Raw genomic sequence first — 57,671 nt, 5'->3', positions numbered from 1 at the left:
GCCCGTCGAGGTCGTTGTCGATGAGGTCCTGCAGGGAGGACGGTGCTGCTTCGAGGACGTCGTCGTAATCGCTCATTCGCTCTCCACCATCTCAGTCGCGCGCTTCTGTGCTTCAAGCTTCTGCTTGGCCCGCTGGAGCCACAGCAGTGCGTCTGCATACCGCTTCTCAGTCGGGTCCTCGGCCCTCGGGTCCGGTTTCCGATCGTTGACCTTAATCCAGTTCTTGATCCGGGGAACGAGGGCCAGCGCCTCTTCCTCGGTGAACTCGACTCGGGTGGCAGTGATCTGGTCCTGGATGATCCGCAGCACCGAAGTCGTCACCGACCTCGAGATGACCTCGAACGCTCGCTGGAACGGGTTAACCGAATCGATGAGGTTGATGTTTAGCTCGTCGATGTTGACGAACTTCTCCGCCATCTTGATGAACCGCTTGTCCCCTACAGTGCGCACTTCGCCGTTCTTGATCACCGAGTCCACGACGACCTGTTGCCGCACCTCTTCCACCTGCGCCTCTGTGAGGTCCGGGTACTTCTCGCGGATGATTTTCGGAATCAGCACCTTGTTGGTCGTCTCCGCGTCCACTGAGCCGGCGGCGGCCCGCGCGAAGGTGTCGTCCTGGAGGATCGTCGCCTTCAGGTCGTTCAGATCAGTCTCCACGATCTGCTTCACGCGCGCGCTCGATGGCTCCTTGAAGCCCTTGATCTTCAGCTGCCCCGGCACCGCGGAATCGTCGCCGTCGAACTTCTTCGTCTTGAAGGTGAAGTTCTGCGCGAGGACCTGCTCCATGAGGAGCGATGCTGTGATGGCCTTGAGCATGTTGTTGACCGAGACCTTCACTTCGCCCTGTGAGGCGTCGGGCTCGGCGATGAGGTTCGTGAACTGGGCGTGGGATTTGCCTGGGCTGTCGCGGGTGACCCGGCCGATGATCTGGATGACCTCGGTCAGAGAGGCCCGGTACCCGACGGTGAGGGCGTGCTCGGCAAACGGCCAGTCAAAGCCTTCTTTGGCCATGCCCAGCGCAATGATGATGTCGACCGCGTCGCGGTTTTTGGAGGCTGTATGAGCCAGGTAGTGGAGGGTGTCGCCGCGTTTCTTTTGGTCAGTGTCGTCGACGAGGTCCGCGACGCGGACAATGATTCCAGTGTCCTGCCGGCGCACGCTGATGATGCCGGTGTCAGGGTCGGTCTCCTCGACGTGCCCGATGACATCGATAATGCGACCGATCTCTTCGAGCTTGTCCTTCGTAGATTCACCCGAGTTGACATTCGGGATGTGCACGATGGTTTTCTTGTCGAGGTCGAGCACTTCGCCGATCGCGTCGGTGTAGCGGCCCTGGTAGAAGTGGTGGCCGATGCCGAGCGAGTGCAGGTGCTCGTATCCGTTGAGCTGGTCGTAGTAGTTGAAGGTGACCGGCGTGAACTTGGCCTCGTCCTCCGGCGAGAGCACCGGGACGGAGTCCCCGCGGAAGTAGGAGCCCGTCATCGCGACGATGTGGACGTCACTCCCGTTCATCACGTCGCGCAGGAGCGCGCCGAGGCGGCTCGACTCGATGTCCGCAGAGACGTGGTGGAACTCGTCGATCGCGAGAACCGTGCCGTTGAACGACTCCGGTGCCAGCCTCTCGAACGCGAAGCGGAGTGTCGCGTGGGTGCACACGAGCGTTGCATCGGGCCCTTCGAGGAAGCTGATGAACGCGTCGACCTTGCCCGCTGAAGAGCCGGCATCACAGAGGTTGTGCTCCGGCTTGATCTCCCAGTCTGCGAAGAAGCCGAATTTGGACAGTTCCGTCGAGGCGAAGGACGCGCCAATTGAGCGCTCCGGGACGGCCACGATGACCTTCTTACGTCCCTGGTTGTACAGCTTGTCGAGGGCAACGAACATCAGCGCACGGGATTTCCCGGACGCTGGCGGGGCCTTGACGAGGAGGTGTTGTGCGTCACGCTTCGCGAAGACCCGCTGCTGCATGTCGCGCATACCCAGCACGTCCGTGTTCACCGAAGCTTTCGTTTGTGCATAGGTGACGTCAACGATGTTTATGGGCTTCTTGATCGCGTTCACTTCGCGGTCCTCCGGGTCTTCTTCACTGGGGCCCTTGCGGCCTCGGCGTTTGTCATCTCCTCATACATAGCAAAGAGGTCAGACAGTCTTTGCTCATCGGTCTCGTATCCGCGCTTGGAGTAGATCGAATCGACCAGCGAGTCCACCTCGGCGTGAGCTTGTCGCAGGTCACCCGGCATTTTGTCAGGGTCGTAGAGCTCCGCGAGAGTGTGCTCACAGTGGTACTCCCTCACGTCGAGCACCCGGAGTGCAGCGGCGGTGAGTTTCTCCGTTGTCGCATCTGACAGTGGCGGTATGGGGAAGTTGTTATAGACGATGGTGTTTGAATACCGATAGTCAGTCTTCATGCGGCCCCCGACAGCCCGGGTCCACGACATGTGCATTGCCGATGTCAAGAGTGAAAACAGCCATGGTTCAGCGTCGTAAACTGCGAACGCAAGATTTGAAACGACTGTGTCTTTGTCTAGGTAGCCTATGGGAACATACGCTCGACGCACGGATGAAACACTCGGCACGACAATAGAATCGGTGAGCTTGTATGCGCGTTGAAGAAAACGGTGCGGCTGTGCTGCAAACTTCTTGGAGATACTGCTAGCCTTCTCTGCCTCCCGTGCCTTTTGCACGAGTGCCATACGTTCGTGAATATATTGAATGTTATGCGCTTCTTGGACTTCATCGTCGCGGATCCAGAGGCAGTAACGCTCGTCACCGTTGATGAATTCCGAAGCGCCTATGTACTTCTTAACAAAAGTTGCAGCTTCGGGGGCCATCGAGAGCAACCTGCCACGGTCTGCCTGGTTCAAGATGAGGTGGCCGCCGTCGGTTGGTTTCGACCCAAACACCATCGGCGGAAGAGATCCTGAAATCGGCTTCGTTCGACGTCCGACGATGACGCTTGGCGCGTCAGCTAGGTAGCCGTTGATGTTTTTGGCTGAGATCTGGAGATCGTCTGCAAATATGTACTTCTGAGCTGATGTCTCGTTTCGCAAGCTGATCACTGCGACGGTCACACCGGCGTTCCGTTTGGCATTGTTCTCCCATTTGAACGAGGTGTATGCGAAGCCTATCTCAATCCCCATATTGAAGATCGTAGGAAATAAAAGGCTGACGTGTTCGCCCTGCGCGACTGAGTTCGTTGTGACGAATGCAAGTTGAGCACGAGTTTTGTTGATGTAGTCGGAGCCTTTCATGAACCAGAGAGATATGTAGTCAAGGTTTTTCGAGAATGGTCGACTTCCAAAAACGTATGAAAAATCTGCCTTTTGTTCAGGCGATTGCATACTTGAGCCAACATATGGTGGGTTGCCGATCAGGTAGATCTCACCGTCGTCGTTCGGGCAGATCGCGTTCCAGTCGACGCGCGTCGCATTGCCCTGCTTGATCTGGCCGGTTTCCTTGAGTGGGATCAGCGGGATCGAGACGTTGAACTTCTCCTTGAACTCCGTGTTCATCTGGTGCTTGGCGATCCACAGGGAAAGAATGGCGACCTCAACCGCGAAGTCGTCGATCTCGATCCCGTAGAAGTTCTCGATGTTGATTCTGGACTCGGCGAATAGCACTTGGTGCTTGTCGTCCAGCTCGGCAAGGCGTTCGAGGACAGCGTGCTCGAACTTTCGCAGCTCTTTATAGGCGATGATCAGGAAGTTGCCGGAGCCACACGCGGGATCGAAGACTTTGATGGCGCTGATCCGGTCGAGCAGCGCTTCAAGCTTCTTGACGGAGTCGAAGCTCTCGTCGAGATCGTCTTTCAACGCGTTCAGAAAGAGCGGCTCGATCGTCTTGAGGATGTTCGGAACCGAGGTGTAGTGCTGACCGAGGTCGCTGCGTTTGCCCGGTGTGACGATCGCCTGGAACATCGAGCCGAAGATGTCCGGGTTGATCTCGCGCCAGATGAGCTTGCCGGCATTGATGAGCTCTTCTCGCGCCTGTTTGGTGAACATGGGCACCACGTGGTGCTCAGACATCGTGAACAGCCGGCCGTTGACGTAGGGGAACGCCGCGAGGTGTTTGGGCCTGCCGGACGCCTCTGCGGTGTCGAGCGCCGTGAACAGGTCTGTGAGGAAGTCCGCGGTGTCCGAGCCGTCGTCCAGCGTGTGAGACCCTACGGCGTTGGTGAACTGGTTCTCGGCAAAGATCCCGGTGTCCTCGGCGAAGTAGCAGAACAGCAGACGAGTGAAGAACAGGTTAAGCGCGTGGCGTCCACGTGGTTGCTTAAGAAGATCAGGGTTCGCGCGGAGCAGTTCATCAAACAGCTTGCCCATGCGCTCGGCAGCCTTGACGTCTGCATGCGTTTCGGCGACGTACTGCGCCTTCTCCATTCCGGCCCAGGGCAGGAAGAAGGTGAAGTGCTGATCGATGTCCCTGATCGGGAATCCGATCGTCTCGCCGGTCTGGGTGTCCGTGGCGACGAGCTCGACGTAGTCGGTGACGATCACGAAGCGCGTGCTGTAGCGCACGACGTCCGGGGACGTCTTCAGTTCTTCCAGCACTTCCAGCGTGTCGCCAGATGTCTCCTTGAAGTAGACAACCTTCTTCTGCGCGACCTCACCCCCTTGGTCAGCTGCGACGTTCAGATCGCCGTTGCGCAGGCGAGTGACGCTGCTCTGAGGCTTTCCGTAGGCGAGCAGGAGATCGAAGATGAACTCGCGGTCGTACGTCTCACGGCCGGCGAGTGGTGCGACGCGCTCTTCGATGGCTTTCAGATTTAGCTTCGCCACGTACGAATTCCTTGTGCGCATGCAATACCGTCAATGGTCGCTGGGCGCTTGGTACTCATGCGCCTGTCCTCGACTCCGACTGAATTACCGTCTGCGTAAGACCATGGTTCACGCACGTTGCTACTCCTTACATGGCAGGGCGGGACACACTGCCCCTCGTGATCTTATCCGGGACCTGGCCGCTGCTGATTTCCCCTCACCGCGTCACGCGAAGGCAGTCCTTCTCCATGCCCCGATAAGCGCACTTACCAGAGACCCGGTTCGAAGCCGCCCCGTCGATCGCGGGTATGGGGAATCGCCACTGACAGACCATTGCGACTTGGATTCTCCGGCCAGTGAGTCGAGACTGGAGTCATGGCAGTACAGGTGAGGCTCGCAGCGCTCAGCGCTCCCACCGTCCCACCTGAACCGGAGGTGGACGACGAGCTGCGCGAGCTCGAAGAAATTTCGCGGTCTTTGGAAGGACACACGCTGTCTGCTGCCACCCGGCGCGCCTATGCCACGGCGTGGCGTGCCTTTGATGACTTCTGTACCGGCCACGGGCTGGAGGCGCTGCCTGCGCATCCGGAGACCGTGCGCTGGTACGTCGCCTGGATGTCCACGCAGCTCGATGACGACGGGCTCCCCCGGTTCTCCGTCGCGACGATCCGCCAGCGCCTGGCCGGTATCGGCGAGAGGCACCTCCGCGGCGGGCTTCTGGATCCCACGGCCCACCGCGGCGTGGTGGATCTCGTGCGCGGGCTGGCCAAGCTGCGGGCCACCAGGCCCCGGCGCAAGCGCCCTCTGCTTCTGGACGACGTGGTCCGGATCATCGCGGTGATGGAGCACGACACATATCCGGCAGGCGTGTCAGCCACCAGGGACGCCCTGGCGGTGTGGCTCGGGTTCGCAGGGGCCCTGCGCAGGAGCGAGGCGGCGGCCCTGACGCTGAACCGGCTCGAGCTGCACCCGGTCGATGGTGTCCACGTTCATGTGGGGGCCTCGAAGGCCGACCCGGAGAACGCGCTGCCGGACGTGGTCGTGCTGCCGTTCGGGAGCTCGCCGGCATCCTGTCCCCCGTGTGCGGTGCACCGTTGGGTCGTGCTGCTCGGGCTCGCCCGGCAGGACGACGCGCGCACACGGCGTCGCGGGATCATGCAGCAGCTGTTCTCGTACGGTCTCGAGGAGCACGTCTGCGGAGCCGCCGGCTCGACGGCGCTCATCAGCAGCGCCGACCTGGCCTCGGGCGCGCCCCTGCTCCGGGCAACGTACCGCAACAGGAAGGACGCCCGGATCCATGCACGGGCGGTGAGCGGCGACGCGCTGCACACGATGCTGCTCTCGCGCATGGTCGAGGCGGGGATGAACCCTGCTGCCTACGGCTTCCACTCGCTGCGGGCCGGGCACGTCACCCAGGCGCGGCGCAACGGTGCGAGCACGGAGGAGATCATGCGCGCCGGCCGGTGGAGCCGGGCAGCGACGGTAGACGTTTACGACCGCGAGTTCAATCCTGCGGCACGCAACAGCGTCATGCGTCTGGGGTTGTAGACCCCTCGATGCCGGGGGCAACCCGGTGCCCGTGCTGGTCGTCCTCCTCGACCGGGACGCGGGCGTCGATGCTTTCCATGAGGCGGAAGTCGACGACACCTTTGAGTTGAGCGCCGCCGCCGAGCACTTGAATGGCCTTGGAGAGCCGCAGCACCTCCAGCCTGTTCTTCTCCCACTCGCGCTGGGCCGCTGCCAGGTCGGCGAGGTACTGCTGCAGCTGGGCCTCGCTCTCTGCCTCCGGATCCTCGGCGACCAGGATCGCCAGGGGGACGTCCAGGGCCTTGGAGGCGGCGACCGCCTCGTCCAGGCGGACGGCGCGGATTTGCTGCTCTATCCGGGTCACCGCCGAAGGGTCGACGTTCGTTCCAAGGATCTCGGCAATCCTGCGGGCCAGCTCAGCCTGGCTGATGCCCAGGCGTTCCCTCTCCTGTCGCAGTCGGCGGGCGAAGAGGTCTCCGGGCAAGGCGTTCATCTGGTTTGGGCTCCTGGTCGGGTACATGGGCGCGAAGGGCTCAGCAAGAAGCGTATGCCGAGCCGTGCCGGAGCCGCACACCGCGCGCCCCGTCATGTGAAATCTACACGTTTTTGAGCAGAACGTCAGTCCTCCCGCCGACACCTCGTTTGCGCTGGTCTTCGAGCACATTCTGGACTCGTATCCGACTCGTCACTGATACGACTATGACTGATGACTCGAATGATGTAGATTGGTCACTGAAGATGTGCACGTATACGAGTCCCTAGAGAGGGGTCGGCCGCATGATTGCAGGCATGTCGTCCCGCTCAACGGGGAGTCACGTCGCATCGGGAGAGACCATTGATAGGGCGCTGTGCTCTATCTAGGCGAATCGGTTGTGCCAGTCGCCTCGTGACACATGTCATGCAAGCGACCATTCGATAGGCGAGAGGAAAGAACCATGACGAAGATTTACGAGGCGGCACTCGAGCGGGTCGCCCTGCCCACCGCGGCCTGGGACCTGACGAGCTTCCTGGAGAACGCGAAGTCCCAGATCCAGCTCTGGGGCGGGCTGCTGCTCATGCTCCTGGGTGCGGTCGGACTGGTCTGGGGCGGCGTGCTCCTGATCAAGAAGCTGATGGCCACCCCGCAGTCCGCGGGCCAGCAGCAGGGCTGGGGCACCATCGCCCTGCTCATCCTGGTCGGCGGCGCGCTCGGCACCGGTGGGTGGTCGCTGATCAACACCATCGGCTCCGGCGGCCAGAAGACCCTCGAGGACCTCGGCGGCGGCTCTGTCCTCGTGCAGACGGTCAGCCACGTACTGACCAGCGGCGTCCTGGGCTAAGCCCGGCGCGGCAGGAATCAACGGCCGGGCACACAAAGCGTCGACGGACCGCACCGGGTCGGTTGAGGTCACCAGGCCTCAACCGGCCCGGTGCGTCGTTTCCGGGGTCGGACGACGGGCGCTGACGACGAGCAGGACAGGCAGAGCAAGGAACAGGACGAACGGGAACGGACATGGGGATCAAGGACAAGGCGCTGGCCTTCGGCAAGCGGTTCAAGCTCGACTCGCACCACGCAATCGAGCGCTTCGGGGTGTTCTTCGGCATCTTCGCTGTGATGGGGCTGGTCGTGGTGGCCGGCTCGGGTGCCGCCGCCTTCAAGGCGGGCAGCGACGCGGTGTCGCACACCGCGCTCTACAACACCGAGTTCACCTCCTCGAAGACCCAGCTCAAGGGCACGGTCGACGGGGTCTACACCAATCACACCGGCAACAGGGCACTGGTCATGATGCACTTCCCCGCCAGCGCGGCGATCTCGTACAACGCGGCGGACTACCAGGCCTTCCTGCTGGGCACCAACGACAAGCTGCAGACCGAGAAGGTCAGTACCAGCGGAATCAGGGGCACCTTCCACGTTTTCGGCTCGACCGGTTACGTCGGGGTCCTCCTGGACGCGGACCGGCCCTTCGACCGGCAGGTGCTCAACCTGACCGTCCGCGCGAACGCCGAGCTGACCTACGACGAGCGGCAGCAGAGCAGGGATGACCAGGTCGTGGGCGACTCGAGCTTCAAGAAGTACGACCAGTGGCGCGTGATCATCAACCCGGGTGCGTCGGGCACCACCGACATCCCGGCCCTGGACGCGGCCAGCTTCGACCCGGCCCGGGCCTATTACGACGTCGTGCTGAAGACCCAGGAGCAGCAGACGCGGGACAAGCTCGACCAGAAGCTGCTCGCGATGCGCACGAGCCTGAAGCAGGTCGAGTCGTACACCTCCGACCTGGCGACCACCAAGGTCGATGGGCTCTTCCTCCGTCCGCCGGCCGTTCCGACCTCCATCGCAGGTGATCAGGTGGCTGGTGTCTCGGCGGCCGAGGCCAAGGACGGGAAAGCGACGCTGGAGCTGAAGACGGGCCATGTCGTGCCCGGCGGATTCGACTTCAACTGGCGCGCGGGCAACGTCTATGCCGGCTACCTCGACACGCTCGTGCCCGCCGGTAAGGGCTATGTGCAGTTCCTCGCCGACAAGCGCGCCGAGGGCAGCGACAGCACGAGCCAGCAGGTCTCGGACATGAAGTGGGTCCTCTCCGACGGCACCGACCTGAAGAAGGACTACCGGTCCTCCGATGTGACGATGCGCCCGCTCACGAACGTGATGAACAACCTCTCTCAGGCCTACCAGGACTACGGCAAGGCCAAGTCGGAGTACCAGTCCGGGCTTCTGCTCGAGCTGCTCGGCCTGGACGTGAAGCTGCGCGATGTGCAGTCCAACAGCACTGCGAACTCGGCCGGGGACTTCCTGACCGTCTATCACTGAGCGCGCTCCACGGAGCGGGCAGTCACCACCCAGGCATCGAGCCGGAAAGGACAAGCTTATGGCCATCGACCAGCCGACGCGGCGGGATGACCCGGCCCGGCGCGCTGCATCGCCCCGCGGGGACCGCAGGTCCGCCGACGGGGGTGCGAAGGAGGAGTCGCAGCCACCTCGTCGTGAGGGGTCCGGCGTACGCCGCGCCGGGCCCCGTACCGGAGCGGCCTCCGCTCCTTCCCCGTCCGGGGATGCAGCCAAGGGTCTGCCGAAAACCCCGGGGGCCTCCCCCGCGCCGCAGCCCGTGGACCCGACGCCTGCGGGCCGCGGGTCGAAGCACCTGGGAGCCGCACCGGCCCCGGACGCAGCGGCTGCCGCTGGCAAGGCCACAGGTGCGGCCGACACAGCCAGCAAGACCAGCAAGGCCGCCAAGGCTGCCAAGAGCCTCGACGGTGTCGCCGCCGGGGCGGCCGGGGGAGCTGCCCGCAAGGCGGTCGAGGGTGACGGCAGCAGCGCGGTCCGCCGCGGTGCCGGCCGGTACGCGGGAGCGGCTGCCTCGGGAGCTGTCGCCGGGGCGCAGGCCGGAGCCGCCGCCGGTGGTGTCGGCGCGCTGCCCGGGGCAGCGGTCGGCGCTGCCAAGAATGTGGGCCTGGAGACCGGCAAGGATGTTGTCGACGGTGCGTCCAAGGTCACCGGCGGAGGTCCGGACGCCGAGCCTGCCGACAAGCGGCTCGGTGCCGGGGGCACCGGCTACGAGCGGACCTCGCAGAAGGAGAAGGACGGCCAGCTGCTGTCCAAGACCGCCAGGGGTGTCGCCGTCGGCGGCACCGCGGCGGCCGCTCCCCCGGCTGCGGGGCTTCTCATGGTCATGGCCTTCCTGAAGTGGCTCAAGACCATGTTCTTCGCGATGCTCGCGATGGCCGCCAACGCGGCCAGCATGATCTGGGGTTTCATCCTTGGGATCGCCAAGGCGGTCGGGCACACGATCGCCGCACCGTTCATCGCACTGGGCGGGCTGGTCGGCAAGGCGGCAGGAGCCGTGTTCGGGGTCACCGTGACGGCCACCGTCGCCCCGGTGGCCACGGCCGCATCCGGGGTGGCTGCGACCGTTGCCGCGGTGGCTGTGCTCAGCACGGTCCTCACGGGTGTGCTCGACCAGGCCGGCCTCGATGGCGGCCGCGGCTCGACCATGACCAACTGCATCGTCAATGTCAGCCGCAACGGCCCCGGCGCTGACGTCCCGGCGAACACCGAGGCGAACGCCCGGGCGGTCTACTCCGTGCTGAAGACCTGGGGTATGCCCGAGGAGAACATCGCGGGCATCCTGGGCAACTGGTCGCAGGAGTCGGGCGTGGACCCCACCAGCGTGGAGGGCATCTACAACGAGCCCTACCAGATCGGCCCGCGCAAGCAGACCGCCTGGGACGGGAACTTCACCCACATCCCCGGCCAGTCGCACGGCGGCATCGGTCTGGGCCAGTGGTCGAACGGGCGCACCACGATGCTCCTGGATTATGCCAAGTCCAAGAACCTGGACTGGTACACCATCAAGGCCCAGCTGGCATTCATGGCGGAGGGCGACAGCCCGGGGGACGTGGCCGTGTTCAAGGACATGATCAAGACCTCGCAGGGCTCTCCCTCTGCTGCTGCACTGCACTTCCACGACAAGTGGGAGCGCTCGGCCGACAACGCTTCACAGCTGCAGCAGCGTAAGGCCGACGCCGAGATGTGGTTCGGCAAGATGAGCGGCTGGACCGTCGACACCTCGGTCGTGGGCGGGGTTCAGGACATCGTGGGCGGCATTGTCGACACGGTCGGCAGCGGGATCCGCTCCGTCTTCGGCAACTGCGACAGCGACACCAAGGTGCGCCCGGGCAGCCTCGTCGACGGCGGCATGAACGAGGAGCAGGCCCGGCAGCTGATCGACCTGTACAACCAGGAGGGCGACAAGTTCCTGGACGACAAGTACGGCGCTAGCGGACCGGGCTCCTGCGGCGACAACCACGCCATGAACTGCGTGTCGTTCTCGGTCTACTTCATGAACAAGTACACCTCGTTCCAGCAGTACCCGCCGGGCGACGGCATCCAGACAGCCCACGCGATCGCGTCCATGACGGGCAAGCAGGTCTCGAGTACGCCGACGGCGTACTCGGTCGGTTCCGGGCCGGGTACGGGGTCCGCGGGCCACACCCTCGTGGTGCTGGGCGTGCAGGGCGACAAGGTCATCCTCGGTGAGGCCGGCTACTGCGCGTTCATGGGCCGCGTTCGCGTTGACAGTGCGGAGCGGATGAAGTCCGAGGGGTGGGTGTTCGTCGACGTCACGGACCTCATCACCACGGGCGGCAACCTGCCGGCGTAGCCGGCGGAAGCAGGGCCGGTGTCCGGACGATCCGGGCACCGGCCCTTTCTGCGTCCCGATCCGTGCGCAGTGACCTGTCGAATGGGGCAGACTCGTTATTGAATGACCATTACAGATAGACTTGGAGTCATATATGAGGACAACGCGAGAAAGGGCGGGCATCGTGACGAGTGCGGACGATGATGCGCGTGGCAGGGCCGGGGACACGGTCAAGGACGAGGACGGCGCGCCGAAGAAGCTGAAGGCCCCCGCCACCCGCAGGCGGGTCAGCGGGGTCGAACTCGAGGCCCGCTTCGAGGGCTGGCGCTCCGAGCGGCGCGGAGAGCGGCAGGCACGCACTCCGGAGGAGTCGGCGCGGCGGACGCGCCTGGTTTTGAGCGCCGCAATGGGCGTGGCGATCCTCGGGCTCGCGGCGGCCGCGGGAGTGAGCGGCAAGGGATTCGAGGTGGAGCACGCGGCAAACGCCGACCGGATCTCCGCGCTCCAGGTCCAGATCGAGGATGCCAGGAGCACTCCGGTCGCCCCGGATCTGCCCGGAAAGATGACGCGGCTGATGGAGGCAGCCGCAAAGGACGCCCAGAAGGTCGCGGAGGCCCAGCAGCGCTTCGCTCAGCTGCACCACGAGGCGGCGACACAGCCCAATGCGGGCAACGGTACGCCGAACGCGGCGACACTGCAGATCGCCGAGCACCGCCGGACGCTGGCACCCCTGTTCAGCCCGCGCTCGTTCCTGGCCGACGAGAAGGGGGCCTACTCCCGGACCTCTGTGACGCCGTTCGACCCGAGCACGCAGATCGACCCGCGGTTCCCCTGGTACGTGCGCTACGAGGGTTTGAAGGCTTCCTCGCCTGGAGCGTACGCCTGGTCGGTCGAGTCGGTAATGCCGGACCTCGCCACCCAGGACGCCACGGGCACCACGCGCACGGCGCGGGTGATCTGGCTGTGCCGGGACACCGCGGGTGGACAGGTGCTGGCGTGGGCGAACGCGGCCTACTCCTACGACGGGAAGGCCGGGACTTTCGCGGATCTCAAGGTCGTGGTGACCGCCGCCGGCGCGGAGCACCAGCAGGGCGCATCGACGACGGGTAACGGAAGCGGAGAGGGCTGATGATGCAGGAGCAGCAGATTGACGGCACGGACGAAACGGCAGCGCCGGAACCGGGCTTCATGCGGCGCAACGCCCTGGTGGTCGGGGTCGCGGTACTGCTGGTTACCGCCGTGACGGTGACCGGCCTGACATGGGGGTCCCAGCGCAGTGCACTGGATCAGCAGCAGCAGACGATCACGGGCCTTCAGGGCCAGCTTGCCTCGGTCGGGACCGCGAAGTCCGAGCAGGTCGAGCAGGATGTCATGCAGTCGCTCGGCGTGAGCCAGAGCCGGATCCACGACGACACGCAGATCGTGGACCGCCTGGTGAAGACGGCATTCACCTGGGACTCCGGCCAGGCCTACGAGGCCGCTCGCCGGGACCTGAAAGAGCGCTACCACCTGTCCGAGGACGAGCAGTTCCTGAAGCAGTTCATGCCGCCGGCGCGCTTCAACGAAGACGCCGCGGGCAAGCGCTACTACTACATCGACACCCAAGGGCTGAACTCGGCGGTCAATGCCGACGCGGACCTCGAGGTCGTGAAGGTCACCGCGGACGAGTACACGTATGCCGTGCAGATCGAGGTGGCGGCTACCTCCGATGCGGTGTCCCAGAACAAGGTGGCACCGGACCGGGTCAAGTCGTACCGGACCGTGCTGGTGTACCTCACCGTCGACGCGCAAGGGAAGGTCTCTGGCCTGTCCGCCATTCCCGCTGGCGGTTCGACTCGTCATTCCAGATGATCCGACTCCCTTTCGACTCATCTTCTTGATAGAGTTGTACTGGTACTCGAGACGAAGAGCGAGTTGAGGGGCAATGGCATCGACAAAGATCGGCGAGTCGGGTGTGCAGGCTGACAAGCCTGTCCGCAAGACCCGCTTCGTGGCCGCGCCGGACGCCGGTGCGGCACCGGGCGACGCCGACCCCACTGGGGACGGAAATGTCCCGGGTGCGCTGATGAGCCGCCGGGCGGCCATCGGCGGGGTGTGCACGGGGGCAGCTGCGCTGCTCTGCTTCCTGGTCGGCGCAGGTCTCTCTGGTGGCGAGGCCACCGTCAGCCAAGACAAGGCTCAGCAAATCGTCTCCCTGCGCGAGCAGATCCGCACCGCCGCGGTGCGCACCGACGCCCTCCCGGAGGCCAAGGACGCTGACCGCGCCCTGGTCACGGCACAGGGAGCTGCGGAACAGATCGCCCGGTTGCAGAACGAGTACCGCTACCTGACACCCTCGGTGGCGGACTCGGGCGGGACGCTGGACCAGGCTGCCGCCGAGCCGACGCGCCGGAACCTCACCCCGTACTTCGCCCCCGACGTCGGGCAGGCCACTCTCCAACCCTGGTACCTGCTGGCCTCCGACAAGGACGTCGCCGCGGGCAACGAGATTCCGATGAGCTTCGACTCCGGCTTCAAGTGGGTCGCCCAGCGCCCTTACTCGGTCGAGGTGGACGGCACGATCCGGGTCACCTGGTTGGCGGTGCAGACCCGCCCGGCGGCCGGGCAGGCCCCGGCGGTACTGGCCTGGGCCCGGGCTGACTACGACATGACCCGCAAGAGCTTCTCCGGGGTCCAGACCGGAACGACGACCACGGGCGAGGCCCTGCGGCAGGAGGTGAAGGCACCGTGATCGAGGACGTGAAGGACTGGGTGCGCGCGAGGGCCGGGAAGGTCCTGGTCTGCAGCACCGGAACGCTGCTGGCGCTGTCGCTGCTCTCTCTGGCCCCGGCGCTGCTGGCCGACGGTTCGGCGGACGCCGACGCCAAGGCCGACCAGCTCATCGTCCAGCTCCAGGGCAAGCAGGAGGACGCGCAGGCGGCACTTGAGACCAAGCATGCCCGGTTGCTGGCTGCCCTGCCGGGGATGGATGCCGAGCGGGCCGACCGGGACCGGGCCGCAGCGCGCTCGGTGCTGCTGAGCCTGACGGATTCTTCGGCCGCCTCGCGGACCGTCAAGGAGACGCAGGCCGCCCTCGACGCCCGGTACGGGTTTCTCGGGACCTCGTCCCGGACCCTCACCGAGTTCATCCCGGAGTGGATGGCAGCGACCGGTGCCGGAAAGGGCGCGGGGACGGCGTACCAGCTGGCCGACTTCGACGTCGACGTTGCCGCGGTGAAGGGCCTGGACTACTCCTACATCGGAGTGGCGCGCCTGGACCCGGTGTCCGCCGACGGCAAGTCCACGGCCAAAAGTGAGTACGTGGTCTTCACCTTCGCCACCGGACAGGACGGCACGGTCGCCTCGTTCGAAGCGTACCGGGCCTCGGGCCGGACGCGGGACCAGCTTGCCGCGCAGAGGCCACCTGCCTCTGCTTCACCGGCCGATACCGCCAGCCCCGGACCCAGCCACAGCGGCTGACCGGCGGGACACCCGCACAGACACGACACGACAACCACGAAGGACGAGACGAATGACGATCCAGACTCTGGACAAGACCGGCAGCGCGACCGAGCACGAAGCCCGCGTGGAGGCTGCCACTGCAGTCCCCGTCGAGAAGGCCCCGGTCAAGCCGAAGGCCGGGCGTGGCCCTTCGAAGCTGGCCGGCGCGCTGCGCCGCCTGGCCCCCGGGAAGGGCTCCGGCGGATCGCCGGTGCTGATCTGGGCGGTGTTCTTCCGCTCGGTCGTGCTCATCGCCGACTACGTGCTGGCCTCGATGACTGCGATGGTCGTGATCCCGATGCTCGGCGCGTGGCTGCACCGGCAGTCGGGCGCAGCAAGCGGCGACCTGACCATGGCCGGGACCGTCGCGATGTGGATCGCCCCGCTGCTGTTTGTGGTCCTGTTGCTGGCCGCCGCGGAGATCGCTGCGATGCGCGGGATGTGGCGCTGGTCCACCTGCCGGATCCAGGCTGTGCGCGACGCCCGCACCCCGGCGCTGGCCCCGGCCACCGCCGCCCCCAGGACCACCCGCCCGAGCAAGAAGACCAACCGGAAGAGGAGCAACTGATGCGCACTGCTGGACTGATGATGAACGACGTGTGGGCCGACCGGGCCCTGCGGGAGCGTGGCGTGCAGGCGCACCGCTACGACGGCCTCGATGCCCAGATCGGGGTGCTGGTCGACTCTGTCGAGCTCAAGCACCGCGGCAAGGAGGAGAACTACCGGCCCTACCTGCACGTCGTGGGCGAGCTGCGCTCGATCACTCCCGCCGAGCCGCTGCCGTACGGGATCACCCAGGTGACCTACTCGCACGGCCAGGGCGAGAAGGTCGACGCCTTCTACGAGTTCGACGACGAGCAGCTGGTCGCACTGGCGGCCAAGGGCTACTTCAGCCCTTCGTTCACCGTGCCCGACCAGCTCACGGGGATCGAGTGGGAGCTGCCCGCCAGGGTGGATGCCCTCGTGCTCACCCCGTCTGGGGACCAGGCCGATGCCCCCGTGGTCTTCATGAACGTGCACCGCATCGCCGATCTCGAGATCGACCTGGCCTCCACCGAGTACGACCTGGCGGCCTACTTCGCTGATCGCTCCAAGGATGGTCATGGTCCGGTTGAGTCCGTCGTCGACCAGCGGGGCCTGCGGGCCCGCTCCGACGCGATCAACTCGCTGTTCAGCGAGGACGAGCTCGACTTGGTCGCGCAGGCGGAGAACCTCCAGCGGCCGGAGGCGCAGCAGCCGGCTGCCGAGGGCGTCACCGCGCAGTTGCTGGCGGTCGAGGCCGAGATCACCGCGGAGCGCGAGCAGTATCAGGCTGAGCTGGAGCGCACTGAGGGCACGCCCGAGCACCTGTACCACCAGCGTGTGGCCCCGGCCCTGCACCTGGACGGACCGGAGGATACTGCCGCCCCTGCGGACGCGGAGCCGGATGCCGGCGCGACCCACGATCTGGACTTTGGTCTGGATGAGGAGGCCACCGGGCAGGAGGTGCCCGCGCCGACGCTCGAGGAGCGCAAGCGCGAGGCCTCCCGCCGCGCCGCCGACCTCGACTTCGGCGAGGAAGACGGGCACGGTCTGGGCCACTGAGGCCGAGGCGGGCAGAGCAGTCAGGACGGGCCCCGGTCGCTGGAGGACAGCGGCCGGGGTTCTGTGCATTCACACGACGGAGGTATGAGGCGGGATGGGCCTGAAGCAGTCAGTGGTCATCGTCAACGAGTTCAGTGTGCCGCTGCCCGGCGGCAAGGGGTCCCGGGGCGGCACCCCCGGCGACTACGTCACCCGGTACATGGCGCGCGAGCAGGCGACTGAGTCGCTCGCGCCGATCCAGCGGCTGCGCACGGACGACTTCATCCTGCGCTATATGGCCCGCGAGAGCGCGGTCGAGCGCGCAGGGACGAGCAGGGTCGAGGCCAAGACGACAATGCGCCAGGCCCAGGGCGATGGCGGCGTGGCCTTCGGCTACGGCTCAGTGTCGCTCTCCGACGAGCAGCTGCGGGCTGCGTCCCGGGACATCCAGAAACACTTCGAGAGCGGCAAGACGGTGCTGAAGACCGTGCTCTCCTTCGATGAGGAATACCTGAAACGGCACCGCATCGTCGGCGAGGACTTTCACTGCGAAGGCCGCGGGGACTACCGCGGCCACATCGACCAGATGAAGCTGCGGATGGCGATCATGCACGGGCTGGAGCGGATGAGCTCGGGCACGAGCGGTTTCGACGACCTGCGCTACGTCGGCGTGATCCAGGTCGACACCGAGCACGTCCACTGCCACCTGGCGATGGTCGACGCCGGACACGGCCGCCTGGCCAAGGACGGCACCCAGCGGGGCAAGCTTCTGGATCGGCACAAGTCCCGGTTGCGGCGCGGCGTGGACGCCTGGCTGGACGAGAAGCAGGTCGTCGCGCACCTGTCCAGCGCCGTCGGATACGAGCGCAGGAACGTGACGACCTTCATCAAGCGCTGGGCACACGAGCGCATGCGCTCAGAGGCCCTCCCCCAGTTCCTGCTGGCCTGCCTGCCCGCAGACCGCTCGCTGTGGCGCGCCGGAACCAACGATCTGCGGATGCGCAAAGCCAACCGTCTGGTCTCCGAGCTGGTGGCCGAGCAGCTGGAGCGGCCGGGCTCTCCGCTGCCGGCGGCAATGGAGAGGGTCGTGGAGTACGCCAATCAGCGCCGCGAGGCCGAGGGCCTGCCCACCGACGCGTGGCAGCGCCTGGTCGACGCGGGCCGCAACCAGATCACCGAGCGGGCGGTCAACGGGGTCTACCAGATGCTGCGCGCCCTGCCCGAGGAGGAGCTGCGGGTGCGTACGCCGATGCTTGAGGTGATGGGTATGGACTACGCCGAGATGGCCGCCCTGGCCGCAGAGCGCCAGCAGCAGCACGGCAGCTCGGAGGACGATGTCGTCTCCTTCGGCTTCCGGCTGCGCAGCTATGCCTCCCGCCTGCAGCATCACAAGTCCAAGGCCAGCGCCTACCGCGACCTGGCCCGGCAATGGGAGCGTGCCGAGAAGGCCGAAGTGGCCGTAGAGGACTCCCGGCCGCTCTACGACTTCTACCGCTACGAAGAGGACTGGCACCGGCGGGTGATGAGCAAGTACCAGCACTTCCTACCGTTTGTCGGCGACGCCAGCCAGTGGTACGCCCAGCAGCAGGAGGTCGCCGCGTACGGCCAGCGCCTGCTCTCGCTGATGGCGCTGCGCCAGGACGCCTCGCTGCAGCGGATGAAGGACGCCGACCAGGCCGAGGAGATGGGCCGCGAGATCTACGGCCAGCCCGGCGGACGGCACCTGACCGCGGGCAAGGCCGGACGGGCGGTCCTGGACGCGCGCATCGAGACGATGAAGCAGGTCTACGACGAACGGCTCCAGGAGCTGCGCACCGACCTGGCCGACTCGGGGCTGGTGCTCGTCGCCGGTCCTGCTGACCAGCGCCGCGCCGTCGCCGGCGGGGATCCGGAGGTCTCCACCCAGCTGTCGATCGAGACCGGGACGGTGCACCCCTTCGACGAGGTCAAGGCACTGGACCTGCATCACCTGGGCTACGACTTCGTGGCCGATGTCGAGATCGGCGAGCGGGCCCGGCGGGAGTTCACCGCAGCCGCGGCCGAACGCCGCCGGCTGCTGCTGGCGGCCATGGAGTACCTCGACCAGTCAGGCCAGTCCGAGGCGATCGCCGACCTCCCTGTCGACGACATCGCCGCGATGACCCGGGTCTCGCGGGAACTGGTTCCGGTGGAGGACGGCTCCACGCGGCCGGTTCTGCGTTCGAGGATCGCGGCGCTGCGCGAAGAGCAGGAACAGGCGGCCCGGATGCGCCGTTCGAAGGCCTCCTCGCTCGACGCCGGCCTGGTGGTGCGTGTCCAGCAGCGGGTCGACGCCGCGGTGGCTGGTGCCGGGGTCCTCCCCGGCCCCGAGCAGGAGCCGGCAGGCCGGTCCGACGGCATCCAGCACGAGTAGGGACACGAGTCGAAAGATCATTCGAATGGTTGCGGAATGCTCTATAGGAGTATTAGTGTATAGAGCAGTTCGGCACTGCACTTCGGGGCTTTGCTCGGACGACGTGAATGATCAAGGCCGTTCTGCCGAGTGGCGGACGGAACGACGAAAGGACGAGATCATGGCACTTCTCAAGGGCAAGGGCGCAATGACCGGGGTCAACCTCATCGCCAAGGTCTATGACAACGGCGCGACCAAGGACGGCAAGTCGCACTACGCCGACATCCAGGTCGACGCCCGCGACTCGCGCGGACCGGAGCAGAGCAACCTGCACCTGAAGTCCGAGCGCGTGAAGGGCCCGGACGGCAAGGAGCGCTTCGCCAACACCGCCCCCTACTCGGTGGGCCAGCTGGAGGAGATCGTCAAGGCCGCGGGCCCGAATACGGAGCCGCTGCTCAACAAGGACGGCGAGAAGGTCGGCACCGTCTACGGCTTCAAGGGCAACGTGATGCCGGCCTCGCGCGGCACCGGTCTGGTGGTCAACACCAAGTCCGTGGAGGCCAGCGACTTCAAGGTCGACGCCAAGACCCTGGACAACCAGTTCGCCTCCATGAAGGCGGCCAAGGAGGCCCAGGCGGCTGCCAAGCAGAGCCAGGCCGGTCCGGAGCAGACCGCCCAGGCCGAGCAGGTCGTCGAGGCCGAGGCCCCCGCGGTCGGCTGACACCGATCCACGACTCAGCAGAACTCATTGAAAGGCCCCCGGAGAGACCTCTCCGGGGGCCTTTCGCATAGAGAGGAACGAATCATCATGGCAGATCTCAGTAAAAGTTCCCAGGGCCGACCGGAGCACGGCCAGCGCCCGACGTCGTACACGCCCGAGCAGCTGGCGGCGATCCGCGGGGCCACCCCCGATACCGGAGAGCAGCGGGGCCCGAGCTCGCAGGCGGGCCTCGGCGCGGTGCGGGGTCCCCGATACAGCGTGCCCTCCTCCCCCGCTCCCGGCCAGCCGGGCTCGAGGTTCAACCCCAACGTGGTCGAGCGGCGGCCGCGCCCGCAGGCTGAGCCGGCACCGGGGATGATCACTTCAGCGGATGTGCCGAAGCCGGAATCGTCCCGGCAGGAGCAGCCCCAGGCGAAGCAGGCCCATGCCGGCGGCACGGTTCAGGGTCCGGTGAAGGTCCCGCTCACCCAGCGGGCCGCCGGGTCGAAGGTCGGACAGGCCGTGCAGTCCGCGGGCCTCCGCGAGGGAGCCAGGCGGCTCGGCACCGAGGCCATGCAGGATGCCGCGGCCCACGCCCAACGTGCCCAGCAGTCTGGTGCATCGACCAGGGGCGTCGCCGCCAGCGCCGCCAGGGGAGCTGCCTTGGGTGCAGCCCGCGGGCTGCACACGGAGCTGGCCGGACATGGCGGACAGAAGGCCCCCCAGGGCTCCGCTGCCGGGGCGGACCTGGTCGGGCGGATGGGCTCGGTTGTCGGCCGTGGTGCTCAGGAGCAGCTGCCGGGCACCTCGCCGCAGGGACGGAAGCCGGTCAGCGAGAGGTACGACTATCAGTTCGAGGGCCAGGGCGGGCCCGAGGGCACCGAGCAGCAGCGCGGGGCCTGAGACAGGCGCGGAGGAGGAGAAGGCTATGGCGACGAACGATCCCAGCCCACTGAGCGGCACGAGCCTGCTGGAGCTGGGCCTGGACGAGATCACGGCCCCGGACGAGGGCAAGGACATGTGGGCGGAGGCCGGGCGCGCACTGGTCGACCGCGTGGGTGCCTCGATGCGTCAGCAGCGGGAGGCGAACGAGCGGGCACGGCGCGACCGGGAGTCCAGCAGGCCGCTGAGCGAGCGGTACGACTACCAGTTCGAGCAGGATGGGGCTTCGTCCCAGGAGGACCGCCAGCAGGGGCTGTGACAGCACCCCTACGGAGTGAATGGCCAGGAGGCCCCCGGATATGAGTCCGGGGGCCTTTCGCTGTCCTATCGCAGTCGAGCCGAATAGTGCCATGATAGACTTTCGACTGATCTATCAGATGAATTCAAGTCTTGGCGAGAGGTCTTCCACGGCATGTTCCATGAAGTGCACCTGAATGAGGGCTATCCGCTCCTGTCGAAGCTGTCGGACCCGCTCAAGAGGGCCGAGCGCGAGATCGTCGGCCGCGAGCACGAGAAGCTCCAGCTGCTGGCCTCGATGAGCAGGCCGGAGCTGTGCAACGCCCTGCTCCTGGCCGAGGCAGGTACGGGTAAGACCGCTCTCGTCCAGGCCACGATGGCCGCTGACGCCGAGCGGCTCTATCTCGAGGTCGATCCGTCCCGGATGATCTCCGAGGCCGGCGACTCGGACCGCATGGCCGCCATGCTCAAGGGCTTCTTCGACGAGGCCGAGCACTTCGTGGCGGACGAGAAGCAGGAGCTGGTCCTGTTCATCGACGAGTTCCACCAGATCATCCAGCTTTCCGATGCTGCGGGTGAGGCGATCAAGCCGGTGCTGGCGGCCTCCGGGGCACGCGGCATCCGAATCATCGCCGCGACGACCTATGACGAGTTCCACAGGCACATTGCGCCGAATCAGCCGCTGGTTGAACGGCTGCAGCGCATCAACTTGACGCCGCCGGACCAGGAGACGACGATCCGGATTCTGCAGGGCATGGCCGAGCACTACGACGTCGCCGACCAGTTCTACGACGATCACATCTACCGGCAGATCTATGAGTACACCGAGCGCTACATGCCGGCGAGCTCGCAGCCGCGCAAGTCGATCCTGGTGCTGGACAGCATGGTTGGCTGGCACCGCCTCACCAAGCGGGCGCTGAACCGCGATCTGCTCTCGGACGTGCTCCAGGAGTCCCTGGGCGTCAACGTTGCCTTCAAGGTCGACGGCGCGAAGATCAAGGAGCAGCTGGACTCGAAGGTGTTCAGCCAGGACCTGGCCACGCGTGCGGTCGCGCGGCGGCTGCAGCTGTCGGTCGCGGACCTGAACGACAAGGGCCGGCCGGAGGCCTCGCTGCTGTTCACGGGGTCGACCGGCGTGGGTAAGACCGAGCTTGCCAAGCAGCTGGCACGGCTGCTCTTTGGTGACGACCAGCGCCACCTGATCCGCTTCGACATGTCCGAGTACGCCCAGGACTCCTCGATGGACCTGTTCCGCTCCGAGCTGACGAAGCGGGTCTGGGACCTCTCGCACGCCGTACTGCTGTTCGACGAGGTCGAAAAGGCCTCGGCGATGGTCACCCGCCTGCTGCTGCAGGTGCTCGACGACGGCCGGCTCTCCGACGACAACAACCGCGAGGTCAGCTTCCTGAACACCTACATCGTCATGACGACGAACGCAGGCTCGGAGATTTACAAGACCATCGCGCAGTACGCGGCCGACGACACGGGCTCGGGCGAGCAGCTGCTGAAGTACGACAAGCTCATCCGCCGCTCGATCACCGAGACCTCGGCGGATAACCGCTTTCCGCCCGAGCTGTTGGGCCGTATCGACGCCATCGTCCCGTTCCAGCCGCTCTCTGAGGACACGCAGCGCAAGATTGTGCGCAACAAGCTGCGCCACATGGTGCAGGAGGTCCTCATCAAGCACAACGTGCGGGTGGACATCGACCAGAGGGTCCTGCAGTACCTCATCGACGACAAGGGCGACACCGACTCCAATGCCGGCGGTGCCCGTGGCGCGGTGGCGAAGATGACCGACGAGGTCACCACCGGAGTGGCGACGTTCATCAACGAGCATCCCTCTGAGCGGCGGATCCGGATCGACGTCGTCGGCGAGTTGGCGAGCGACCACAAGGACATGCTCACCTCCGAAGCGTGCATCGAGGTGAGCGCCGTGCGCTGATCTGCGCCAGCGGCCATTGCGGGCCATTCGGCGTCGTGTCGGATTGCCTATCATTGCACCTATCGACTTATAAGCGATAGGATACTCATAAACCAGGCGAACTGCGTTTCATCATCGAAGGGATCGACACCAATGGGCATTCTGGGCACGGCTGCGGGAAGCCGGAACAAGGATCGGAAGAAGAAGCCTGACGAGCTGCTGTCGTCCGTGGTCAGGGAGACGGCGATCCCCGCAGCAGTCGAACTGCTGCGGTCGAACGCGAAGTTCGTCTTCCCCAGCGGCACGGCGTGGGTCATGCTCGTGCTGGCCGCCGAGTCCATCGGAGGGCTGAGCAAGCGGCACGGCCGCGACGAGGCGAAGGGCTCGCTCATCGAGCTCATTGACTCCGACCAGATCAAGACCGTCGCCACGGCAGAGATGCTGGGCGAAGAGGTCTTCGGCATCATCCCCAACACGGAGACGCTTGCGCGCATGGAGGAGTACTCGCTCCTGGCTGGCGCGGAGTACTCCTGGGCCGTCGTCTGGCAGAAGCCCAGCGGCGAGCTGTTGGTGGACCTGGTAGCCGAGGCCACGTTCAAGCAGGCCCAGGAGGTCGCTTCCGGCACGCTGAGCCTCGAGGAGGCTGTCGGAGCGCAGGCCTGGCGCGAGCACAGCGGCGTCACCACCGACGAGCCCGGGACCCTTCCCGCGTCGGACGCGGACGCTGTTGCTGCCGTGGATACCGCCGACGAGGGTGACCCGATCTTCGACTCGATCCCCGGCGGGGACGAGGGTGCCGGTGACGAGCCGGTCTTCGACGCTGCGGGCGATGAGCCCGTGTTCGACGACGAAGCCGTCGACTTCGGAGACGAGGACGCGGCCCCGGTTGCGGTGGAGCCGGAGCCCGGCTTCGACGGCACGGCCGGCTTCGAGGAGTTCGATGAGGAGTCCGGTCCCGTGACCGCCGACGATACGGCGTACGCCCCGGCTGAGGAGGAAGCCGTCCTGCTGGAGAACCAGGAGCAGGTGCGCGAGGTCATCGCCCGCCGCTTCCTCTCCGAGGACCTGGACCTCGACGTGCGCCTGGACGAGTTCAATGCGACCTTCGCCATCGGCGCGCCGGTCGTGCAGATCGAGGTGCCGCAGGGTGCGACCGAATGGCTCGGCGACCAGGTCGCCCAGCTCAACCGGCAGGCCAACGCCGATCTTGCCCAGCTGCGGTGGGCGCACGAGGACGAACTGCGCACGCTGTACGTGAACCTCATGTCGGCCCACGTCGAGCAGGTCATCCGTGACGTGGCCACCGACCGCGAGGGCTCGCGCTACAAGGCACTCAAGGACGGCACCGAGGCGGCGCACCGCGAGCGGGAGTCCGAGAAGGAACAGCGGATCCGCACCCGCAAGGCCGAGATCGTCCAGGACTACGAGGCCCAGGCGAAGAAGCTCGCCGAGCAGGCCGCCCTCCAGGCGGAGATCCAGTACAAGGAGCGCAACCGCTCCCGCATGGAGCGCGAGCAGGCCGACGCTGTCGCCGAGATCGAGCGGATGCTCGAGAACTCCTACTCGCACGACCGCCAGGAGATCCTGCGCGTGCGCCGCTCCGACGCCGCCCTGAAGATGCAGGTCGGCACTACGCGGATCTTCGAGGTCCTGGCCGAGAAGCAGAAGGCCTACCTCGAGGCCGAGGAGCAGCGTCTGGGGCAGTGGAAGGCCGAGATCCAGCGGATCGTCGACGACAACCGCAAGGCGGACATCGCCCAGGCCGAGGCTCTGGCAGAGCACCAGCGCACTACCGACGAGATCGGCGTCCTGCGCCGCGAGCAGGAGGCGCTGCTGGAGTCGATCCGCAACGAGCACGCCGACCGCATCCGCCGGATGGAGGACGAGCTTGACCGCAACCGCAAGGACGCGATCACCCAGATGCAGGCCCGCGAGACGGAATGGCAGCACAGCCTGTCCCTCGAGAAGGAGAAGACCGACTCGGCCACGCAGCGCAACACGGACCTGCTGCAGCAGATGGAGGTTGTCGAGGACTCGGTCAAGCGCCGTTACGAGGCGCGGCTGGAGGAGATGGCTGCGGACAAGGAGTCCTACGCCAGCGAGCTGGCAAGGGCTTCGGAGATCCAGAGCCGCTACAACAAGATGCTCATCGCCCTGATCGTCGCGCTGCCCGTGCTCGGCGGCCTCGCCGGCTTCATCGGCGGGGCAGCCATGGGCGGCTGATCCGACTCGGAGATCGACGGGGTCTGACGGCGCATGGGGCTCGCACCCCGTGCGCCGTCGGCGTCTTCCGCAATCACAACAGGCGCAGGACACACAGACACACGCGGAAACAGGCAGGGAGAACCATGGCAGGCAGCAAGCGCAGGGCGGCACGGCCCAAGGCCAGCGGCTGGGAGAAGATCTCGGCGCGTCGGCCGGAGGAGACGCTGACGAACCGGGACGTCTATGAAGACCAGCAGCTGGACCGCGGCGAGCGGCTGAGCAAGAAGTCGAACACGTCGGGCCTCGTGCTCGCCGGCGTCGCGGGCCTGCTGGTCGCGATCGTGGCGTGGGTGCTGTACTCGGTCATTGCTACGGCAGTGCTCACGCTCGGGGCGACGATGGGCGGTGGCCTGGGCGGAAACAGCGGCGGAAAGCCGGACTCGTACTACGTGGAGGACACCACGACAGGCCAGGGCGGGGCCCCGATGACGTGTTACCGCGCCGTCAACGAGAAGGGTAACCCCGAGATCGGCTCGAAGTGCTACCCGGATCTCAAGGACGTCCCGGTGCCAGCGTGGTGGACCCACGCAGGCAGCGCCGCCCAGGACGCCCCGAAGGCTGACCAGGGGGCCACGCCCACGGCGACGAACGTCGGCGGGCAGCTGGGGTCCGTCACCGGGTTCAAGCTCTTCCTGACGCTGGGATCGGGCGCGCTGGTCATGATCGTGATCTCCACCTGGACCGGACGCCAGGTCGCCAAGCACAACGCGACGGTCGACCACACGGACATCAACGACCACCGCAACGACCAGCACATCGCGCTGCCGGAGGAGGTCCAGCAGAACTATGACTGGTTCCCGGACGCCGGTGCGCACTCGGGGGTGCAGGTCAGCTCGATGATCAGTCACATGATGCTCAGCAAGAAGGGGCTGGGCACGGTCAAGGTCTCCCGGCGCGCAGAGTCCGACGTGATTGACCAGGACGGCAACATCGTCTACTACAAGGGTGAGGTCATGGACGGCGACGACGGCGAGCCGCTGGTCGAGACCCTGCCGCTGATCGACGAGGAGTTCGGCGAGGCGCTCTTTGACGCCTCGGGCCTGCCCCGGGACAAGCGGCTGCGCCGGAAGTATGACGCAACGGTGATCCCGTACAACCCGCCGACCGAGGAGAGCCGGCGCAAGGCCAAAGAGGCGAAGGACCCTGGGAAGCTCCAGGGCGCGAACCGTGACAAGCTCGGGCCCTACCGTACGGTGTCGGACCTGATCACCGATGACTGGGAGTTCCCGGCGTACGAAGTCCAGCGCCCTGCCGGTGCCTACATCGTCGACACTGCTCCCGTGAACACGATGGTGCTGGCCATCACCAGGGCGGGCAAGGGTCAGACCTACATCGAGCCGATGATCGACATGTGGTCGCGGGAGAAGAAGCCCTCGAACATGGTCATCAACGACCCCAAGGGCGAGCTGCTCGTCAAGAATTACATCCCGCTGGTCACGCGCGGCTTCGAGCCGGTGCAGTTCAACCTGATCAACGCGATGAAGACCGACATCTACAACCCGCTGGGCATGGCCGCCGACGCCGCCCGCGAGGGCGACTCGACCAAGTGCGCGCTCTACATCGAGAACATCGGCGAGGTTTTCTTCCCGCTGGACGGCGGTGAGGACCCGGTCTGGCCGAACGCGGCGAACAACGCCTTCAAACGGGCCGCCTACGGTCTCATCGACTACTACCTCGAGGAGGAGCGTGAGCTGCGCGAGTACGCAGCAGCCACCGGCATGGACCCGGGCACGCTGGAGCAGCGGCTGGACGACATGTGGGGAAAGGTCACGCTGTACAACTGCTACCAGCTCTTCGTGCAGCTGACCTCGAAGAAGTGGAAGAACCCCGCTGCCGAGCTGGAGAAGCGCATCAAGAACGGCGAGTTCGAAGAGGACGAGGACGCCCTGGCCGAGGAGCAGGCCAAGGTCGCCGAGAAGGACTTCCTATGGGAGGGCAAGGCCGAGCAGGACCTGCTCACGCTCTACTTCAACGCCACCCAGGCCCTGCCGCGCAACTCGATGCGCACGCTCGTCGGCAACGCCCACAACGCCCTGGTCGCCATGGCCGGTGCGGAGAAGATGATGTCCTCGGTCTACGGCATCGCGATCACGGGCATGAGCTTCTTCACCGACCCGACGATCTCGACCCTGACCTCGGGCAAGCCGAGCCAGAACACTGACCTGGCGGGCCTGTCCTTCCCGCGGCGGCTGGGCGTGCGGTTCTCGCCGAACTTCATGAAGCGCGACCACCTGCTCGGGCAGATGGCGAGCTGGTCGGCGTACGCGGACCCGATGTTCACCCAGAACCTTGGCAAGGACTTCGAGCACTCGGAGATCGTCGGCCGCGTGGGCTGGGCGCGCTACAACTTCAAGGGAATCTTCCCCGGCGACGAGGCTTGGCTGAAGCTGGAGCTGAAGAACCCGCAGAGCGGCATGCTCGTGCGCACTTTCTACTTCCACTTCCGCAAGAGCTGCCAGCTCTCCCTCAACGGCCGGCACTTCGTGGTCGAGCCGGTCACCGGCAAGAAGATCGTGAAGAACGGCGTGCTGCGCGAGCTGCGACCGGTGCGGGAGGGTGGCACCCGCGACGGGAAGATCCTCTCGTTCCAGCCCGGCGACACGACCTTTCCGAGCCGCAAGCTGGACTTCTCCGGCGGAGGGCACCCTGAGGAGGTCGAGGTCCGGGCGCGCGCGATCACGCAGACGATGGCGCGGTACTCGGAGTCGCCCAAGGCGGTCTTTCTCGTCACTCCCCCGCACCTGATGAAGTACGCCAAGCTGATCCTGATCCTGGTCAAGCAGCTGGTGGACGTCTCGTTTGACCAGTCGTACATGACCAAGTCGAACCAGAAGCCGCTCTACCGCACCCGGTTCATGCTCGACGAGCTCGGCAACCTGCAGTCCGACGGTAATGGCATCGCCGGCTTCGAGACCATGCTCTCCATCGGCCTCGGCCAGGAGCAGCAGTTCACGCTTATCCTGCAGACGCTGCAGCAGCTGCGCGACGTCTACGGCGAGTCGGTCGACAAGATTGTGCAGGGAAACACGAGCAACATCGTCTTCCTCAAGTCGACCGACGACTCGATGATTGAGACGCTGGAGAAGATGAGCGGCAAGACTCACCGTACCCACGCCAGCTCGAAGCAGATCACGCAGAACCTGGACAAGGTGGTCGGCGGGAAGACGGACGGAGCGATTTCGCGCACCTGGTCGACGGAGGAGGAGCCGCTGATCAAGTACAACGATTTCGCCTTCCTCTCGCCGCGCAACTCGATCGTGCTGCGCGCCGGCGACGCGCCGGTCTGGAACCGCAACGAGACGATCCTGCCGATGTCATTCAAGCTGCTCGGCAACACGATCACCCACCCGGGGCACGAGTACTCGCTGCAGACGATCCCCACGCTCAGCTCCGCGATGGAGTTCGACGTGCGCATGAACCAGCCGGACTTCGTCAAGATGCTCGACAAGCGCATGGCCCAGGCGGTCAGGGCGGCCGACGCCAAGACGCTCTACCAGGAGACGTACGACTACAAGGACATCGACATCGAGCGCCTCGACCCGGACGTCTACTCGGACGAGGTCATGGAGGTCATCACGCGGATGGTTTTCACCGACGAGAGTGGCGATCCCAATGCCCCGGTGGTCGTGGACCCGGACGACTACGAGGCCATGATGCTGGGCAACGACGAGGAGTTCCTGGAGGACGTGGAGGTGGCCGCGACCGTGGCTGCCCACCAGGCGACGCAGAAGGACCACAAGCGCCTGGTCTACGCCGAGGGCACGGTCAGCAAGGAGATGCTGATCAATCTCGACGGCTCGGCGAAGGTCAAGGCCCTGGACCTTGAGATTGGTGAGGCGTACAAGACCGCGCTGGTGGAGATGCAGCGGGACCGCGAGCACTTCTCAGTCGGCGGGGACGGCGAGCTGCGCAGCGCCGACGGGTCAAAGACCTACATCAGCCAGGTCCGTTCCGATGCCTACACCGACGCCGCCCGCAGGATCAACGGCCAGATCAGCGACGAGGGCTCGCGCGTGTTCGCCGAGCAGGACGTGACCGAGGAGGATCTGCGGTCGCTGGCCACGGTCAAGGTGCACGCCGCCTTTTACACGTACCTGGCCTCGCTGCCCAGCTGGGAGGTCCTGGCCGACGGGGCTTTCGACCGGGCCATGGCCGTAGAGATGAAGTCCCGGGGGTAGTGCCGGCGGGTCTATTCGCTCCGTGCCGGGACAGTCGATGCAATTCGACTGTCCCGGCATTCGTCTTTTGGCTCGTTTCTGACTCGTCTATCGCCTCCATTCGAATCATAAGGGTATGATCTATACATAGTTATGTCCCCGAGCGTCCACAGGAGGCTGAGTAGCAATGAAGAAGGCACACGGACTGAGGCGGTACTTCTACGAGTACGTCTTCTACAAGGCAGTCGAGCAGGCCCGGGAGCAGAGCGGGGAGATCATTCCGATCTCCCAGGCGAAGGCCATCCGTGCACGGGTCGACCAGATCCTCAGCCAGCGCGGAACCGCCCTGGCTGATCCCGGACTCGGCGTCACCGCGTGCCTGACTGCGATCGACACGGCCTTCTCCGAGCGCGTCCCGGACTACGAGGCGCAGTTCGGCGACCACTCCCCCGCCAACGAGCGCTACCAGACGCTGCAGCGCGAGTTCACCCGTGCCACGGGCGTCGGAGCGGAGATCGACCCGCGTTCGGCGCGGCTGCCGATCAGCCCTTACGACCCGGCCTGGTCCGAGCGCGCGACGGTGAAGCGCGCAGGTACCGAGCTGCTCTACATTCCCGACGAGACGATCGTGAAGAACGCCGGCGGCGAGGTGGAGTCCTTGTCTGAGCCGCGCCGCGGGAACATGACGCTCTGGCGGCTCGACGAGGACGGTAAGCCGTACGAGGCCGGCCGTGCCATGACCAACGACGACGCCGCAGGCCTCACGGCGCTCATGGACAAGATGAGCCGCCAGGAGTACGACCAGGTCCGCGAGTGGGTCATCGACGGCGGACGCGACCCGCAGACCGGCCGCGTTGACCGCAACCGTTTCATGTCCCAGCGGGCGGTGGCGCGCTCGGCGGCGCTGCTCGAGGAGCTGAAGTCCCAGGGCGTGGCCTACGAGGTCCTGCGCGACCGTGAGCCCGGGCAGATCAAGGCCCGGATCTCCGGGACCGGCATGGAGATCCGTCTCACTGACACGCGCCAGGAGGAGTACGCCGGGGCGCGCATCTACGACAACGGAACGGTGCTGCGCTACAGCACCAATCACCGGGTGCCCGGCGGCATGGCCGTGCCCGCCCCGACTTCCGAGGACGCCGTGCGGCTGTTGCGTTTCGCCCAAGGCCTGCCCATCGAACGCCAGGATCTTCCCGGCACGGTGGTCGGCGTCGTCGGCTCCAGCCACCCCGAGCATGGCCGCGGCCGCTCCCTCATCGACGTGCCGGACAGCTATCACGTCGACCGCGAGAGCATGTTCGTCGTCGCGGACTATGTCGTCCCCGGTGAGAGCGCCCCGCGCCCCGGGTCCAAGGTCATGCTGCGCCGGGATGCCAAGAACCACTCCCTGCCGACCTTCTTCGTGGATGCAGAGCCGGCCGAGGCCTACGGTCGCGAGGCCGTGGACACCGCGCGGGAGAACCTGCGCGCCGCCCTGGGCGTCGAGGAGCTGATTCTGCGCGCGGAGTCTGAGCTGCAGCGCACCGGGGGCGCGCTCGACGAGATCGAGCCCCCGGAGTATGCCTCTGACCCCGAGGTCGCGGCGATCCAGCGCTCTTACTGGGACGTACTCACCGGAGCGCGCAGCGAGCTGCTGCGTCCGGGCGCGACCGAGGAGATGTACCAGGAGCGCCTGGAGGAGATCGGCGAGCTGCAGGCCGGTGAGCTTCCGGACCTGGGCAACCTCGTCTATGGTGGCACGGCCGCCGACAAGGTCCGTGCGCACGCTGATGACGTTCCGTTCGAGCTGGTCGGCACCTGGGATGCGGAGCCGCACCTGATCGACGGCGAGTGGCTCGACCAGCGCTTCGACCCCGCCCGCGTCGCCAAGTACATGACCAGCCCGACCGGCCAGTGGTCGAACCTGGACAACCTCGCCTCGGCGCTGCGCCGCTGCGGGGTGCCTCCCACCGAGCTCATGGGTACCAGCTTCCAGGCGACCCGCTTCAAGGACCGGATCGTCTCCTTCCACACGGCCACCGCCGCCCCCATCGCCGAGCATCCCTCGGAGTTCATGCGTCGGATCGGTCAGACCGTCCGGGAGAGCATCGAGCGCAACGCCGCGACGCCGGGTGAGATCCTGGTCGACGCGCAGGGCGTCATCAGCTGGACCGCCGAAAAGCTGCGTCGTGACGGCAAGGCCACGCCGGTCTCCGGTGAGATCGGCCAAGTCTTCGATGTCGGCAGCCATGGGGAGATTGTCACGCGCTTCGCCAGTGGCGAGAACGCGCTGATCGTCCCCGGCTACGAGGCGCGGATCAAGGCCCAGACCCCGGGCGAGGCCCCCAAGTCGGTCGAGGAGCGCACGGTGCTGCGCGGCTACGAACAGCTGATGCACGAGCGCATCCAGTACCAGCTTGCCGGTGACCTCGTCTCCGGCCGCAGCCGGACCGGCGAGCCGGCCTCGCTGAACGCGGTGTACTCGCAGCTCTACGGCACCAAGCACCCGGTTGACTTCATCGAACGGGCCACGACGTATGAGGTCGACCCCGCCACCGGCAAGGCCACCGCACGACTGGACGAGTGGACGGCCTCGATCCTCGAGACCGAGGCCAAGCGCGTGCGCTACTCCAACGAGATCAAGCAGGGCTCGACGATCTACGCCGAGTACCGCGCCGAACGCGATCGCACCGACCCGGCCGACGACAACGTCTTCGACGCCTGGCGGCTCACCGGTGGACGGAACATGACGGTGCTCACGGGAACCGACCGTAACCATGTGACGGCTCCCGGCGGCTTCTTCGATCCGGTGATGACCGGCGGCGCGACCAACCAGGGCATCGTGCGCTACCTCACCGAGGACGCCGCCGTGCGCCCCGACGGCACGATTGAGCCGGGTGACCCGGAGACCGTGACCGGCTCCCGCGCCCCGCTGATGAGCCGGCCGGAGCTGGAGACGCTGCGCTATGACCCGTTCGACCGCCAGCAGATGACGGCCTCGACGATCATGCAGTCTTCCGAGGTGACGAAGCCGACCGGCACCGCTCTGATGACCTTCGGCGGCTGGACGGCCGACGACCCGATCGTGGTGTCGACGGAGTTCTCCGAGCGGCATCGCATCCGCGGGGCCGGTGGCCAGCTGCGCGACCTCGTCGTGGGCGACAAGATCAGCGATCTGCACGGCAACAAGGGTGTCGTCTCTCTGGTGGTCGACCGCCACATGGACCCGGACGAGGCGCGTGCCCAGGGCCTGGAGCAGGAGGTGGCCTGGTTCAGGGAGAACCCGGGCATCGACGTGGTGATGAGCCCGTTCTCGCTGATCTCCCGCCGCAACGCCGGATCGGCGCGCGAGCTGATGGGTGGTGCCGTGGGCGACATCCGCCGCCCGGCCGTCCAGGGCCCCGATGCCGGGCCGGTCGACGGAGGGTTGGGCGAGATGCGGTTCGTGGTCACCCACATGGCTGTCGACGAGAAGACCAAGATCTACGACGACGAACAGGTGCGCGCCGGCAAGGGGCGCAAGGCCTCCTCGCAGCTGGCCTGGGCGCTGCAGTCCCAGGACTGCCCGGCGATCATGCGCGAGTTCTACGGCCACAACTCCGGTGCCGAGTCGAACCTGCGCGAGTATCTGCTGGTGGCGGGACTGGACATGGAGGCCGACGGCACCCTGCGTGTCGTGGGCCAGGCCGAGAGTGTCGACGAGCGGCCCGAGCGCCGTCTGATCCCGATGCCGGAGCTGATGCGCACGCAGCCGCGCAGCGAAGGCGCGACGCCGGGGCTGAACACCACGGCCATGCGCAAGTCCTTCGGCGACCTGATCGGCGATCGTGGCGGCGACATGGAAATCCCCTTTCCGCTGACCTACCCGACGAGTCAGCTGACCGAGACGGTCAGCGCGACTTCGTGGAAGCTGCCGGTGCTCTCTTCGCACCTGCGCAGCGGCCAGGAGTTCGACGACGGCACGTCCGTCACGCATGACTACACGCGCAGCTATCAGGACGTCTTCGTCGAAGCCTGCCGCTACCGGTACATGGCCGAGCAGCTGGACGACCACGGCCTGTCGCCGGACAAGCGCGCCGAGGTGCGCCGGGGCATGAGCGAGTCTGTCTCGCGGGCCCAGCGTGCCTTCGAGGCGATCACCACGGACGTGCAGAACCGCGTGCTGACCGGCAAGAACAACATCTTCAAGACCGGGCTGATGAGCTCGCGCCTGTCGGACTCGGCCACGATGGTCTGGACCGCCGACCCTCGGCTGGACATCGATCAGATCGCTCTGAGCCCGGTCAAGGCCGAGCAGCTGGGCCTGGCCGAAGGCGATCACGCGCTGGTCTGGCGCGACCCGGTCCTGCGCGACGCCGGCGTGCGCTACATGCGCGTGGCGATCGACGACCGGCTCACCGGCGCGGCGATCAACCCGGTGATGGACCAGTGCTTCGACGGCGACTTCGACGGTGACGCGGTCGCCGTCGTGAGGCTGCACAGCGAGGCCGCCAAGGCCGAGGCGATGGCCAGGCTCTCGGTCGGAGCGAACCTCCTGGACACCGGCGTGGTGAAGGCCGACGGCTCGCACCCGCTGGCCATGCAGGTCTCGCTGGACACCCAGGTGGCGCTGTCCAAGAGCCCGGAGCTGGCGGAGAGCCTTGAGAGTGTCGTCAAGGAGGCGAACCGCCTGCGGTTCGTCAGCGATCCGCACGAGGTTGCCGCCGGCCACGAGGTCCTCGTCGAGGAGCTCAGCGATCTCTATCGCTCGGCACAGCGCGGCGAGTTCGGCTCGGCGCTGACCTTCAGCAGCCGCGAGGCGCACTTGCAGAGCGTGCGCGAAGTCTGCGTCGAGACCGGGGCCAAGGGTAGCGAGAAGAAGCTCGGGGACTACGCCCGCAACCTCGGCGACGAGCAGGGCACGCCGGGCATCACGCAGGAGGACCAGGAGGCCTCGATGTTCGCCACGGCGATCAAGGCCCACGGCACGGGACTGGGTGGCTCGTTCTCCCAGCGTGCGGTGCGCGCCCTGCGTGGCGCTGACCTGAAGGCGGTGCTTGAGGTGACCTATCCGGTGACCCAGTCGATCCTGCAGGCCAAGCACGACGCTGCGGAGGCACGGCACAAGTACGAGATGCTGCAGGGTCCCGGGCGCGATCTGTGGCGCGGCCGCAAGCTCGAGCACACCGGCCCCGGCCAGTGGCGTCCCGAGTTCGCCGACGGCGAGGCTGTCCAGGCCACGGCCGAGGAGTGGGAGGCCCAGTTCGTCGAGTTCTACGAGGCCAAGGACGGGTTCAACGTTTCGGTCAACCCGGACTGCGTCGCCCGTGTCGCCCGCGCGCTGGAGGACCCGAAGTCGGGCCTGGTGCGCAACCTCGAGGAGGACCCGTCCCTGGCGGGCACGGTGATGGACCGTATGGCCTACGGCGGCGACTTCGAGGCGCTGGTGCAGGCTGCGAAGAATCGCGAGAGCGTCTTCGACGGCGAGAAGAACGAGCAGTTCGCCTCAGCGGGCACCCGCCGTGCCCGGGCCGCGGCGGCGCGCGAGCTCGACGCGTTCGCGGCGCACGGCCTCGACGGGCTGGACGGCCTGGAGTCCGCGGAGGCCGCGGTGGATGCCGCGGTCCTCAAGCGTGACGTGCTCGCGCAGACCGGGGACGGGGCCGCCAGGGCGCGCGGTGCCAGCCGGCGCTCGGCACACGCCGTCGGCGTGGGCGGCCGTCGCCCGGCCTGGACGCCGAGCTACGAGACCGGGCAGCAGCAGAGTGACGACGACTATGGACTGGGAGGCTGACATGACACAGGACACGGAGCAGGAAATGGGTCCGGGCGGCAGGGGCCGGGGGCGCAAGGCACTGCCTGTCGACCCGTTGGGCGACGTCCATGCCGTGTACGGGATGGACGGCGGGGAGGAGGACATCATCGACGCGGAGATTGTCGACGAGCCGGAGACGCAGGCCGGACACGACACCTCACGCGGGCAGCGCGAGCGGCTGCGCGACCGTGCCCGCGGCTTCTTCGGGGCCACGACGCGGGAGCGGACCGAGGAGCGGGAGCGCCAGCGTGCACGCGACCAGAAGCGCGCTGCGGCCGACGATGACGGCCTCGACGACCGGGAGCGGCTGCTGAAGCTTCGGGCGGAGACGCGGCTGGCGGGCGAGGCGTACATGCAGACGCTGCGCGATTCGAAGCTGCTCGTGCCCGGCTTCAACGACGGGGAGCGCACGAAGGAGTTCGACGCGATGCACGCGGTCTACATGCAGATGATGATGCAGGGCTGCCTGCGTCCGCTCACCCGCGGCGTGAACCCGAACTCGGTCATCCAGGCCGCCGGCATGATGATGGCAATGCGGATGCTCGCTCCTGACTTCAGGAAGGAGATGGACTCCTACCTGCAGCCGTTCAAGGACAAGGTCCAGGACCGGATCGACGCGAAGACCCGGCACATCGGCGAGAGGGCCGAGCGCCAGGCGGCCCTGGTCGGAGATCTGTTCGGGGGCGCGCCGGAGGCGCAGGAGGCCGCCGGCGACGACGGCGGGAAGCAGTCCGGGAAGTCGGGCGGGCGGTGGGGCACCAGCAGGGACGACTTCCTTTCCCGACGCTGGCGTACCCGCCTGGAGGACCTGGAGCGCCGCGAGCGGGGCAACCGTGAGTTGTTTACTCCCGAGTCGGCGGCCATGACCGAGGTCGCACTCATGGAGAACGCCTTCTGGAAGATGCGTGACCTCGAGCAGGACGCGAAGCAGATCAACGCCAGCTACAAGGCCCTGCGCAAGCGCCTGCGCCAGCAGATGGAGGACGACGGGCTCGACCGTGCCGAGGTGGTCAAGCGCGCCCGGACGATCATCGGCGAGCGGATGGAGTCCGAGCCGGAGCTGCGCCTGATGTTCAACGGCGTCGCGCACGGCCGCATCGTCAAGGCCCCGCCGCACGAGGCCCGCCTCGCGGGCACCGACAGGGTACGCGAGGTCTGGACCGGGGAGTTCGACGACCACCTGGGCCGGCGGATCCCCGACGAGGGCATGTTCACGCTGCGCCTGCCGATGGAGCCGGACGAGCACCAGGTGCAGCTGGCGGAAACCATGAAGGCGGCGATGCTGGACGGCGTCCAGCGTGGCGACGGACAGGCCCTCGGCGGCAGTGTCATGGGCTACATGATCGGTTTCGCGGCCAAGAAGCAGGGCCTGGACACCCGCGGGCTGCCCGAGGACCTCCAGCAGCGCCTCGACCAGTCCGAGAGCATGCTCGCAAGCATGGAGATCGATGGCCTCTCGGACGAGGAGCAGCAGCGTGTCTACTCGAACGCCTACGTGGACGCCATCGAGGAGCTGAACAAGGAGGACCCGGATTTTGAGCACGAGCTCAAGCTGGCCCTCGGCGAGGACTGGCAGGACACGATGCGGGCCGCGGTCGACGATCCCGCTACTTTCCTGGCGGCGCAGCGCACGCGGCCCCAGCCCTTCCGACAGGGGCCCGGCCCCTCGGCCCGGCCGGGGCCGGAGGGCCAGTGGAGCCGCGACCGCGGAGCCGAGGACTACCAGCCGGCATAGTCCGGAAACGAACGAGAAGGAGACAGGACCATGAGCGACGACCAGCAGGTAGAGCAGCAGGAGCGGTACGGTTCCCGGCTCGCCCAGATGTTCGGGTACGTCACGCCCGAGGACCGCGGTCGCTGGGAGCAGCAGCGTGCGCAGAACAAGAAGAACGTCAACGCAACCAAGCAGGGTGCGAAGTCCTCCGTGAGCTCGATGATGGAGTTCGGCGACAAGAACATCAACGCCAAGCTCAACGCGGCCCACCGGATCGCCGACCAGCAGCGGTTCGACGAGTCCCACGACAAGATCGTCAGCACACGGCGCGATCCGAAGACTCGGTCGATTATTGAGTCAGTTGACTACGAGTACAAGGACGACCGCCAGTCCATTGATCCGGATTTCGAGCTTTAGTTTGAATGGATACCGACAGGTCTGTGGATCGCTTTTCGACAGGCCTGTCGGATAAACTGGTTTTCAAGCAGTAAGCGGACGACGAGGGATGATAGGACAAAGGTGTGGGCATGAAGACGACGGTTCATCCGCGGATCAGCAAGCGTGGATTCATCTCGAAGGTGGCCGGCCGCAGCGGACAGCCGATAAGGGTGGTGAGTGAGGTGTACGAGTCGCTCATCGCGGAGCTCACCGACGCCGTGCGCCGTGGAGACACCGTCGTGCTCACCGGCTTTGGCCGCTTCGCCCGGCAGACGCACAAAGGCCACAAGGTCCGGTTCGGCAAGAAGGACGTGGATGACTACTCGGTGCTGAAGTTCTCCGCGTCACGCAGCATCAATCGACGGCTCGATCCGGACGCTGACCTGGGTGGCCCGGAGACCTTGCGGCTGATCGACGAGTTTGACGAGGCTGAGGAGGTCCTTGCCCGGGTGGCGGGATAGACGACGGACAGCTGCTGACAGAAAAAAAGAAGAACCCCGGCGATGCGGAAGCATCACCGGGGTTCTTGTGTCCGTAAGGGGCTGCAGGTGCCAGGACCGGTCCCTGTGCACGGCGCATCGTCAGGGGTCGCTTATGATCGCTCGGTGATCTCGTCTGAATTCCTTACCTGTACCTCCCATGTGCCATTGCTCCAGTCAGTGGTGCAATGCGATCCATTTGGCGTGATTGTCAGGTCGGCGGAACAGGACTGGGACCCGAGCACTTTGTTGTCCGCCCTCAGCCAGGCGTCGGCCGTTCTGGTCGCCATCATTGGAGGTTTCCTTGTCAGCAGGCTTGTTGCGATCTCCAGCGAACGCGAGGGCATCAGGAGGCTGGTGGAGGCAGCAGCTGGACGCATTGGGCACATTGAGGCGGACCTGAAAGAGGCCCATCGGACCCGATTGGACAGGGCGGAACGCTACTTCTACGAAGTGGCAGTGGAAAAACTGCTTGAAAATCCGTCCTTGGACTTGGATGCCCTGATTCAAGAGCGTGTCGCACGGGGAACGGCAGAAGAAGAGCTCAAACCGTACGCGGTTGCACTCCGGCAACGGGTGCAAAATGCAGTGCAGGCCATCAATTTGAAGCTCAGAAAAGGCGATACCAGGAATCTTGACCTTGAAGATCTCGTCGAGCGCGGTCTGGAAATCCCGGACGCCCACCAGGATCTTTATGAACAGGCATTCAAGCGCCGGCGCGCCTTCCTGCCAAAACCTCCCGCACTATCGATTCTTGGATCCACAGATCTCTTCGACTACTCAAATCTGGCAGCGGCGTTGAGACCGGACTGGGCGATCGCAGCGGACGTGCGACGACAGGATGAGGAAATCCGCGCTGAGGCTGATCTGAAGACGCAGCTGCGGGCTGCTGTTGCCGAGCGGGACCGCTTGAATGAAGAGCTGGCCCGCGTCGGCAAGCCAGAGGGAGTGGCTGCGGCCATGTGGATGCTGGGCCTCCTCTCGCTGGGAATCCTCGTACCTTTGGTCATGATGGCCTTTGAGCCCAAGGGCCTGGACGTCGTGTCCAAGATTCTGCTGCTTGTCAGCTTTGTCATCGGACTGGTGGCGATTCTTTGGTATGTGGGTTGGTTCTGGCTGAAGATCGGCAGTGACAAAACACAAGCTACGCCAGGAAGGTCCTCGGAAGCCCCGCCCCGGTAAAGGCCAGTAGTCACGCAATCTTGATGGCCGCCTTTTGCCGACGTTTTGCCGTTGCATTGCGAACCTCGGCGGCAATGCTCCAGGCAGCCGTTTCCGCAGTTCCGTTGGCCGGATGCACGAGAACACCGTGTGGGCCCGTGAGGCTTTCACCTGTACGGGTGCTGGCGTGCACGCAGTACCTGCGCTGGTTGTGCACGGTGTAGGTGACTTCCAACTCCAGTTCGACATCCCAGATGTGCTGCTGGTCCCGCAGAGCTTTCCTTGTCGCCGCCAGGAACATCAGGGCCGCGGCATCTTCAATCTGCTGTGAGGTGGGTTCCTTGTAGCGCCGGCCACCGGCAGTCCCGGCAGACCCAGCGGGGTTTGTAACAGCTTCAGTGGACATGACGACTCCTGTTTCGAATGTGGTTGGTTTCCCTGATCGAAGAAGGACCCGGTCACAGCTTTGCTGTGACGCTTCCCGGTGCTTGGTGCTGTATCCAGCCGGGAGGAAGCCTTGTTTCCACCCCTGCTTCGCTGGGCTTACGCTGTGCCCACGATGTTCGAAGGTTTGCCGGCCGCCCTGCATCCTCCTGTTGCCCTTGCTTTGGCCAAGGCCGTGGAGTCGATACCACGCGGTGACGCACTGTCCGGCGGCTCAGTCTTTGAGATGAAGTTCGACGGTTTCCGGGCAGTGTGTCTGGTCGGTTCGGATGGGGCGTGGCTCTACAGCAGACAGGGCAAGGATCTGAGCAGGTACTTTCCGGACGTGTTGGCTTCCGTGCGTGAGCAGATCCCTCCGGGCTGTGTTGTCGATGGCGAAGTTGTGGTGTGGTCCGAAGGGCGGCTGGATTTCGATGCGCTGCAGATGCGCCTGGTGAGCTCAAAGGCGGCTCTTGCGGAGCTCGTGATGAAAAGCCCTGCCTCGCTGATCGCCTTCGACGTCCTGGCAGTGGCGGGGCAGGATACCCGCGGGCTTCAATTCCGGGACCGCCGGGCTCTGCTCGAGGAGCTGGCGCGCGGGTGGGTTCCGCCACTGCATCTGTCACCGGCGACCAGCGACCGGGCCCTGGCGGCCACGTGGTTCAGTGACATGACCGCCACGGGCGTGGAAGGAATTGTGATCAAGGGTGAAGGGCAGACGTACGAGCCCCGGCGAATTTGGCTGAAGGTCAAGAGCAGAAGCGCCCTTGATGTGGTTCTTGCGGCGGTCATAGGTCCCATGGCGCACCCGCGGGCAGCGGTGGTGGGTTTGCCGGTACACGGACGGCTGCGGATTGTCGGCCGGTCCACGTCCTTGACGGCTCGTGCGGGAAGGGATCTGGCCATATATCTTCATCCTCCCCGGGGAAGGCATCCATGGCCGGAGGAAATCAGCGAACGGGTGCTGGACCGCTTCACCAAGGAGGGCGGCACCACTCGCTTGACTTTGGTGGAGCCGTTGGTGGTTGAAGTCTCGGCCGACATAGCCTGGTCGGGTCAGGCATTCCGGCATTCAGTCCGCCTCATACGGGTCAGGCCTGAGTTGTCGCCGACGGAAGTATCCCTCCCGGAAGGCTTCCAGCGTGCCTGGCGATAAAGAATGTAGCCATGTGAAGAATGGAGTCATGCGACGAGAAGATGAACCTGAAGAGTTCGAGATTGCCGACTCGTATTTTCAGGAGCTGAGGACCTGGCTGGGCTTCCGGGATTCCCACGAGGCGTGGATCCCGGAAGCCGGAAGCCGTCTGGCGCAGGACGATGGGCTCATCAAACCCCACCAGGCGTCGCACAACATCGCCAATGCGGTAGTCAGCGCGATCGATCATTTGCACGCGCTGGACAGCATCATGCTTGGTGCCGGAGCATCACATACTCTTGCCCCGTTCTCGCTGGTCAGGGCAGCCATTGAGTGCGCCGCACAGGCCGCCTGGATTTCAGCGCCAGAAGAACAGGCGACCAGGATAGTTCGTTCGCTGTCTCTGTCGCTGAAGGTAGCCAAAGACCGCGAGACTGCGTACAGCGAACTGGCACGTCGCCATCCGAATCTTCAGGGAACGCTTCCGGACTTCGACAGCGACAAGGCGCAACTGCAGGCTATTCTCGATGCCTCCGGGGCCGCTGGAAAGTTGATTCTCCCCAGCAGCACGCACATACTCACGCAGGTCCGCGACCTGGTGCCCAGGACGTCCGCCTTGTCCGTATGGCAGCTGTGCTCGGGTTTTGCCCACGGCAGGCGCTGGGCCGCGGATGCCGTGCTGAAGCCGGCGCAGTCAACTTCTCTGCCGGATGATGTCATCGCCAAGGAAAACCGGCCGACCATGAGGCTGCTTGTCTGGGCCCTTACCCCGGCTATGGATTTGATCCGGTACAGCCTCGAGCGGCATTCCGAGCTATCGCGGGCCTAAGCACCCAATTTGTGCCCGCTGAAGCAAGAATCGGCAGCCGGAGCGGGTTCCGCGAAAGATGCCGCGCGACTCAGTTATCCGCGATGGCGAAGATCACGATAATGATGATGATCGGGATGAGCAGCACGCCCGCGCCGGCGGTGAGGTGCTCCCAGCTGAACGGCGAGTTGAGGAAGGCGATGAAGCCATCCCACAGGCTACGGACGGAGCCTACGGCCCAGGCGAAGAAGCCGGTAGCCCAGCCGATGACGGCGGTGACCGAGACTCCACTTAGTGCGCACAGCCCCACGATCGTTCTGGTGTTCTTGAGCATGGCCAGTCCCCTCATTTCCGGTCCTCGAACAGCAGGTAGTAGAGCCCAATGTGCGGGGTGACGAGCACGGCGAAGGCCAGCCAGGCCCGCTTCGGGTCCTCGATCACCCATGTGATCCCGTCTTTGACGGGTTCGGCGTAAGCGATCACCGGCGCAAGAACATCGGTGCGGAAGACCACATGGAAGATGCCGTAGGCCATTCCCAGGGCGATCGCCAGGGCAAGGCTCCGGCGGATTGTCAGCTGCGCCCGCGGGCTCATCCCCCGGCGTGGTTCCTCGACGGCCGGAGCCCAGGCCTGGTGGTCCGTGTCGCAGTCGTGCATCACTTAATCCCGTTTCCATCGAATCATCATTCATGCCCATTCTATGAGAAAGGCTGAATGACGAACAGAAACGAGGCGCAATGGTCAGTCGAACTCGAGGTCTGCACCGACGGGTGCGGGTATGTCGAGCCCCCTGCCCGCCTGCGGGGCAGGGTTCTTCGCCGCGGATGCGCGGCGCTGGGCGGCGAGCTGGTCGAGGGTGACCCCGACGGGCCGCCCGAGGCGCTGGCCGGCTGTCCGGTAGACCTCACTGTCGCGGCGTGCGCCGATGGCGACGATCTCGCGCCGGGTGATGCCGCCGGGCGGCTCGGGCCTGATGTCGCGTGAGACGATGCGCAGCGGCGGCTTCTCATGGGGATCCGCACCGACGTAGGTTGTGTCGCAGTCGGAGAGGTCGGCAAAGCGGGAGTCGTAGTCCAGCGGCTTAGTCGGGTGGCGGCGGCCGTTGAGCCGGTGGAGCATGACGATGGTGGCCTCAAGGAGCGCCTCATCCCGGCTGTGCGGATTCTTCAGGGCGCGCTGGTTGAACCGTTCGATGTCCTGGCGGGCCCCGGGGCTGAGATGGACCTTGATCCGCAGCCCCTCAGTCATCGTCGAGCACCTTGCGGATCATTGACCGGGCCGGCTCGCCCAGCTCATCGCCGAGCTCATCGAGGGTCAGGCCGGGCTCCTCGGAGGCGTCGGAGGCACGGATGCGGCGGGAGAGCTCGGCCTGGAACGCAGCCTCGTCGGCGTGGACCCGCCGGAGCAGGTCGACGAAGTCGGCGAACGGGATTACGGCGGCCTCGGGGACGTTCCCGTCACCGAAGATCAGGGGTTCGGCATCCCCGGCGCGGAAGCGCTCGAGCAGGGTGCCCAGGTCGGCGGCGGTAATCTTCTGGGTCGGGGCGACGTTCACGGAGAACTTCGGCAGGGAGCCCTCGCGCGGGGCCTGGGGGGTCTTGTCGTCAGTCATGGTTCCAGTCTATTCGTGGTCGAATGGGATGCCAGTGCCTCATATCCCACCATTCCTGATGGACACTGAGTCGCTGGGGAATGGCGTAGCGGGGCAGTTGAAGAGAAGCAGGCCCGCGCCCTGCGGCCCACTGCGGGTCGAGGGCGCGGGCCATGCGTCAGAACTCGCCCGAGCCGGGCTGGACGTCGAACACCGGCACGCCGAGGGCCTGCCAGGCGCGGATCACCCTGGGCCGGTCATCCAGCGCGAGCCGGACGTCCCACCGCCCGCGGATGAAGGCCTCGTAGATCTCGGGCTTGACGATGTCGTCCGGCCGGCGGTCGCCCTGTCCGCGCATGAACAGAGGGCAGCTGGCAGTCCACTCCCCCACATGTTCGATGAGCCAGGCGTAGGTCGCGCGGCCGACGTCCCAGCCGTTGTCGTCCATGACCGGCCTGCCGGAGCAGAACACGATCTCAAGTCCGGCAGCGTGCAGGGCGCGCACGGTTTCGATCACTGGCGGGTTGGCAGGTCCCAGGGGACGAGCCGGTACTCGTGGTGTCCCCTGATGAAGCGTCCGTCGGGAAGGGTGTGCGTTGCGACCGTCCCGTCGATGTCGACGATCACGGCCGGCGAGATGACCGCGGCCGTGGCAGTGCTGATTTCTGTCATGGTGGGTCCCTCCTTCCGGGCGGTGAGGCTATTCAGTAAACGGACGCTCGGCCTCGACGTCGAGCGGGACGATCGTCCCGAAAAGTCCTGCAGCATGCTGTGACCCGTGCGGGACTGCCAGCAGGTCGGGACCATCGGGCATGACGCCGGACTCTCCGCATGTGGGACACGTCCATGTCCAGGTGACGGGCGCGTGCACAACGCGCCTGTCGATGATCACCCAGTCGAAGCGGTCAACCCAGTCCTCGCGGCCGAGAGGCTGACAGAGATCGGCGTCGAAGAGCGCATCGGGCACTGGTGTCCGGCTGCTCATCGCACTCCTTCTTCGGCCGGTGCGGGACCGGGCTGGGGCCACCCAGTACTCCCCGAGGGGCTGGATGGTCCCGTTCTCATGGCCATGGCAGGTCAGTTCGAGAGAGCCCGCCCATTCGTGGGGACCCTGGGTGATCGCGGTGCCAGCCGGCACCTGCAGCGGAGCGTGGTCGTGGCCGTGGTAGTCGCGGCAAGCCGACTCGTCGTCGTTCACGAGCTTGAGGGCGCAGCACGCGCAGAGGATGAAAACACCGCTGGCCAAGGTCAGTCCCCGCCTTCCTGGTTGTCGTACTGGCTGACATAGCCGATGAGAAAGTTGTCGTCGACCGGATCGAAGCCGTGCCGCTCCGTGAACTCCGTGTGGTACTCGGCAGGGTCCCGGTCTCCCGGGTGCGGCCGGACGGAGCCGATCGCGTTGGCGATCCACTCCAGTTCGTCGGCACCGGACCACTCCGGCTTGGTGCCGAGGCCGAGGGCAATGGCGTCGACGATGTCGGTGTCGGTCACAGGTCCGGGGTTGCCGTTGGTCCGGGACAGCGGCCTGCGGCAGTCGGGGATGAATCCCATGGCAAGCAGGACGGTCACCGGCAGGTGGTGGGCGTGCCAGATCGCGTCGGCGGCGTCAGTGGGGGAATCGCCCGAGGAGAGTCCGCCGGAGAGGTGCAGCCGGTAGCCGGCGACCTCGATGGTGTCCGTCTCGCTGGAGTTCAGCGCCTCTTCGAGCTCGTCGATGACCCTGCGGCCGACGCGTTTGATGACCTCCGGGCTCGGCTCGCCCTCGGCGTCCAGGTGCATGTCGGGGTCGAAGTCCTCGACCAGCTCCTCGAGCTGGGACTCGGGGTCGTCGAACCGGAACGATTCAGGGTCCGCGGTCTCCTCGACCATCAGGCGGCCGCGTTCGAAGTCGATCGGCTTGGTGCGGTCGGCCGGGACGGCGATGGCCGCGGTGAGCATATCGGCGCTCATGGGTTCTCCTTGGGTCGGGATGTGGGTGGGGTCGGCTCAGGCGGCGGATTGCTGTGTCTTCGCGGCGGCGTGCTCGCGGTAGAGGCGCACAGCCAGGTCGACGCAGTAGCAGGTGAACAGGAAGTGGATGTCCCAGTCGCGCAGGTCCCACTCCCAGGTGTCGGAGCCGACGGTGTCCTCGTGCTCAGCCAGCCATTTGTGGGCCTCCGACTCGCTGTCGGCGTGCCAGCGGGCGTCTTCGATGATTTCCATGCGCCGCTCGGCAGGGGAATGTCGTGGGACCTCGATGTCGGCGAGCTCCATCCAGTTGTGTTCCTCTGTGAGCCGGTCGAACTTCTCGTCGGGGATGCCGTCGGTGCTCCAGAGGGCAGCGCGCGCGGCAGCGGCCGCGTTCCGGCGCTCGTGGTTCAGCACGGTGCCGGTGGCCGCGAGGTGCTCCTGGGCGTTCCAGTGGGCCTCGAAGAGCGCCAACTGTGCGTCCCCGTCAAGGCCGCGCAGTTCGTGCAGGCGCGCCAGCAGCGCCAACTGCTGATGGTGGACCTCCTGGGCCTCGGTGCCGAGTCCCTCGCTTTCTTCGAGGTGCTCCCGCACCAGCTGGATGAAGAGATCCGAGTCGTACTGCTTTACTTCGCGGGAGCGGCCGCCGCAGAGCTTCTCGGCCCAGTAGCGGAAGTCGATGCTTGGCGCACCGTCGGAGTAGTAGCCCTCGCTCTTGCCGGCCGACGCGAAGAAACCGATCATGTCGGGTTCTCGGGTGAACATGTAGCCGTCGGCGATGTCGCCGCTGGTGGCCAGGTGGCCGGGCCAGGTGGTGACGTCCCAGGACCACATGCGGGTCCCTGGGGCCTGGATCCTGAAGTGGCGGTAGAGATCCTCGTCGTGCAGAACGACGAGGACGTGCTCCCGGGTCTGGGCGAGAAAGTCGGCGTACGTACGGGCGTACGGGTTCTCGGGCTTGACGGTGTCAGGTGCGGACATGGCGGGTCCCTTCCGGGTCTGCTGGTCAGGGTTGTGGTCGGGGCCGTCCGCTCGGGCGGTGCTCAGAGGATCGGCAGTGGCCGGCCGGAGGGCTTGTAGTGGCCGTCGGCCTCGTCGAGCACGGCCTCGGTGAGGAGCACGGTGGCGGGCATGAGGAACGCACCCACGAGCGCGGCGAGGCGCTGCTCGTCGGCCAGCACCCGCTCGGGGATGCTGCCGCGGGAGCTGAAGAACATGTCGGCACGCTCGATGAGGCTGGCCCGGCGGGCCTCTCTGGAGGTGAAGTGCTCGGCGATAGTCTGTCCGGGGCCGTACTCGGTGATCACCGAATAGAGCGCGGCGGGAACCTCGGTCTTCTTGCGGGTTGTGCTCACGTAGACCTGGACGCCCCATCGGCGGCAGAGCTTGGCGATGGCGTTGACCACGCTGTCCGGGGCGCTCTCCCACTGCCCGGAGCTGGACTGGTACAGCTCGTGCACTTCGTTCGCGGCGGAGGCGTCGATTGCGCCCAGGACGACGTCCGAGGCGGTCAGCAGCTGCGCGCACATGCGCAGCCGGAATGCTGGCGAGGGGTAGTGGTCGTGGAAGACGATCCGGTCGTCGTGGCAGATGACCAGGTCGTAGGCACTGTCGGGGCCCGGCACGAGCTCCTCTGAGCCGGTCTGGATTCCAGTGGCGGTCATGGCGTGCTCCTTCGAAGCTGCATTGGCTGTGTTTATGGGATGGGAAGCAGGAGGCGCGGGCGCTCCGACCTCTCGTGGAGGTGGAGCGCCCGCGCCGGTGCCGTCGGTCAGACGGCTTCTGCGATCTGCTGCTGGTCGCCGGCGGTACCGGCGTCCTCGTCGTCGACCAGAAGGGTCGGGTCGATGCCCGCAGCGCGCTGCGCGTTCTTCTCGTCACGCTCGGTGAGGGCGTTGACGATCTGTTCGTAGCTGCTCTGGATCGGCGGGTTCTTCGCCGTGCCGTAGGAGAGCACGTACTGGCTCTTCATGGCGCGCGTGAACGCGACGTAGAACATCCGCTTGGTGTCCTGGGTCATCTTCGCGTCCTCCTTGTAGAGGACGACGACGTTGTCGAACTCGAGGCCCTTGGCACCGTGGATCGTCGAGACGACGAGATCGGCCTTGGACTCGAGGTTCTTCCGCTTGCGCTCCTGGTTCTTCTGCTTGTTCACGTTCAGCTTCTGCTGGTTGCGCGTGATCTCGAAGGACAGGAGGTTGTCGCGGAGCCGGTCGAAGAACACGTTCGCAGGCAGGCTGCCCTGGTTGCACAGGGCCACCCAGCCGTTGATCGCGGCGCTGTTCTCGACCCACCACTCGGAGATGGTGCGCAGGATTGCCTTCTCGACGTTGACGTTTCCGGCATTCTTCGTCAGCTTGCCCATGTTGTCCTTGATCCCCTGCGAGACCACGAACGAGGCGTTGGCCGGCTGCACCTGCAGGACGTCGTTCCAGAAGAACTTGATGTACTTCGAGAAGATGTCCGTGGCGTAGACGCGGTCGCTGACGAGCGAGGCCACGTGCTTGTTCGGGTAGGCCTTCTCGAGCACTTCCTGGATCAGCGCCACCTCACGGCGGGCGTAGGCCAGGAAGGCCACCTGCTCGCCGCGGTCCAGGCAGGCCTGAACGTACTCCGGGATCACCGTGTTGCGCACGAGCGGCTGCAGGTCGTTGGCGATGAAGCCGGTCAGGCGGGCCACCTCGTGGTAGTTGAGGGTGACCTTCTCCTGGAAGGAGTCGGCCGTGGGCACCGCCAGCGAGTTGGCCTGCAGCTGGATGTTGGCGAACTGGTTGGTCTCCAGACCGCCAAGCACGACGTTCGCGAAGTCGAGAATCTCCTGGTTGCTCCGGTAATTCGTCGTGAGCCGGAAGGTTGCGAAGACCCCCGAGCCCTCCAGCGTGTTGAGCGCCCTCGGGTTGGCCGATCGGAACTCGTACAGCGTCTGGCTGGCGTCCCCGACGATGAACAGCGACTGGGCGTGCTTGGTGATGTACTTCAGCACGTAGATGAACTCGAAGACCGAGTTGTCCTGGACCTCGTCGATGATCAGGTACTTGCTCTGCACGTGGGCAGGCTCGGACATGTCATCGATCTTCTGGTAGCAGATGATGATCTGCAGCTCCAGCGAGGTCTGCTCGATGCGGTCGAGCAGCGCGATCACCTCGTCGAAGTGGTTCTCGACGAAGGTGTTCAGGGCCGTGAACGCGCCGGTCTTGTTCTGGTCGACCTCCAGCAGGCGGTGTCGGAACGTCGCCGCGAACTGGCTGTTCGGGTAGAAGATGTCGATCGAGTTGATGATCGTGTCGATGGCCGAGACCTTGTGGGTCGGGTGGTTCATCGAATAGATGTCGATGATCATCTTGGCGATCGTCATCGAGCCGACGTTCGGGTTCTTCTCCGTGATGTTGTCGGCGGCGGCGTTGGTGAACGACAGGACGGTGATGTCGCTGGCGGGCACCCCGCAGGTCTCGAGGTACTTGATGCGCTCAAGGATCACGGTCGACTTGCCTGTGCCCGCGCCGGCCTGCGTCATCACGAGCGGCTCGTGCGTGCTGAGCGCGTCGAGCTGCTGCTTGGACAGGTGCGGCGGGAAGACCGGGGCCGTGGCCGGCTGGGGCGGCGTGAGGAGCTGGCCCTTCATGCGCTCCAGGTGGTCGAGGGTGTGGTTCATCAGCAGGCTGAGGTTCTGCTTGGACAGCTTCGCCGCGATCGGCGCGGAGAACGTGGTGTCCAGCTGCTGGTGGATCCGGCGGTAGGCCTCCAGCGGGACGTTGTAGTTCTCCAGGTAGCGCAGCTGCACCGCGAGCATGTTCAGCTGCTCCTCGGTGGGGCTGGCCGGCATGTCCTGCACGTACTGGCAGACGGTGTCCGAGATGGCCTCGGAGTCCCAGATCTGGGCCAGGCGCGTGATGCGCTCGTAGATCGGGTACTCGTCCATCCAGTCGGCGAGCTTGTCGAGGTTGGTGGCACTCAACCCTGCGGCCGAGAGCACATCCTCGATGACGTCGCGGGCATTCTCTGCGGGGCTGGTGTCCCACTGCAGGAACACCGCCGCGTCGTGGTTGCCGTAGCCGATGGAGCGGGACACCGATACGGCGCGCTCGGGCTCGGCCAAGCCCTGCTTGAGGAAGTAGAGCTCCAGGCGGTACTGGATCACCAGGTCACGGCGGATCTTGTCGCCGGACTTATCCTCGTACACGGTCAGGGCCTGGGGGGTCATGTCGAAGTGCACGTCCCAGGAGTTGGTCGGCGTGGCGATGTCGAGCTCGAAGCGGTCATCGACATGCGGTACCGGCAGCGTGAACGACCCGCCCGAGAGCAGGGAGCGGCGCGTGATCGGGGCCAGCGGCACCAGCGCGGTGGTGATGCCGTGGTGGGTCGAGCTCTGCTTGACCTCGATGTCGCGGTCAACCGCGTAGGCGGTGTTGGTCGCGGTGTTGATCGGCCGCAGGCTCTCATTGAGCAGGCCGGTCTTCTTGCCGGACCCGGTCAGGCGCGAGGAGAAGAACTTCGGGTCGACGGTCTTCTGGGCAGCGACGGCGGCTGCGGAAAGGTCGATGTCGTCAAGCAGAATAGGCATGGTGTCGTCTTTCTTCGAACGAATCAGTAGGCGGGTCGAGAGGGTTTGTCGAATGGAAGCCGCATAGACCATTCTCACAGGAGACGAATGGTCAGTCGAATGCTCGTAGACGAGCGCTTGGGTCACGGGCGCGGGCATGAGAGCGGGAGGGCTCGCCTCTGGCGACGAGCCCTCCCGCGCTCCTCTCAACCCACCCGTCAGGGGCCGTGAGGCCCCTGAATCCGGGCGCGGCGGCGTCAGCCCCGCGGACCCGGACACCGCGCGCTACCCATGCGCGCGGCGGTCAATCGCAGGCTCACCTCTTGGGTAGGCCCGGCGGGAAGCACCTTCAGTCGGCGTTCCAGGGATTGGCCTTGGTGACGGACCCGGAGGGGTCCACCTCGACAAGGCCGAGCATGAGTGCGAGATCACGGCAGTCGGCCGCGTCCGCCGAGTGGGCGGAGACCAGCAGCAGTGCGTCGTCGCAGATCTGCTCGCTCCTGTCTTCGGGCTGTGCCGCACGGACTGTGCCGACGGCGGTGGTGGTCGTGGTGGTCATGGCAGTGACGTCCTTCTTCCTGTGTTCGAACGCGGTACGCGCACGCACGAGCGCCCCCACCCCGGGTATCCGGGACAGGGGCGCTCGAACGCAGTGTGGTGCCGGGATCAATCGACGGCCAGCGCCTCCGGCTCGTCGGAGACGGCGGCAGCGGGTGGGATGAACGCAGTCGACGCAGCCGACGCAGCCTGGGCAGCGAGCAGCCGGTCCTCGATCCACACGCGCACGGCCTTGCCGGCCGGACGCGCACCCTGGGAGTCGACGTAGGTTTCCTCGGCGACGGCACGCAGCTCGTCGTCGGGGATCGACGCGGGCAGTGTCTGGCCCAGGCGGGGCCTGGCGTCCAGGATCCGTTCGCGCTGGCGGCTGTACTCCGCCGCGAGGATCTCCCGGTAGGCCTGCTCGTCGACCGGGTTGAAACCCACGACGAGTGAGAACCGCCCGAGCAGCTCTGCGTCGAAGAACTGAGCCAGCTCCTTGGTCAGGGACCGGTGGGAGACCGCCGGCGGGGCCGAGCCGAAGCCGACCGGCTTGCGGTTCAGGGCTTCCCGCGCGGCGTTGGTCGTGCAGATCACCAGCGCCTTGGAGAAGTCCAGCACCTTGCCGTGGGCGTTGCGGATGTAGCCCTCGTCGAAGGCCGAGAGGAACAGCCGCTGCACGGCTTTGTCCGCCTTCTCGAACTCGTCGAGCAGGATCACCCGGTGGGGGTTGGACTCGAGCGTGTCGAATGGCAGCTCGCGGTTGGAGTCCGAGCCCACGTAGCCGGGAGGTGCCCCGACGATCTTCGCGGTGTCCGAGGGAGTGTGGAACTCCGTCATGTTCAGGATGATCGGCTCGGTGCCGGTCATCTGCTCCGCAATGATCTTCGCGGTCTCGGTCTTGCCCACGCCCGAGGCTCCGGCGAGCATCCAGGTTGTCGGGGTCGACGTCGGGAACAGGTCCAGCTCCTCGCGGGCCAGGCGGTCCACGAGCTTCTCGAGCACGTCGTCCTGTCCGCGCAGGCGGCCCAGCAGGGTCGCCCGGAGGGTTGCGACGTCGAACTCCGGGCGCTGGGCGTTTCCGGTCATCAGACGCTTGGCCACGTCCAGGACGCGCTTGGTAGTCAGCGGCACCTGCGGGATCGACCGCAAGGTGTTCACGAGTGCCGTGTCTCCGGCTGCCTCGGCCTGGACGATGAGCTTCTTCTGCTCCAGCACACGGTCGGCCATCGCCCGGTCCAGCAGCGTGATGGCGCTGTCGGGGCGGTGCTGCCCGGCACGGGAATTCTCCTCCGCGATCCGGACCGTCTCCGCCAGGACATCGTCGGAGACCGCGATCTGGTGGCGGTAGTGCGCCACCAGGCCCGGCCGGACGCTGCCGAGCACCGTGAGGGTTTGCTCGACGGTCAGTTCGTCGACGATGAGCGGGGTGAAGCGCCGCGCGAAGGCAGGGTCGTCGTCGAAGGCCCGGGACTCGGTGGAGGTGGTGGCACCGATGACGCGCATGTCGCCGCGGGCCAGGGCAGGCTTGAGCACCTGCGAGACCTTTCGCAGCACTGAGTCGGTGTGGGAGGTGGATCCACCGGTGATCTGGTGGATCTCGTCCATGAACAGGATGACCTTGTTCTTGGGGTCTGAGGCGAAGTCGATGACGGTCTGGACCTTCTCCTCCAGCTGCCCGACGATGCCGGAGCCGGCGACGAGGTTGGTGATGGGCAGCTCGTAGACGGTGAAGCCCTTGAGCTGGTCCGGGATGAGGGTGTCGCCCAGGGCGATCCGGCGGGCGATGTCCTCGACGATCCGGGTCTTACCAACGCCGGCGGAGCCCTTCAGGAGCACGTTCGGCTTGTTCCGGCTGATCAGGACGGAGAGGACCTGCTCGATGAGCGCGTCGCGGAACATCGTCGGGTCGGCGTTCTTGAACTTCTCGTTGTAGTCGACGAGGAGCTCCTTGACGGCGTCGTCGGACTGGCCGCTCTGGCTGGGGATGCCGCCCATGCGCGGGAAGCTCGGAGGCGTGCCGCCGCTGTTCGTGTCGTCGTCGGAGCCCGACGTGAAGTTGTTGAGGCCCATCGCGGGTCCCTCCTTCGGTGGGGTTCGCCGGGCGGCGCGCTGGGTGGGCGCGCCGGGATGCCCGGCAGGGTTACGGGTAGGTCTGAGGGAGGAGGAGACGCCGGCCGGTTCGGCCGGTCGGCGTCTCCCCTGTGGCCGGGAGCAGGATCAGAGGACCATGCCCAGCAGCTTCTGCCGGATGCTCGGGTCGATGTGCTGCATGCCGTTCGCGTACGCCTCGGCGGAACGGACCATGTACTTCCAGTCCATGGCCGAGCACGGGGCGTAGTAGAGGTTCGGCGGGTGCTCCTCGCGTCTCGAGGGCGGAGACCACTCGAAGTCGGTGATCATCAGCGACAGCCGGCGCTTGCGCACCGGGGAGGCGTTGATGTAGTCCCACACCTGCTTGAACTCGGTGCCGCCGGTGACCTTGGGCACCTTCCGGAACTCCTGCCAGATCTGCCGCGTCGACTTGTTCTCGACCTTCAGCAGCGTCTCCTGGGAGAGCATGTGGCTGAAGGAGTTGAAGTACAGGTTGACGTTGAGCTTCTTGGCGATCCGGATGAGCATCAGCACCGCCTCCTGGTAGTTCTCCTCGGAGATCGACCCGGAGGTGTCGATGAAGACGTGCAGGTCGGGCATGTACTGCACCGAGGTGATCCGGCCCGGCTTGTTGAAGTCGTCCGGGTTGCGGCGGTTGGCCTTGAGGAAGGTCGTCTTCGTCGTCCGGTAGACGTTCTGGGACTTGTTGACCTTGCCCATGCGCTTGAGCACCCGGGTGATGTCCTTGAACAGGTCCAGCTTCGTGGGCGGGGCCTTGCGGAACTTCACCTGGGCCGAGCGCGAGCCCGGCTGTCCCGGCTGCTGCCGTGCGCCCATGGCAGCGGCCCTGGCAGCTGCTCGCGGGAGCGAGGTCAGCTTGGACAGCGCGGCGTTGGAGACGACTTTCACGGGTGAGGCGAGGGACTGGTTGATGAGGTTCCACTCCCCCGTTACCTTCGCGGCGGTGGCGCGGGCGTGGGCCTCGACATTGACCAGGACCAGCGACCGCGGGCAGAACAGCTCCCCGACGGTAAACGGCATGATGCCGGTGTCGAGGGCGGCCGCGCCTGTTGAGGCGGCCTTGCGCTGCTGGTCGACGTAAGTCATCAGCATGCGGATGACCAGCCGGGCGAAAGAGAACTCGTCGTTGCCGTCGGAGTCGTCCTTGCGCAGCAGCAGCGATTCGGTCAGCCCCTTGAGCGAGAGGTTCGCAAAGTCGTTCAGCAGCCGGAGGGTGTCCGCCGGCATCGCGTTCGCGCCGGCCATCGTCTGCACCTGCTGGTTCAGCCAGATCTTGAAGCCGTCGAACGCGGCAGAGGACTGGAACCAGTACCCGAGGGTATTCGGGTGGTAGGTGTAGGCGACGGAGGCGAAGAAGGCGCTCTCGTCGGCGGAGCCTGCGAGCAGGCCCTTGGCCGCGGGGATGACATCGTTCTGGGCTGAGTACAGGACCCGGGCTGACGGCGCGGGCCACTTGTTCTGCTGCCCGGCCTGGACAGCGAACAGTTCGCCCACCGGCAGGGGCGTGCCCTGGTCATAGCTGACCATGGTCTGCCCGAGCAGCGCCTTGGCGTTCTTCTCGGCGGCCGGGTCCATCGTCTCGCCGAGGCAGCGCATGACGATGTCCAGGACGTCGCCGGTGATGCCGTGGCCCGAGCCGTCGACGATGCTCGCCGGAGCGCTGGGGTTCAGCGGCTCCAGCAGCGGGTCGACCAGGACCTTCTGGATGGCCGGTATGGGGTCGTAGTCGCCCGTGCACGAGATCGTGTGCAGGGCGTCGAGCACCGCCGGCTTCTGGTTCGTGACGGTGATCGTCATCGTGGTCTCCTAATGCGGTCTGAGGTGACTGGTGTCGTGGGATGGCGGGGGACGCTCCGGAACGGAGCCGGTGGCGTCCCCCGCCGCCCGGTGCCGGGTCGGCTCAGAGGAAGGCCGACAGGGACGGCTTGACCGCGGCCACGATCGGCGAGTCGACCTCGAGGAAGGCCTCCAGGTTCTGCCGGTCGAACTGCCCGGTCGTCACCAGCTCGAACAGGGTGCGCGTGTGCTCCGGCTCAATCTGGATGGCGGCCTGCGCCAGCTGCTCGATGAGGCGCGAGTTGTCCTCCTTCTCCTTCATCGCGTAGAGCAGCGAGCCGGAGACCTCGTTCTGGGTCAGGCCCGAGATCTGCGCGGCAAGGTCGGTGACCGTGCCCGCGGACTTGAGGGTCGTGTAGCAGTTCGGCTTGGGCACATTGACGCGGTTGTGTGCGGGGCCGCCCGAGTTCGATGCGAGGTCTTCGGCGATAACCGCCACGAGCTGGGTGGTGAACATGGTGTCGCCGGTGAAGGCCTCGATCGCCTCGTTGAGCAGCGAGGTGTCGCGGCCGCCGATCTGGACCGGGGTCGCCAGGTGGCTTGCCAGCTCCTGGCGGTCGACGCGGTTCAGCCACCGGGAGAGGTGGTCGATGGTGCGCGGCGTGGTGAGCTGGTTCATCTCCTCGCCGCCGTCGAACAGCTCGGCCATGGTGACGTTGCCGTCGTCATCGTCGTCATCGCGGCCGTCGGCCACGATGGAGTTCGGCGTCGACTTCTGGAAGATGAGTCCGGGGTGCTGGGTGAGGACTTTCTTCACCCAGGGGTTGAGCGCGTCTCCGAGGACGGACATGAGGGTTGTCGCATCGGGCTCGACGTGGAAGATCGCGAAGCGCGACAGCGAGGCCTCGTCGAGAGTCGTGACGTTGCCCTTGTCGTTGCCCGCCACGATGAGGCGCACGTTCTCCGGCAGTTCGATGTGGCCCATGCGCCGCAGGGTCACCAGGGTGAGCGCGCCGGAGGTCACGTCGGAGGTCGTGCGGTTGATCTCGTCGAGGAAGAGGATCGGCCACTCGCGCGGGTTCTCCAGCGCGTAGTCGATGCACTCCTGAATGACCTGGTGCGGGTAAAAGACCTGCTTGTAGGACTGTGTCCCGTCGGTCTTCTCGTAGGGCACCAGGCGCGCGCCGGTGAGGTCGGCCTTGTCGGCGAGCTGGTTGCAGGGCAGGACGAAGGCTTTGGTGCCCATCGAGTAGGCGAGGGCCTCGACGAAGGAGGACTTGCCGATGCCGGGCTCGCCCATGAGCGCGGGCGTGGCCCCGACCTCGAGGGACTGCTGGATCAGAGTCGTCAGGGTGTCGTTGAACTTCATGGGAATGTCTTTCTGGTCGTGGGTGAGCTGTGAGCAGGTGAGACGGGAGACGGACCCACGGCAGGGCTGAGCGCCGTACGGGACATGTCGGAAGCAGGGCCACAAGGCCCGGTGACGGGGGCGGTCGGGCTCAGAAGCCCACCGCCTCCCCATCCCCGATCGGGCTCCGCCCGATCCAGTCCTTGTTCCACCGCCAAACCGATGGGCAACCCCCGAAGGTTCACCCCGCCTCGGCGGAGGCTTCCCGTGCCGCCACCAAGGCAGCGGCACGGTCCAGCAGGAACGGCCTGCCGTTGCGCATCTGGGCGTGCTTGGGCCGAGGCTCGATCACCGCCAGCGAGGTCTTGTACAGCAGCCAGGCCTCGTCACCGGAGGAGAACTGCGCGCCGAAGGACCGGTAGGTGCGCAACGGCAGCTGCATGCCGGTGTAGAGGACACCCAGGACGGAGAACTCCCAGCGGGAGCGGTCGTTGTCGAAGTCCTCGGGCGTCTTCAGCCGGTCGCGGGAGCCGGCGAGTGTCTGCTCGACGATGGCCTCGGCGTACGGGATGTCGGGCATTTCGCCGTCGGTGCCGACGGCGGTCGAGGGGATGCTGATGCTTGGCTTGGCCTTGGCGGCGAGGTCTGCATACAGGTCCGCCACCGAAGAGAACCGGTCGGAGGCTGGTCGCGCCGCAACGTGTTCGACGATCCGCTGCGGCACCGGGTTGCGGGTGAACGTGCACCAATGGTCCAGGAGGATCTCGTACCAGCCGTGCTCCTCGCGCAGGACGCGCTTGTCAGCGGCGATCGGGAAGTCGTGGAGGTTGGCAGGCAGCGGGGCGACCAGGTGGAAGCCCCGGCCCGACATCGACAGCTCCGAGTACAGGATTCCGGGCAGGCGCAGGATGTCTGCGGCCACGTCCGGCGGGCAACCGGGCTCGACGTCGATCACGATCAGACCGTCGGAGGGGGCCTGCAGGTAGAAGGCAGCGTTCGCCGCGTTCGGCAGTGTGTCGGCCAGCTGGTCGAGGGTGAGCAGGCAGGTCGCGTCCAGGGCGAAAGCTCCGCGCAGGGGGCCTGCGTGGCGGCAGCCCGGATTGCAGCCGTCGAGCAGGTGCCGCACATCGATCGGTGCCTTGCGGCCGGAGTCCTCGTCGTCGAGCTCGCCGAGCCGGCCGGAGATGGTCCAGCGGCAGGCGGTCGCCAGGGCGCGAATCGCGGGGTTGTCATAGAAGCTGGGGAAGATCGCGCGGGGATCGACGGCGGTCACATCAATGCCTTCTTGTCGGGAGCGGATGAAAACAGGGCCGGGTTGCACTCTGGCCCTGAAAGACGAGACCCCCGTACGGCATGGATGCCTGCACGGGGGTCTCGTCTGGGGGTTCGGTCGGTCGGATCGGCCTTGGATCAGCCCTGGTAGGTGATTCCGGCCTGCTGGGCATCGCCGGAGCCGCCCCACGGGCCCTGGCCGGCGGGAGCACCCACGGCCGAACCCGCGTTCTTCAACTCGGCGTTCTCACGCTCGAGGCGGGCGAGCTTCTGCTCGGGCGTCTCCTGCTGCGGCTGCACCGCGGGGACCGGGGCGGCAACCGGAGCCACGGCAGGGGCCGCCTGCGGAGTCACCGCGACCGGTTCGGTCAGGACCTGCGCGTGGGCCTGGGCGGGGACCGGACCCGCGACTGAAGCCGCGACGGCGGGCTGCGGGGCCGGGAAGGACAAGCCGTCCTCGACCTCGGTGGCGACCGGCTCCTCGCCGTTGCCGACGGCGGAGCCCGAGCCCGGCTGGGCCTGGACCGCGCGGGGCGGGGCGTTGAAGACGATGCCGCGGGCCGCGAGCTCCCCGCTGGCGACGCCGCCGGCGTTGTAGTAGCGCGGGGTCTCGTGCACAATCACCTGGTCGAGCGACAGGCCGCGGTTGGCGAAGTTCTTCGGCTTGTAGACGCGGAGCACGAGCGTCACGTCCAGTCCCTGTGCCAGCTCCTGGCCGGAGGTGTCCTGGTCATAGGTGCCATCACCCTTCTCGGACGGGATCGCGATGATCGGCAGGTTCGTGCCCTTGGAGTCGATCGAGTAGTTCGCGCCCGAGGCTGGGTTCTTCTTCGAGGTGTAGCGGCGCTCGGAGACGAACTGCTCCTCGACCGTGGGGTTCGCCGGGTCGGCGAACTGCACCTCGGCCTCGGTGATCGTCGCCGTGGTGTGCGGCTTGCCCACGGGGCTCATGCCGTTCTGGACCTTGCGCTGGTCGCTGGCGGCGAGGGCGGCACCCTCGATGAGGCTGGTCAGCCGGGCGAAGGCGAGCTTGCCGCGGATGAAGACGCTGGTGCCCTCGGTGAGCTGGTTGGCGGAGATGGAGTAGTTGGCCATGGTGGTGGGTTCCTTCTGTTGAGTGATTCGGTGGTTCTTGGCGGCCCGTCGGACTGGTCTATGACTCGTCTATCCCTTCTCCTATTCTATCAAGATGCACTGGACTACGAGTAGAATGTGCATAAGGACTCGAATGGTCGCAAATGGTGAGCTGGATAGAGAGGGACAGGGATGACGGATACGATGCACAGGCCCGAGGAGAAGGCCGCTGATGCGGCTCCCTGGGCCCGGGTGACGGCGCAGCGGCGGGACCGGCTTGGGCCCCTGGGCTATGGCGGTGGACCGGTGCTGGCGGCCGGGATCATGGCCGGTGGCGCGCTGCTGTTCGCCGGCTGGGGCGCGACGCAGCTCCTCACTGCTGACCGGAGCCCGGCGAGCGATGCGGCGGCAGCTTCCCAGCACGAGGAGGGCACCGTGACGGTGACCTTGCCGGACCGGGACCGCAACGGGGTCCCGGACGCCTTCGAGGCCAAGGCCGGTAA

General features: G+C 66.1%; 47 protein-coding genes (2 of these 47 cut by a window edge). 25 read left to right on the top strand and 22 right to left on the bottom strand.

Features of this window, described 5'->3' with window-relative positions; all coding sequences use genetic code 11:
• The 3 genes in view from QRM95_RS11620 to QRM95_RS11610 are tightly spaced (each overlapping or abutting the next) and all read right to left on the bottom strand, a layout consistent with a single transcriptional unit that may run on beyond the window.
• A protein-coding gene (locus QRM95_RS11620; RefSeq protein ID WP_133830688.1) for a GIY-YIG nuclease family protein crosses the window boundary here: on the bottom strand, nucleotides 1–76 show its start. It extends 1,139 nt beyond the left edge of the window; the window shows 76 of its 1,215 coding nt (coding positions 1–76); it begins with the start codon at nucleotides 74–76; its stop codon lies beyond the left edge, outside the window.
• Nucleotides 73–2,058 carry a DEAD/DEAH box helicase gene (locus tag QRM95_RS11615; RefSeq protein WP_284975293.1) on the bottom strand — a complete coding sequence of 662 codons (1,986 nt, stop codon included), beginning with the start codon at nucleotides 2,056–2,058 and terminating at the stop codon, nucleotides 73–75. The genes QRM95_RS11620 and QRM95_RS11615 overlap by 4 nt, the downstream gene beginning before the upstream one ends.
• Nucleotides 2,055–4,775: a DNA methyltransferase gene (locus tag QRM95_RS11610; RefSeq protein WP_285247741.1), complete on the bottom strand. Its 2,721-nt coding sequence runs from the start codon at nucleotides 4,773–4,775 to the stop codon at nucleotides 2,055–2,057. The genes QRM95_RS11615 and QRM95_RS11610 overlap by 4 nt, the downstream gene beginning before the upstream one ends.
• A 354-nt stretch (nucleotides 4,776–5,129) precedes the next feature.
• Here QRM95_RS11610 and QRM95_RS11605 point away from each other — a divergent pair, with 354 nt between their 5' ends.
• Nucleotides 5,130–6,302: a site-specific integrase gene (locus QRM95_RS11605; protein ID WP_056387362.1), complete on the top strand. Its 1,173-nt coding sequence runs from the start codon at nucleotides 5,130–5,132 to the stop codon at nucleotides 6,300–6,302.
• On the opposite strand, the gene QRM95_RS11600 is transcribed toward QRM95_RS11605, so the two are convergent.
• Nucleotides 6,283–6,774, bottom strand: a complete 492-nt coding sequence (locus QRM95_RS11600; protein ID WP_133830691.1) for a helix-turn-helix domain-containing protein — start codon at nucleotides 6,772–6,774, stop codon at nucleotides 6,283–6,285. The genes QRM95_RS11605 and QRM95_RS11600 overlap by 20 nt on opposite strands.
• 442 nt (nucleotides 6,775–7,216) lie before the next feature.
• Here QRM95_RS11600 and QRM95_RS11595 point away from each other — a divergent pair, with 442 nt between their 5' ends.
• The 21 genes from QRM95_RS11595 (at nucleotide 7,217) to QRM95_RS11495 (ending at nucleotide 38,623) form a co-directional block, all read left to right on the top strand.
• On the top strand, nucleotides 7,217–7,600 hold the full coding sequence (locus tag QRM95_RS11595) for a hypothetical protein (RefSeq protein WP_056387364.1): 384 nt from the start codon (nucleotides 7,217–7,219) through the stop codon (nucleotides 7,598–7,600).
• 173 nt (nucleotides 7,601–7,773) lie between these two features.
• A complete protein-coding gene (locus QRM95_RS11590; protein WP_133830692.1) occupies nucleotides 7,774–9,075 on the top strand; it encodes a hypothetical protein in 1,302 nt (433 codons plus the stop codon).
• A gap of 58 nt (nucleotides 9,076–9,133) precedes the next feature.
• On the top strand, nucleotides 9,134–11,425 hold the full coding sequence (locus tag QRM95_RS11585; protein ID WP_133830693.1) for a phage tail tip lysozyme: 2,292 nt from the start codon (nucleotides 9,134–9,136) through the stop codon (nucleotides 11,423–11,425).
• A 133-nt stretch (nucleotides 11,426–11,558) separates the two neighbouring features.
• Entirely contained in the window at nucleotides 11,559–12,533 is a 975-nt protein-coding gene (locus QRM95_RS11580; protein WP_133830694.1) for a hypothetical protein, read from the top strand.
• A complete protein-coding gene (locus QRM95_RS11575; RefSeq protein WP_284975291.1) occupies nucleotides 12,533–13,255 on the top strand; it encodes a hypothetical protein in 723 nt (240 codons plus the stop codon). The genes QRM95_RS11580 and QRM95_RS11575 overlap by 1 nt, the downstream gene beginning before the upstream one ends.
• Before the next feature lie 73 nt (nucleotides 13,256–13,328).
• Nucleotides 13,329–14,135, top strand: coding sequence for a hypothetical protein (locus QRM95_RS11570; RefSeq protein ID WP_133830696.1), 807 nt, complete (start codon nucleotides 13,329–13,331; stop codon nucleotides 14,133–14,135).
• Nucleotides 14,132–14,863, top strand: a complete 732-nt coding sequence (locus tag QRM95_RS11565; RefSeq protein WP_133830697.1) for a hypothetical protein — start codon at nucleotides 14,132–14,134, stop codon at nucleotides 14,861–14,863. The genes QRM95_RS11570 and QRM95_RS11565 overlap by 4 nt, the downstream gene beginning before the upstream one ends.
• Before the next feature lie 52 nt (nucleotides 14,864–14,915).
• On the top strand, nucleotides 14,916–15,452 hold the full coding sequence (locus QRM95_RS11560) for a hypothetical protein (protein WP_133830698.1): 537 nt from the start codon (nucleotides 14,916–14,918) through the stop codon (nucleotides 15,450–15,452).
• Nucleotides 15,452–16,468, top strand: a complete 1,017-nt coding sequence (locus tag QRM95_RS11555; protein ID WP_133830699.1) for a hypothetical protein — start codon at nucleotides 15,452–15,454, stop codon at nucleotides 16,466–16,468. The genes QRM95_RS11560 and QRM95_RS11555 overlap by 1 nt, the downstream gene beginning before the upstream one ends.
• A 94-nt stretch (nucleotides 16,469–16,562) precedes the next feature.
• On the top strand, nucleotides 16,563–18,839 hold the full coding sequence (mobL, locus tag QRM95_RS11550; RefSeq protein ID WP_166651670.1) for a relaxase MobL: 2,277 nt from the start codon (nucleotides 16,563–16,565) through the stop codon (nucleotides 18,837–18,839).
• A 160-nt stretch (nucleotides 18,840–18,999) separates the two neighbouring features.
• Nucleotides 19,000–19,539 carry a hypothetical protein gene (locus QRM95_RS11545; RefSeq protein WP_071416492.1) on the top strand — a complete coding sequence of 180 codons (540 nt, stop codon included), beginning with the start codon at nucleotides 19,000–19,002 and terminating at the stop codon, nucleotides 19,537–19,539.
• 87 nt (nucleotides 19,540–19,626) lie between these two features.
• Complete coding sequence (locus tag QRM95_RS11540) at nucleotides 19,627–20,421, top strand: hypothetical protein (protein ID WP_133830700.1); 795 nt, start codon at nucleotides 19,627–19,629, stop codon at nucleotides 20,419–20,421.
• Nucleotides 20,422–20,446: 25 nt separating this feature from the next.
• A complete protein-coding gene (locus QRM95_RS11535; RefSeq protein ID WP_071416490.1) occupies nucleotides 20,447–20,719 on the top strand; it encodes a hypothetical protein in 273 nt (90 codons plus the stop codon).
• 153 nt (nucleotides 20,720–20,872) lie between these two features.
• A complete protein-coding gene (locus QRM95_RS11530; protein WP_285247740.1) occupies nucleotides 20,873–22,639 on the top strand; it encodes an AAA family ATPase in 1,767 nt (588 codons plus the stop codon).
• 132 nt (nucleotides 22,640–22,771) lie between these two features.
• Complete coding sequence (locus QRM95_RS11525) at nucleotides 22,772–24,841, top strand: coiled-coil domain-containing protein (RefSeq protein ID WP_284975288.1); 2,070 nt, start codon at nucleotides 22,772–22,774, stop codon at nucleotides 24,839–24,841.
• 125 nt (nucleotides 24,842–24,966) lie between these two features.
• The gene (locus QRM95_RS11520; protein ID WP_133830703.1) at nucleotides 24,967–29,061 is read left to right on the top strand and encodes a type IV secretory system conjugative DNA transfer family protein; all 4,095 of its coding nucleotides are present in this window, start codon (nucleotides 24,967–24,969) and stop codon (nucleotides 29,059–29,061) included.
• A 166-nt stretch (nucleotides 29,062–29,227) separates the two neighbouring features.
• Nucleotides 29,228–34,789, top strand: a complete 5,562-nt coding sequence (locus QRM95_RS11515; RefSeq protein ID WP_285247739.1) for a hypothetical protein — start codon at nucleotides 29,228–29,230, stop codon at nucleotides 34,787–34,789.
• 1 nt (nucleotide 34,790) lies between these two features.
• Nucleotides 34,791–36,545: a hypothetical protein gene (locus QRM95_RS11510; RefSeq protein WP_133830705.1), complete on the top strand. Its 1,755-nt coding sequence runs from the start codon at nucleotides 34,791–34,793 to the stop codon at nucleotides 36,543–36,545.
• Nucleotides 36,546–36,575: 30 nt separating this feature from the next.
• Nucleotides 36,576–36,941, top strand: a complete 366-nt coding sequence (locus tag QRM95_RS11505) for a hypothetical protein (RefSeq protein WP_166185560.1) — start codon at nucleotides 36,576–36,578, stop codon at nucleotides 36,939–36,941.
• Between the two features lie 110 nt (nucleotides 36,942–37,051).
• On the top strand, nucleotides 37,052–37,423 hold the full coding sequence (locus QRM95_RS11500; RefSeq protein ID WP_133830707.1) for an HU family DNA-binding protein: 372 nt from the start codon (nucleotides 37,052–37,054) through the stop codon (nucleotides 37,421–37,423).
• A gap of 144 nt (nucleotides 37,424–37,567) precedes the next feature.
• Entirely contained in the window at nucleotides 37,568–38,623 is a 1,056-nt protein-coding gene (locus tag QRM95_RS11495) for a hypothetical protein (RefSeq protein WP_133830708.1), read from the top strand.
• A gap of 10 nt (nucleotides 38,624–38,633) precedes the next feature.
• Here the strand turns inward: QRM95_RS11495 and QRM95_RS11490 are convergent, their stop codons facing one another.
• Nucleotides 38,634–39,008: a hypothetical protein gene (locus tag QRM95_RS11490; RefSeq protein WP_133830709.1), complete on the bottom strand. Its 375-nt coding sequence runs from the start codon at nucleotides 39,006–39,008 to the stop codon at nucleotides 38,634–38,636.
• Between the two features lie 153 nt (nucleotides 39,009–39,161).
• Here QRM95_RS11490 and QRM95_RS11485 point away from each other — a divergent pair, with 153 nt between their 5' ends.
• Both QRM95_RS11485 and QRM95_RS11480 read left to right on the top strand, forming a co-directional pair.
• A complete protein-coding gene (locus tag QRM95_RS11485; RefSeq protein ID WP_285247763.1) occupies nucleotides 39,162–40,181 on the top strand; it encodes an ATP-dependent DNA ligase in 1,020 nt (339 codons plus the stop codon).
• Nucleotides 40,182–40,209: 28 nt separating this feature from the next.
• On the top strand, nucleotides 40,210–40,989 hold the full coding sequence (locus QRM95_RS11480) for a hypothetical protein (RefSeq protein WP_056387420.1): 780 nt from the start codon (nucleotides 40,210–40,212) through the stop codon (nucleotides 40,987–40,989).
• Nucleotides 40,990–41,059: 70 nt separating this feature from the next.
• On the opposite strand, the gene QRM95_RS11475 is transcribed toward QRM95_RS11480, so the two are convergent.
• The 17 genes from QRM95_RS11475 to QRM95_RS11395 all read right to left on the bottom strand — a co-directional run bounded on the left by QRM95_RS11475 (nucleotide 41,060) and on the right by QRM95_RS11395 (nucleotide 57,189).
• A complete protein-coding gene (locus tag QRM95_RS11475) occupies nucleotides 41,060–41,317 on the bottom strand; it encodes a hypothetical protein (RefSeq protein ID WP_133830727.1) in 258 nt (85 codons plus the stop codon).
• Nucleotides 41,314–41,628 carry a hypothetical protein gene (locus QRM95_RS11470; protein ID WP_133830728.1) on the bottom strand — a complete coding sequence of 105 codons (315 nt, stop codon included), beginning with the start codon at nucleotides 41,626–41,628 and terminating at the stop codon, nucleotides 41,314–41,316. Before QRM95_RS11470 ends, QRM95_RS11475 begins: the two co-directional genes overlap by 4 nt.
• 81 nt (nucleotides 41,629–41,709) lie before the next feature.
• Nucleotides 41,710–42,216: a hypothetical protein gene (locus QRM95_RS11465; protein ID WP_133830729.1), complete on the bottom strand. Its 507-nt coding sequence runs from the start codon at nucleotides 42,214–42,216 to the stop codon at nucleotides 41,710–41,712.
• Nucleotides 42,209–42,580, bottom strand: a complete 372-nt coding sequence (locus QRM95_RS11460) for a hypothetical protein (protein ID WP_133830730.1) — start codon at nucleotides 42,578–42,580, stop codon at nucleotides 42,209–42,211. Before QRM95_RS11460 ends, QRM95_RS11465 begins: the two co-directional genes overlap by 8 nt.
• Nucleotides 42,581–42,737: 157 nt before the next feature.
• A complete protein-coding gene (locus tag QRM95_RS11455; RefSeq protein ID WP_285247738.1) occupies nucleotides 42,738–43,076 on the bottom strand; it encodes a phosphatase domain-containing protein in 339 nt (112 codons plus the stop codon).
• Nucleotides 43,073–43,231 (bottom strand): hypothetical protein, encoded by a 159-nt coding sequence (locus QRM95_RS11450; protein WP_285247737.1) that lies wholly within the window; start codon nucleotides 43,229–43,231, stop codon nucleotides 43,073–43,075. The genes QRM95_RS11455 and QRM95_RS11450 overlap by 4 nt, the downstream gene beginning before the upstream one ends.
• A 28-nt stretch (nucleotides 43,232–43,259) precedes the next feature.
• Nucleotides 43,260–43,805, bottom strand: coding sequence for a hypothetical protein (locus QRM95_RS11445; protein ID WP_133830732.1), 546 nt, complete (start codon nucleotides 43,803–43,805; stop codon nucleotides 43,260–43,262).
• Nucleotides 43,806–43,807: 2 nt separating this feature from the next.
• Complete coding sequence (locus tag QRM95_RS11440; RefSeq protein ID WP_284975284.1) at nucleotides 43,808–44,509, bottom strand: hypothetical protein; 702 nt, start codon at nucleotides 44,507–44,509, stop codon at nucleotides 43,808–43,810.
• 36 nt (nucleotides 44,510–44,545) lie between these two features.
• On the bottom strand, nucleotides 44,546–45,487 hold the full coding sequence (locus QRM95_RS11435) for a hypothetical protein (RefSeq protein ID WP_133830734.1): 942 nt from the start codon (nucleotides 45,485–45,487) through the stop codon (nucleotides 44,546–44,548).
• Between the two features lie 62 nt (nucleotides 45,488–45,549).
• Nucleotides 45,550–46,170 carry a hypothetical protein gene (locus tag QRM95_RS11430; RefSeq protein ID WP_284975283.1) on the bottom strand — a complete coding sequence of 207 codons (621 nt, stop codon included), beginning with the start codon at nucleotides 46,168–46,170 and terminating at the stop codon, nucleotides 45,550–45,552.
• Between the two features lie 107 nt (nucleotides 46,171–46,277).
• Nucleotides 46,278–49,067, bottom strand: a complete 2,790-nt coding sequence (locus QRM95_RS11425; RefSeq protein WP_285247736.1) for an AAA family ATPase — start codon at nucleotides 49,065–49,067, stop codon at nucleotides 46,278–46,280.
• A 328-nt stretch (nucleotides 49,068–49,395) separates the two neighbouring features.
• Nucleotides 49,396–49,605 carry a hypothetical protein gene (locus QRM95_RS11420; protein WP_133830737.1) on the bottom strand — a complete coding sequence of 70 codons (210 nt, stop codon included), beginning with the start codon at nucleotides 49,603–49,605 and terminating at the stop codon, nucleotides 49,396–49,398.
• 107 nt (nucleotides 49,606–49,712) lie between these two features.
• Nucleotides 49,713–51,656, bottom strand: a complete 1,944-nt coding sequence (locus QRM95_RS11415) for an AAA family ATPase (protein WP_284975281.1) — start codon at nucleotides 51,654–51,656, stop codon at nucleotides 49,713–49,715.
• Between the two features lie 147 nt (nucleotides 51,657–51,803).
• Nucleotides 51,804–53,495, bottom strand: a complete 1,692-nt coding sequence (locus QRM95_RS11410; protein ID WP_133830739.1) for a vWA domain-containing protein — start codon at nucleotides 53,493–53,495, stop codon at nucleotides 51,804–51,806.
• Nucleotides 53,496–53,598: 103 nt separating this feature from the next.
• Nucleotides 53,599–54,948: an AAA family ATPase gene (locus tag QRM95_RS11405; RefSeq protein ID WP_285247735.1), complete on the bottom strand. Its 1,350-nt coding sequence runs from the start codon at nucleotides 54,946–54,948 to the stop codon at nucleotides 53,599–53,601.
• A gap of 115 nt (nucleotides 54,949–55,063) precedes the next feature.
• Nucleotides 55,064–56,095: a hypothetical protein gene (locus QRM95_RS11400; protein WP_133830741.1), complete on the bottom strand. Its 1,032-nt coding sequence runs from the start codon at nucleotides 56,093–56,095 to the stop codon at nucleotides 55,064–55,066.
• Between the two features lie 137 nt (nucleotides 56,096–56,232).
• On the bottom strand, nucleotides 56,233–57,189 hold the full coding sequence (locus QRM95_RS11395; protein WP_284975280.1) for a hypothetical protein: 957 nt from the start codon (nucleotides 57,187–57,189) through the stop codon (nucleotides 56,233–56,235).
• Between the two features lie 171 nt (nucleotides 57,190–57,360).
• Here QRM95_RS11395 and QRM95_RS11390 point away from each other — a divergent pair, with 171 nt between their 5' ends.
• Nucleotides 57,361–57,671, top strand: the 5' portion of a protein-coding gene (locus QRM95_RS11390) for a LysM peptidoglycan-binding domain-containing protein (protein ID WP_208294361.1). Its footprint extends 247 nt past the window's final position; only the first 311 of its 558 coding nucleotides appear in the window; it begins with the start codon at nucleotides 57,361–57,363; its stop codon lies beyond the right edge, outside the window.

Source organism: Pseudarthrobacter sp. efr-133-R2A-89, assembly GCF_030209315.1.
In the GTDB taxonomy this organism is placed as follows: domain Bacteria; phylum Actinomycetota; class Actinomycetes; order Actinomycetales; family Micrococcaceae; genus Arthrobacter.
The sequence above is the reverse complement of the archived record's forward strand: the minus strand, read 5'-3'. Positions and strand labels throughout refer to the sequence as shown.

What these genes read in the sequence shown, in the direction of transcription:
- QRM95_RS11555 (WP_133830699.1), top strand. Translation starts at nt 15,452, where the DNA reads ATGCGCACTGCTGGACTGATGATGAACGACGTGTGGGCCGACCGGGCC.
- QRM95_RS11450 (WP_285247737.1), bottom strand. Translation starts at nt 43,231, where the DNA reads ATGACAGAAATCAGCACTGCCACGGCCGCGGTCATCTCGCCGGCCGTG.
- mobL (WP_166651670.1), top strand. Translation starts at nt 16,563, where the DNA reads ATGGGCCTGAAGCAGTCAGTGGTCATCGTCAACGAGTTCAGTGTGCCG.
- QRM95_RS11520 (WP_133830703.1), top strand. Translation starts at nt 24,967, where the DNA reads ATGGCAGGCAGCAAGCGCAGGGCGGCACGGCCCAAGGCCAGCGGCTGG.
- QRM95_RS11605 (WP_056387362.1), top strand. Translation starts at nt 5,130, where the DNA reads ATGGCAGTACAGGTGAGGCTCGCAGCGCTCAGCGCTCCCACCGTCCCA.
- QRM95_RS11435 (WP_133830734.1), bottom strand. Translation starts at nt 45,487, where the DNA reads ATGTCCGCACCTGACACCGTCAAGCCCGAGAACCCGTACGCCCGTACG.
- QRM95_RS11595 (WP_056387364.1), top strand. Translation starts at nt 7,217, where the DNA reads ATGACGAAGATTTACGAGGCGGCACTCGAGCGGGTCGCCCTGCCCACC.
- QRM95_RS11475 (WP_133830727.1), bottom strand. Translation starts at nt 41,317, where the DNA reads ATGAGGGGACTGGCCATGCTCAAGAACACCAGAACGATCGTGGGGCTG.
- QRM95_RS11560 (WP_133830698.1), top strand. Translation starts at nt 14,916, where the DNA reads ATGACGATCCAGACTCTGGACAAGACCGGCAGCGCGACCGAGCACGAA.
- QRM95_RS11525 (WP_284975288.1), top strand. Translation starts at nt 22,772, where the DNA reads ATGGGCATTCTGGGCACGGCTGCGGGAAGCCGGAACAAGGATCGGAAG.
- QRM95_RS11585 (WP_133830693.1), top strand. Translation starts at nt 9,134, where the DNA reads ATGGCCATCGACCAGCCGACGCGGCGGGATGACCCGGCCCGGCGCGCT.
- QRM95_RS11440 (WP_284975284.1), bottom strand. Translation starts at nt 44,509, where the DNA reads ATGAGCGCCGATATGCTCACCGCGGCCATCGCCGTCCCGGCCGACCGC.
- QRM95_RS11590 (WP_133830692.1), top strand. Translation starts at nt 7,774, where the DNA reads ATGGGGATCAAGGACAAGGCGCTGGCCTTCGGCAAGCGGTTCAAGCTC.
- QRM95_RS11545 (WP_071416492.1), top strand. Translation starts at nt 19,000, where the DNA reads ATGGCACTTCTCAAGGGCAAGGGCGCAATGACCGGGGTCAACCTCATC.
- QRM95_RS11600 (WP_133830691.1), bottom strand. Translation starts at nt 6,774, where the DNA reads ATGAACGCCTTGCCCGGAGACCTCTTCGCCCGCCGACTGCGACAGGAG.
- QRM95_RS11465 (WP_133830729.1), bottom strand. Translation starts at nt 42,216, where the DNA reads ATGACTGAGGGGCTGCGGATCAAGGTCCATCTCAGCCCCGGGGCCCGC.
- QRM95_RS11535 (WP_071416490.1), top strand. Translation starts at nt 20,447, where the DNA reads ATGGCGACGAACGATCCCAGCCCACTGAGCGGCACGAGCCTGCTGGAG.
- QRM95_RS11460 (WP_133830730.1), bottom strand. Translation starts at nt 42,580, where the DNA reads ATGACTGACGACAAGACCCCCCAGGCCCCGCGCGAGGGCTCCCTGCCG.
- QRM95_RS11480 (WP_056387420.1), top strand. Translation starts at nt 40,210, where the DNA reads ATGCGACGAGAAGATGAACCTGAAGAGTTCGAGATTGCCGACTCGTAT.
- QRM95_RS11415 (WP_284975281.1), bottom strand. Translation starts at nt 51,656, where the DNA reads ATGGGCCTCAACAACTTCACGTCGGGCTCCGACGACGACACGAACAGC.
- QRM95_RS11575 (WP_284975291.1), top strand. Translation starts at nt 12,533, where the DNA reads ATGATGCAGGAGCAGCAGATTGACGGCACGGACGAAACGGCAGCGCCG.
- QRM95_RS11515 (WP_285247739.1), top strand. Translation starts at nt 29,228, where the DNA reads ATGAAGAAGGCACACGGACTGAGGCGGTACTTCTACGAGTACGTCTTC.
- QRM95_RS11580 (WP_133830694.1), top strand. Translation starts at nt 11,559, where the DNA reads ATGAGGACAACGCGAGAAAGGGCGGGCATCGTGACGAGTGCGGACGAT.
- QRM95_RS11570 (WP_133830696.1), top strand. Translation starts at nt 13,329, where the DNA reads ATGGCATCGACAAAGATCGGCGAGTCGGGTGTGCAGGCTGACAAGCCT.
- QRM95_RS11410 (WP_133830739.1), bottom strand. Translation starts at nt 53,495, where the DNA reads ATGACGATCACCGTCACGAACCAGAAGCCGGCGGTGCTCGACGCCCTG.
- QRM95_RS11485 (WP_285247763.1), top strand. Translation starts at nt 39,162, where the DNA reads ATGTTCGAAGGTTTGCCGGCCGCCCTGCATCCTCCTGTTGCCCTTGCT.
- QRM95_RS11420 (WP_133830737.1), bottom strand. Translation starts at nt 49,605, where the DNA reads ATGACCACCACGACCACCACCGCCGTCGGCACAGTCCGTGCGGCACAG.
- QRM95_RS11540 (WP_133830700.1), top strand. Translation starts at nt 19,627, where the DNA reads ATGGCAGATCTCAGTAAAAGTTCCCAGGGCCGACCGGAGCACGGCCAG.
- QRM95_RS11430 (WP_284975283.1), bottom strand. Translation starts at nt 46,170, where the DNA reads ATGACCGCCACTGGAATCCAGACCGGCTCAGAGGAGCTCGTGCCGGGC.
- QRM95_RS11500 (WP_133830707.1), top strand. Translation starts at nt 37,052, where the DNA reads ATGAAGACGACGGTTCATCCGCGGATCAGCAAGCGTGGATTCATCTCG.
- QRM95_RS11530 (WP_285247740.1), top strand. Translation starts at nt 20,873, where the DNA reads ATGTTCCATGAAGTGCACCTGAATGAGGGCTATCCGCTCCTGTCGAAG.
- QRM95_RS11490 (WP_133830709.1), bottom strand. Translation starts at nt 39,008, where the DNA reads ATGTCCACTGAAGCTGTTACAAACCCCGCTGGGTCTGCCGGGACTGCC.
- QRM95_RS11425 (WP_285247736.1), bottom strand. Translation starts at nt 49,067, where the DNA reads ATGCCTATTCTGCTTGACGACATCGACCTTTCCGCAGCCGCCGTCGCT.
- QRM95_RS11510 (WP_133830705.1), top strand. Translation starts at nt 34,791, where the DNA reads ATGACACAGGACACGGAGCAGGAAATGGGTCCGGGCGGCAGGGGCCGG.
- QRM95_RS11505 (WP_166185560.1), top strand. Translation starts at nt 36,576, where the DNA reads ATGAGCGACGACCAGCAGGTAGAGCAGCAGGAGCGGTACGGTTCCCGG.
- QRM95_RS11395 (WP_284975280.1), bottom strand. Translation starts at nt 57,189, where the DNA reads ATGGCCAACTACTCCATCTCCGCCAACCAGCTCACCGAGGGCACCAGC.